The 55,218-nt window shown below is 65.6% G+C and carries 60 protein-coding genes and 1 riboswitch (2 of these 61 only partly in view); of the genes, 36 read left to right on the top strand and 24 right to left on the bottom strand.

What is annotated here, in order from left to right; genetic code table 11:
• A protein-coding gene (locus tag AB0362_RS09605) for a PLP-dependent aminotransferase family protein (RefSeq protein WP_068053970.1) crosses the window boundary here: on the top strand, window positions 1–1,083 show its 3' portion. It extends 399 nt beyond the left edge of the window; the window shows 1,083 of its 1,482 coding nt (coding positions 400–1,482); its start codon lies off the left edge, out of view; it ends in the stop codon at window positions 1,081–1,083.
• Between the two features lie 67 nt (window positions 1,084–1,150).
• Here the strand turns inward: AB0362_RS09605 and AB0362_RS09600 are convergent, their stop codons facing one another.
• Window positions 1,151–2,227, bottom strand: a complete 1,077-nt coding sequence (locus tag AB0362_RS09600) for a CaiB/BaiF CoA-transferase family protein (RefSeq protein ID WP_317533930.1) — start codon at window positions 2,225–2,227, stop codon at window positions 1,151–1,153.
• 94 nt (window positions 2,228–2,321) lie between these two features.
• Here AB0362_RS09600 and purT point away from each other — a divergent pair, with 94 nt between their 5' ends.
• Both purT and AB0362_RS09590 read left to right on the top strand, forming a co-directional pair.
• Window positions 2,322–3,518: a formate-dependent phosphoribosylglycinamide formyltransferase gene (gene purT / locus AB0362_RS09595; protein WP_317809670.1), complete on the top strand. Its 1,197-nt coding sequence runs from the start codon at window positions 2,322–2,324 to the stop codon at window positions 3,516–3,518.
• Window positions 3,519–3,542: 24 nt separating this feature from the next.
• Window positions 3,543–4,025, top strand: coding sequence for a DUF456 domain-containing protein (locus AB0362_RS09590; RefSeq protein ID WP_068053977.1), 483 nt, complete (start codon window positions 3,543–3,545; stop codon window positions 4,023–4,025).
• Between the two features lies 1 nt (window position 4,026).
• Here the strand turns inward: AB0362_RS09590 and AB0362_RS09585 are convergent, their stop codons facing one another.
• Window positions 4,027–4,773, bottom strand: coding sequence for an amidohydrolase family protein (locus tag AB0362_RS09585; RefSeq protein ID WP_068053980.1), 747 nt, complete (start codon window positions 4,771–4,773; stop codon window positions 4,027–4,029).
• A gap of 55 nt (window positions 4,774–4,828) precedes the next feature.
• On the opposite strand from AB0362_RS09585, the gene AB0362_RS09580 reads away from it, so the two are divergent.
• A complete protein-coding gene (locus AB0362_RS09580) occupies window positions 4,829–5,698 on the top strand; it encodes an SMP-30/gluconolactonase/LRE family protein (protein WP_317533931.1) in 870 nt (289 codons plus the stop codon).
• Between the two features lie 70 nt (window positions 5,699–5,768).
• Here AB0362_RS09580 and AB0362_RS09575 read toward each other — a convergent pair whose 3' ends face one another.
• On the bottom strand, window positions 5,769–7,154 hold the full coding sequence (locus AB0362_RS09575; protein WP_317533932.1) for an FAD-dependent oxidoreductase: 1,386 nt from the start codon (window positions 7,152–7,154) through the stop codon (window positions 5,769–5,771).
• 295 nt (window positions 7,155–7,449) lie between these two features.
• Here AB0362_RS09575 and AB0362_RS09570 point away from each other — a divergent pair, with 295 nt between their 5' ends.
• The 4 genes from AB0362_RS09570 to AB0362_RS09555 are packed head-to-tail and all read left to right on the top strand — an operon-like array spanning window position 7,450 to window position 10,571.
• Window positions 7,450–8,313: a TauD/TfdA family dioxygenase gene (locus tag AB0362_RS09570; RefSeq protein ID WP_317533933.1), complete on the top strand. Its 864-nt coding sequence runs from the start codon at window positions 7,450–7,452 to the stop codon at window positions 8,311–8,313.
• A 48-nt stretch (window positions 8,314–8,361) separates the two neighbouring features.
• Window positions 8,362–8,889, top strand: coding sequence for a hypothetical protein (locus AB0362_RS09565; protein ID WP_317533934.1), 528 nt, complete (start codon window positions 8,362–8,364; stop codon window positions 8,887–8,889).
• Window positions 8,890–8,937: 48 nt separating this feature from the next.
• The gene (locus tag AB0362_RS09560; protein WP_068053994.1) at window positions 8,938–9,351 is read left to right on the top strand and encodes a rhodanese-like domain-containing protein; all 414 of its coding nucleotides are present in this window, start codon (window positions 8,938–8,940) and stop codon (window positions 9,349–9,351) included.
• Window positions 9,348–10,571, top strand: a complete 1,224-nt coding sequence (locus tag AB0362_RS09555; protein ID WP_317533935.1) for an O-succinylhomoserine sulfhydrylase — start codon at window positions 9,348–9,350, stop codon at window positions 10,569–10,571. The genes AB0362_RS09560 and AB0362_RS09555 overlap by 4 nt, the downstream gene beginning before the upstream one ends.
• 102 nt (window positions 10,572–10,673) lie before the next feature.
• Here AB0362_RS09555 and AB0362_RS09550 read toward each other — a convergent pair whose 3' ends face one another.
• From AB0362_RS09550 to AB0362_RS09540, 3 genes are all read right to left on the bottom strand, one after another.
• The gene (locus AB0362_RS09550; protein WP_317533936.1) at window positions 10,674–11,747 is read right to left on the bottom strand and encodes an isochorismate synthase; all 1,074 of its coding nucleotides are present in this window, start codon (window positions 11,745–11,747) and stop codon (window positions 10,674–10,676) included.
• Window positions 11,747–12,505 (bottom strand): HAD-IIA family hydrolase, encoded by a 759-nt coding sequence (locus AB0362_RS09545; protein ID WP_068053998.1) that lies wholly within the window; start codon window positions 12,503–12,505, stop codon window positions 11,747–11,749. Before AB0362_RS09545 ends, AB0362_RS09550 begins: the two co-directional genes overlap by 1 nt.
• Window positions 12,506–12,625: 120 nt before the next feature.
• Window positions 12,626–12,946 carry a WhiB family transcriptional regulator gene (locus tag AB0362_RS09540; protein WP_317533937.1) on the bottom strand — a complete coding sequence of 107 codons (321 nt, stop codon included), beginning with the start codon at window positions 12,944–12,946 and terminating at the stop codon, window positions 12,626–12,628.
• A gap of 114 nt (window positions 12,947–13,060) precedes the next feature.
• Here AB0362_RS09540 and AB0362_RS09535 point away from each other — a divergent pair, with 114 nt between their 5' ends.
• The 5 genes from AB0362_RS09535 to AB0362_RS09515 all read left to right on the top strand — a co-directional run bounded on the left by AB0362_RS09535 (window position 13,061) and on the right by AB0362_RS09515 (window position 16,744).
• Complete coding sequence (locus AB0362_RS09535; protein WP_317533938.1) at window positions 13,061–13,759, top strand: SMI1/KNR4 family protein; 699 nt, start codon at window positions 13,061–13,063, stop codon at window positions 13,757–13,759.
• A gap of 387 nt (window positions 13,760–14,146) precedes the next feature.
• Window positions 14,147–14,701, top strand: coding sequence for a hypothetical protein (locus AB0362_RS09530; RefSeq protein WP_317809674.1), 555 nt, complete (start codon window positions 14,147–14,149; stop codon window positions 14,699–14,701).
• 61 nt (window positions 14,702–14,762) lie between these two features.
• A complete protein-coding gene (locus AB0362_RS09525; protein ID WP_317809676.1) occupies window positions 14,763–15,698 on the top strand; it encodes an NADP-dependent oxidoreductase in 936 nt (311 codons plus the stop codon).
• A 263-nt stretch (window positions 15,699–15,961) separates the two neighbouring features.
• Window positions 15,962–16,135 (top strand): hypothetical protein, encoded by a 174-nt coding sequence (locus AB0362_RS09520; protein ID WP_317785469.1) that lies wholly within the window; start codon window positions 15,962–15,964, stop codon window positions 16,133–16,135.
• A gap of 84 nt (window positions 16,136–16,219) precedes the next feature.
• Window positions 16,220–16,744: a permease gene (locus tag AB0362_RS09515; protein WP_317809677.1), complete on the top strand. Its 525-nt coding sequence runs from the start codon at window positions 16,220–16,222 to the stop codon at window positions 16,742–16,744.
• A 3-nt stretch (window positions 16,745–16,747) separates the two neighbouring features.
• Here the strand turns inward: AB0362_RS09515 and AB0362_RS09510 are convergent, their stop codons facing one another.
• Entirely contained in the window at window positions 16,748–17,227 is a 480-nt protein-coding gene (locus tag AB0362_RS09510; RefSeq protein WP_317809678.1) for a winged helix-turn-helix domain-containing protein, read from the bottom strand.
• 174 nt (window positions 17,228–17,401) lie between these two features.
• Entirely contained in the window at window positions 17,402–18,175 is a 774-nt protein-coding gene (gene map / locus AB0362_RS09505; protein WP_317809680.1) for a type I methionyl aminopeptidase, read from the bottom strand.
• A 104-nt stretch (window positions 18,176–18,279) separates the two neighbouring features.
• Between map and AB0362_RS09500 the strand changes: the two genes are divergently transcribed.
• The 4 genes from AB0362_RS09500 (at window position 18,280) to fgd (ending at window position 20,769) form a co-directional block, all read left to right on the top strand.
• On the top strand, window positions 18,280–18,972 hold the full coding sequence (locus AB0362_RS09500) for a GNAT family N-acetyltransferase (protein WP_317809682.1): 693 nt from the start codon (window positions 18,280–18,282) through the stop codon (window positions 18,970–18,972).
• Window positions 18,973–19,023: 51 nt separating this feature from the next.
• Complete coding sequence (locus AB0362_RS09495; protein WP_317809683.1) at window positions 19,024–19,362, top strand: hypothetical protein; 339 nt, start codon at window positions 19,024–19,026, stop codon at window positions 19,360–19,362.
• Window positions 19,359–19,691, top strand: coding sequence for a DUF202 domain-containing protein (locus AB0362_RS09490; protein WP_269596505.1), 333 nt, complete (start codon window positions 19,359–19,361; stop codon window positions 19,689–19,691). The genes AB0362_RS09495 and AB0362_RS09490 overlap by 4 nt, the downstream gene beginning before the upstream one ends.
• A 64-nt stretch (window positions 19,692–19,755) precedes the next feature.
• Window positions 19,756–20,769 carry a glucose-6-phosphate dehydrogenase (coenzyme-F420) gene (fgd, locus tag AB0362_RS09485; protein ID WP_121872231.1) on the top strand — a complete coding sequence of 338 codons (1,014 nt, stop codon included), beginning with the start codon at window positions 19,756–19,758 and terminating at the stop codon, window positions 20,767–20,769.
• A gap of 12 nt (window positions 20,770–20,781) precedes the next feature.
• Here the strand turns inward: fgd and AB0362_RS09480 are convergent, their stop codons facing one another.
• Entirely contained in the window at window positions 20,782–21,294 is a 513-nt protein-coding gene (locus tag AB0362_RS09480) for a nitroreductase/quinone reductase family protein (protein ID WP_068048034.1), read from the bottom strand.
• A 129-nt stretch (window positions 21,295–21,423) separates the two neighbouring features.
• Between AB0362_RS09480 and pta the strand changes: the two genes are divergently transcribed.
• Window positions 21,424–23,547 (top strand): phosphate acetyltransferase, encoded by a 2,124-nt coding sequence (gene pta / locus AB0362_RS09475; protein WP_188078694.1) that lies wholly within the window; start codon window positions 21,424–21,426, stop codon window positions 23,545–23,547.
• A complete protein-coding gene (locus AB0362_RS09470; RefSeq protein ID WP_317809684.1) occupies window positions 23,544–24,725 on the top strand; it encodes an acetate kinase in 1,182 nt (393 codons plus the stop codon). The genes pta and AB0362_RS09470 overlap by 4 nt, the downstream gene beginning before the upstream one ends.
• Here the strand turns inward: AB0362_RS09470 and AB0362_RS09465 are convergent.
• Genes AB0362_RS09465 through AB0362_RS09455 form a run of 3 tightly spaced genes read right to left on the bottom strand, consistent with a single transcriptional unit; the run spans window position 24,722 to window position 29,415 of the window.
• Window positions 24,722–27,130, bottom strand: coding sequence for a serine/threonine-protein kinase (locus AB0362_RS09465; protein WP_149406554.1), 2,409 nt, complete (start codon window positions 27,128–27,130; stop codon window positions 24,722–24,724). The genes AB0362_RS09470 and AB0362_RS09465 overlap by 4 nt on opposite strands.
• 12 nt (window positions 27,131–27,142) lie before the next feature.
• A complete protein-coding gene (locus tag AB0362_RS09460) occupies window positions 27,143–28,087 on the bottom strand; it encodes a glutamate ABC transporter substrate-binding protein (protein WP_317809709.1) in 945 nt (314 codons plus the stop codon).
• 23 nt (window positions 28,088–28,110) lie between these two features.
• A complete protein-coding gene (locus AB0362_RS09455) occupies window positions 28,111–29,415 on the bottom strand; it encodes a hypothetical protein (protein ID WP_317809686.1) in 1,305 nt (434 codons plus the stop codon).
• 86 nt (window positions 29,416–29,501) lie between these two features.
• On the opposite strand from AB0362_RS09455, the gene AB0362_RS09450 reads away from it, so the two are divergent.
• Entirely contained in the window at window positions 29,502–30,350 is an 849-nt protein-coding gene (locus AB0362_RS09450; protein ID WP_149406557.1) for an NUDIX hydrolase, read from the top strand.
• 2 nt (window positions 30,351–30,352) lie between these two features.
• Here the strand turns inward: AB0362_RS09450 and thiE are convergent, their stop codons facing one another.
• Window positions 30,353–31,045 carry a thiamine phosphate synthase gene (gene thiE / locus AB0362_RS09445; protein ID WP_068048054.1) on the bottom strand — a complete coding sequence of 231 codons (693 nt, stop codon included), beginning with the start codon at window positions 31,043–31,045 and terminating at the stop codon, window positions 30,353–30,355.
• A gap of 46 nt (window positions 31,046–31,091) precedes the next feature.
• Window positions 31,092–31,205: riboswitch (TPP riboswitch) on the top strand.
• Here thiE and thiO point away from each other — a divergent pair.
• From thiO to AB0362_RS09410, 7 genes are all read left to right on the top strand, one after another.
• Window positions 31,204–32,256, top strand: coding sequence for a glycine oxidase ThiO (gene thiO / locus AB0362_RS09440; protein WP_317809712.1), 1,053 nt, complete (start codon window positions 31,204–31,206; stop codon window positions 32,254–32,256). It overlaps the preceding riboswitch by 2 nt.
• Window positions 32,253–32,468, top strand: a complete 216-nt coding sequence (gene thiS / locus AB0362_RS09435) for a sulfur carrier protein ThiS (protein WP_037186702.1) — start codon at window positions 32,253–32,255, stop codon at window positions 32,466–32,468. The genes thiO and thiS overlap by 4 nt, the downstream gene beginning before the upstream one ends.
• 4 nt (window positions 32,469–32,472) lie before the next feature.
• Window positions 32,473–33,222 (top strand): thiazole synthase, encoded by a 750-nt coding sequence (locus tag AB0362_RS09430; RefSeq protein ID WP_094640985.1) that lies wholly within the window; start codon window positions 32,473–32,475, stop codon window positions 33,220–33,222.
• A gap of 499 nt (window positions 33,223–33,721) precedes the next feature.
• Window positions 33,722–34,684 (top strand): ABC transporter ATP-binding protein, encoded by a 963-nt coding sequence (locus tag AB0362_RS09425; RefSeq protein ID WP_149406558.1) that lies wholly within the window; start codon window positions 33,722–33,724, stop codon window positions 34,682–34,684.
• Window positions 34,684–35,454, top strand: coding sequence for an ABC transporter permease (locus AB0362_RS09420; RefSeq protein ID WP_317785479.1), 771 nt, complete (start codon window positions 34,684–34,686; stop codon window positions 35,452–35,454). Before AB0362_RS09425 ends, AB0362_RS09420 begins: the two co-directional genes overlap by 1 nt.
• Window positions 35,455–35,480: 26 nt before the next feature.
• The gene (locus AB0362_RS09415) at window positions 35,481–36,938 is read left to right on the top strand and encodes a M28 family peptidase (protein ID WP_317809688.1); all 1,458 of its coding nucleotides are present in this window, start codon (window positions 35,481–35,483) and stop codon (window positions 36,936–36,938) included.
• A 37-nt stretch (window positions 36,939–36,975) separates the two neighbouring features.
• A complete protein-coding gene (locus AB0362_RS09410) occupies window positions 36,976–37,797 on the top strand; it encodes an adenylate/guanylate cyclase domain-containing protein (protein ID WP_317809689.1) in 822 nt (273 codons plus the stop codon).
• Here the strand turns inward: AB0362_RS09410 and thiD are convergent.
• On the bottom strand, window positions 37,759–38,613 hold the full coding sequence (gene thiD, locus AB0362_RS09405; protein ID WP_317809690.1) for a bifunctional hydroxymethylpyrimidine kinase/phosphomethylpyrimidine kinase: 855 nt from the start codon (window positions 38,611–38,613) through the stop codon (window positions 37,759–37,761). The genes AB0362_RS09410 and thiD overlap by 39 nt on opposite strands.
• Window positions 38,614–38,904: 291 nt before the next feature.
• Between thiD and AB0362_RS09400 the strand changes: the two genes are divergently transcribed.
• The 3 genes from AB0362_RS09400 (at window position 38,905) to AB0362_RS09390 (ending at window position 40,387) form a co-directional block, all read left to right on the top strand.
• The gene (locus tag AB0362_RS09400; RefSeq protein ID WP_068048077.1) at window positions 38,905–39,231 is read left to right on the top strand and encodes a GNAT family N-acetyltransferase; all 327 of its coding nucleotides are present in this window, start codon (window positions 38,905–38,907) and stop codon (window positions 39,229–39,231) included.
• Between the two features lie 120 nt (window positions 39,232–39,351).
• A complete protein-coding gene (locus AB0362_RS09395) occupies window positions 39,352–39,705 on the top strand; it encodes a GNAT family N-acetyltransferase (protein WP_317809714.1) in 354 nt (117 codons plus the stop codon).
• A gap of 85 nt (window positions 39,706–39,790) precedes the next feature.
• On the top strand, window positions 39,791–40,387 hold the full coding sequence (locus AB0362_RS09390) for a hypothetical protein (RefSeq protein WP_317809691.1): 597 nt from the start codon (window positions 39,791–39,793) through the stop codon (window positions 40,385–40,387).
• On the opposite strand, the gene AB0362_RS09385 is transcribed toward AB0362_RS09390, so the two are convergent.
• The 3 genes from AB0362_RS09385 to AB0362_RS09375 form a co-directional block, all read right to left on the bottom strand.
• Window positions 40,357–41,157 carry an exodeoxyribonuclease III gene (locus AB0362_RS09385; RefSeq protein ID WP_094613931.1) on the bottom strand — a complete coding sequence of 267 codons (801 nt, stop codon included), beginning with the start codon at window positions 41,155–41,157 and terminating at the stop codon, window positions 40,357–40,359. The two genes, AB0362_RS09390 and AB0362_RS09385, sit on opposite strands and share 31 nt — an antisense overlap.
• A gap of 11 nt (window positions 41,158–41,168) precedes the next feature.
• Complete coding sequence (locus tag AB0362_RS09380) at window positions 41,169–42,050, bottom strand: GNAT family N-acetyltransferase (RefSeq protein WP_317809692.1); 882 nt, start codon at window positions 42,048–42,050, stop codon at window positions 41,169–41,171.
• Between the two features lie 62 nt (window positions 42,051–42,112).
• A complete protein-coding gene (locus AB0362_RS09375; RefSeq protein WP_094640994.1) occupies window positions 42,113–42,715 on the bottom strand; it encodes a peptide deformylase in 603 nt (200 codons plus the stop codon).
• Between the two features lie 293 nt (window positions 42,716–43,008).
• Between AB0362_RS09375 and AB0362_RS09370 the strand changes: the two genes are divergently transcribed.
• The 4 genes from AB0362_RS09370 to AB0362_RS09355 all read left to right on the top strand — a co-directional run bounded on the left by AB0362_RS09370 (window position 43,009) and on the right by AB0362_RS09355 (window position 45,894).
• Entirely contained in the window at window positions 43,009–43,347 is a 339-nt protein-coding gene (locus AB0362_RS09370) for a DUF3263 domain-containing protein (RefSeq protein ID WP_032393769.1), read from the top strand.
• Window positions 43,348–43,404: 57 nt separating this feature from the next.
• On the top strand, window positions 43,405–43,938 hold the full coding sequence (locus tag AB0362_RS09365; protein ID WP_317809693.1) for a LytR C-terminal domain-containing protein: 534 nt from the start codon (window positions 43,405–43,407) through the stop codon (window positions 43,936–43,938).
• Window positions 43,939–44,051: 113 nt separating this feature from the next.
• Entirely contained in the window at window positions 44,052–44,762 is a 711-nt protein-coding gene (locus AB0362_RS09360) for a superoxide dismutase family protein (protein WP_317809694.1), read from the top strand.
• Window position 44,763: 1 nt separating this feature from the next.
• Window positions 44,764–45,894, top strand: a complete 1,131-nt coding sequence (locus AB0362_RS09355) for a glutamate--cysteine ligase (RefSeq protein ID WP_231893727.1) — start codon at window positions 44,764–44,766, stop codon at window positions 45,892–45,894.
• Between the two features lie 16 nt (window positions 45,895–45,910).
• Here the strand turns inward: AB0362_RS09355 and mnhG are convergent, their stop codons facing one another.
• From mnhG to AB0362_RS09325, 6 genes are read right to left on the bottom strand one after another with little or no spacing between them, the layout of a single operon-like run.
• The gene (gene mnhG, locus AB0362_RS09350) at window positions 45,911–46,252 is read right to left on the bottom strand and encodes a monovalent cation/H(+) antiporter subunit G (RefSeq protein ID WP_068048100.1); all 342 of its coding nucleotides are present in this window, start codon (window positions 46,250–46,252) and stop codon (window positions 45,911–45,913) included.
• A gap of 19 nt (window positions 46,253–46,271) precedes the next feature.
• Window positions 46,272–46,529, bottom strand: coding sequence for a monovalent cation/H+ antiporter complex subunit F (locus tag AB0362_RS09345; RefSeq protein ID WP_269595061.1), 258 nt, complete (start codon window positions 46,527–46,529; stop codon window positions 46,272–46,274).
• The gene (locus AB0362_RS09340) at window positions 46,526–47,173 is read right to left on the bottom strand and encodes a Na+/H+ antiporter subunit E (RefSeq protein ID WP_068048102.1); all 648 of its coding nucleotides are present in this window, start codon (window positions 47,171–47,173) and stop codon (window positions 46,526–46,528) included. The genes AB0362_RS09345 and AB0362_RS09340 overlap by 4 nt, the downstream gene beginning before the upstream one ends.
• Window positions 47,170–48,813: a Na+/H+ antiporter subunit D gene (locus AB0362_RS09335; protein WP_094640997.1), complete on the bottom strand. Its 1,644-nt coding sequence runs from the start codon at window positions 48,811–48,813 to the stop codon at window positions 47,170–47,172. The genes AB0362_RS09340 and AB0362_RS09335 overlap by 4 nt, the downstream gene beginning before the upstream one ends.
• Window positions 48,810–49,433, bottom strand: coding sequence for a Na(+)/H(+) antiporter subunit C (locus AB0362_RS09330; protein WP_366235502.1), 624 nt, complete (start codon window positions 49,431–49,433; stop codon window positions 48,810–48,812). Before AB0362_RS09330 ends, AB0362_RS09335 begins: the two co-directional genes overlap by 4 nt.
• The gene (locus tag AB0362_RS09325; RefSeq protein WP_366235501.1) at window positions 49,430–52,279 is read right to left on the bottom strand and encodes a Na+/H+ antiporter subunit A; all 2,850 of its coding nucleotides are present in this window, start codon (window positions 52,277–52,279) and stop codon (window positions 49,430–49,432) included. The genes AB0362_RS09330 and AB0362_RS09325 overlap by 4 nt, the downstream gene beginning before the upstream one ends.
• Window positions 52,280–52,511: 232 nt before the next feature.
• On the opposite strand from AB0362_RS09325, the gene AB0362_RS09320 reads away from it, so the two are divergent.
• Both AB0362_RS09320 and AB0362_RS09315 read left to right on the top strand, forming a co-directional pair.
• Window positions 52,512–52,922, top strand: coding sequence for an NUDIX domain-containing protein (locus AB0362_RS09320; protein ID WP_197477955.1), 411 nt, complete (start codon window positions 52,512–52,514; stop codon window positions 52,920–52,922).
• A 61-nt stretch (window positions 52,923–52,983) separates the two neighbouring features.
• The gene (locus AB0362_RS09315; protein WP_366235499.1) at window positions 52,984–53,736 is read left to right on the top strand and encodes an isocitrate lyase/phosphoenolpyruvate mutase family protein; all 753 of its coding nucleotides are present in this window, start codon (window positions 52,984–52,986) and stop codon (window positions 53,734–53,736) included.
• Between the two features lie 53 nt (window positions 53,737–53,789).
• Here AB0362_RS09315 and AB0362_RS09310 read toward each other — a convergent pair whose 3' ends face one another.
• Window positions 53,790–55,218, bottom strand: partial view of an AAA family ATPase gene (locus AB0362_RS09310; RefSeq protein ID WP_366235498.1) — the 3' portion only. Its footprint extends 746 nt past the window's final position; 1,429 of the gene's 2,175 nt are visible here — the last part of the coding sequence; its start codon lies beyond the right edge, outside the window; it ends in the stop codon at window positions 53,790–53,792.

Raw genomic sequence — 55,218 nt, 5'->3', positions numbered from 1 at the left:
GGCACCATGACCGCGGCGTACGAGTCTGCGCTCCAGGCGCTTCCGACGTATCTGCCGACGCACGGCATGGAGCCCATCGGTCTGGCGGTGCTGCGGGAGGCCATCGCGCAACGCTTCGTCGAGCGTGGCCTGCCGACGACGGCCGATCAGATCATGGTGACTTCCGGTGCGCAGCAGGCAGTTCGGCTGTTGCTGGGCACGTTGACCTCGCCCGGTGATCGAGTGCTGATCGATCATCCGACCTATCCCAATGCGCTCGAAGCCATCAGGCGAGTCGGTGCCCGTCCCGTGCCGGTGCCGGTGCGTCCGGCCGACGGCGACTGGGATCTCGACGGGATCCGCAGTGCCGCAAGGCAAACCGCTGCCAAGGTCGCATATCTGATACCGGACTTCCACAACCCCACCGGGCAGGTGCTGGGTGCCGAGGGCCGAGCGGAGCTCGCCCGCATCACCCGTGACACGCGCATGACGCTCATCGTCGACGAGACCATGGTCGACCTGTGGCTCGACGCCCCACCACCCCCACCGGTCGCGTCGTTCGGGCGGGTCTCGGGGTCCGATATCGTCACGATCGGGTCGGCATCCAAGTCGTTCTGGGGTGGCCTGCGCATCGGATGGATCAGGGCGCATCCGTCGCTCGTCTCGCAGCTGGCGGGCTCGCGGGCAGCACACGACCTCGGCACGTCGATCATGGATCAGTTGGCGTCCTCGTTCCTGCTGCAGGACGCGGAACCGGCGCTCGAGCTCCGTCGATCTCAGCTGCGTGAGCGTCGAGACGTACTCGAAGATGCTCTGGCCGAACATCTTCCGGATTGGCGTTACCGACGCTCCGAGGGTGGCATGTCGCTGTGGTTGCAGTTACCCGCACCGGTGTCGAGTGCACTCGCTGCCACCGCTCCCGCCTTCGGCGCAGTGCTGGCCGCAGGACCGAGGTTCGGCGTCGAGGGTGCCTTCGAGCGCTACCTCAGGCTGCCGTACACCCGTGAGCCGCAAGAGCTTCGGGCCGCGGTGATGGCGACGGCGGCGGCGTATCGAGCCCTGGCCCCGAGCGCCGAATCGGAACAACCGGCGCTGGTCTTCTGACCGCGAACTCGAAGTTAAGGACGGAAATCAGCCGAAATCCGTCCACAACTTCGAGTTCGACGCACAATCAGCTCCAGACCGAGCCAATGTCGGTTGCTGTGGAGGGCGGTGGCGTCGGGACTCCGTTTTCGGTGCGGGAGAACCGCGGTGCCGGACGGTGCTGGGTGACGCCGCCGACGTCGATGAGCGAGTCGCGATCCTTCATGTGCGGGTGGTTCGGTGCCTCGGCGAAGGTGAGGACAGGTGACACGCAGGCGTCGGTGCCGTCGAAGATCGCGGCCCACTCGTCGCGGGGCTTGGACAGGAACGTCTCGGTGAACTTCTCGCGCAGCTCGGGCCAGCGAGATTTGTCCATCTGCGGCGGCAGGTCCGCATCGGCGAGGCCCAATCCGGTGAGCAACTGAGCGTAGAACTGTGGCTCGAGCGAGCCGACTGCCATGTACTGGCCGTCGGAGGTCTCGTAGGTGTCGTAGAACGGCGCGCCGGTGTCGAGCAGGTTGGTGCCACGGTCGTCGCTCCAGGCTCCGACGCCACGCCACGACCAGATCATGTGCGAGAGTGCGGCGGTGCCGTCGACCATCGCTGCGTCGACCACCTGGCCCTGCCCGGAGCTCTGGCGCTCGTAGAGCGCCGCCATGATGCCGAAGACGAGGAACATGGAGCCGCCGCCGAAGTCGCCGACCATGTTCAGTGGCGGCACGGGCCGCTCGCCCTCGCGGCCGATCGCGTTGAGCACACCGGTGACGGAGATGTAGTTGATGTCGTGGCCGGCGGTCTGCGACCAGGGGCCTTCCTGACCCCAGCCGGTCATCCGGCCGTAGACCAGACGCGGGTTGCGGGCCAGGGCGTCGTCGGGTCCGAGGCCGAGGCGTTCGGTGACGCCGGGGCGGAACCCTTCGATCAGCACGTCGGCGCGCTCGATCAGGCCGAGGACCTTCTCGATGTCGGCGGGATCCTTGAGGTTCGCCTCGACGATGGTGCGGCTGCGTAGCTGATGGTCGTGCGGGGACACCTGGCCAGCGCGTTGGACTCGTACGACGTCTGCGCCGAGGTCGGCCAGCAGCAGTGCGGCGTGCGGGCCGGGCCCGATGCCCGCGAGTTCGACGACGCGGAGCCCTGTCAGCGGTCCACCAGTGTTCGACACGTTGTTGCCTCGTTCCGACTCGTCAGCTGCGAATGTGAATGGAGACTAACTTGTACTAGGTCGTCCAACTGATCGGGGTGTGGATAATAGGGCTGTGACTGCCCCAGATCCCGTCCGCATCGGTACTCCGCTCACTCCCGGGGCCACCCGGGTGATGTTGCTCGGCTCGGGTGAGCTGGGCAAAGAGGTGATCATCGCGTTCCAGCGCCTCGGCGTCGAGGTGATTGCCGTCGATCGCTACGACAACGCCCCCGGTCACCAGGTGGCCCATCACGCGTTCACGATCGACATGAGCAACCCCGAAGAGCTACTGGCGCTGATCGATTCGCAGCAGCCGGACTTCGTGGTGCCGGAGATCGAGGCCATCGCCACCGATGCCCTGGCCGAGGTGGAAGCGCGGGGCAGGACGGTCGTGATCCCGACGGCTCGCGCGACTCAGCTGACCATGAACCGTGAGGGCATCAGACGTCTCGCGGCCGAGGAGCTCGGGCTGCCGACGTCCCCCTATGCGTTCGCCGATTCACTGGAAGACGTGCGAGAAGCGCTGTCCACCATCGGCTTTCCTGCAGTCATCAAGCCCGTCATGTCGTCGTCGGGCAAGGGTCAGTCCGTCGTTCGCAGCGAGGCCGATGTCGAGGCGGCGTGGGAGTACGCGCTGAAGGGCGGCCGCGTCGACCTCGGTCGTGTCATCGTCGAGGGATTCGTCGATTTCGATTACGAGATAACACTTCTCACCGTCCGAGCGGCGAACGGAACCTCGTTCTGCGAGCCGATCGGGCACCTGCAGGAATCCGGCGACTACATCGAATCCTGGCAACCCCAACCGATGTCCGACGCGGCCCTGGCCGGTGCGCGCGATGTTGCCGAGCGGATCACGACGGCCCTGGGTGGACGCGGGTTGTTCGGCGTCGAACTGTTCGTGCAGGGCGACAACGTCTACTTCTCCGAGGTCAGTCCGCGGCCGCACGATACGGGCCTGGTGACGCTGCGCACGCAACGGTTCTCGGAGTTCGAGCTGCATGCCAGGGCCGTTCTGGGTCTGCCGATCGACACGACGCTGCTCTCGCCCGGTGCGTCGGCGGTGATCTACGGCGGCGTCGACGCGGACGGCATTCACTTCGACGGCGTCGCCGACGCGTTGGCGGTTCCCGAGACCGATCTTCGTCTGTTCGGCAAGCCGACGAGTTTCGTCCGGCGTCGGATGGGAGTGGCGGTGTCGACGGCGTCGGATATCGACACCGCACGGAGCCGGGCACGCGAGGCAGCGGGCAAGGTTCGTCCCGTCGTCTGACCGGACACAGGGCACACTGAGCTCATGAGTGCGCTCGGAGAAGTCCTAGTCGGCCTGGTGATTCTGGTCGGCCTCGTCGGTATCGTCGTCCCGATTCTGCCGGGCACCATCCTGATCTTCGGGGCCGTCGCAGTGTGGGCGTGGGTCACCGGCGGAGCCGCAGCGTGGACGGTCTTCGCGATCGCGACGGTGCTGCTGGTGATCAGCGGCGTCGTGAAATACACCTGGCCCGGGCGGCGCATGCGGGAGGCGGGTGTGCCGACGCGATCGCTGATGATCGGCGGACTGCTCGGCATCGTCGGATTCTTCGTCATCCCCGTCCTCGGCCTGTTCGTCGGCTTCATCGCCGGCGTCTACGTGGCGGAAGTGCCGAGACACCGAAACCATTCCGAGGCATGGAGATCCACCGTGCACGCCACCAAGGCCGCTGGTCTGTCCATTCTGGTGGAACTGTTCGGTGCCCTGCTCGCCTCGGCGGTGTGGCTCGGCGGCGCGGTGTTCGTCTAGGTCAAGGGACCCGATACCAGGCCCGGGCGTTGCCGTCGAGCACCGCCGGGAGATCGCCGCCGACGGCGTGAGAAATGATGTCGATGTCGTTCGCCGAGAACGGGCGTGGGGCGCGGGTGCCCGGTAGATCGGTGCCGAACATCAACGCCGCGGGATTGACCCGGTGAATCTGCTGCAGGGTGTCGGCGATATCGAGATCGACCCGGCCGAATCCCGTTGCCTTGACGCGTACTCCGCGGTCGACGAGATCGAGCAGGTACGGCAGACCCTGTGTCGAGAGTCCCAAGTGATCGATGCTCACCGCCGGCAGTTTCGCGAGGACGGGTTCGAGCGAGAGCAGCAGGGACGCATCGACGTACAGCTCGGCGTGCCACCCCACCAGATCGTGGACACGACGCGCCTGAACGGTGAGCATCTGCAGATCCGTCTCGCCGCGTTTGAGATTGAACCGCATTCCCCGCACGCCCGCGTCGTTCAGTGCGACGATGTCCTCGTCGGAACATTCCGGATCGATCTGAGTGACGCCGACCCAGCCGCGTCCCAGAGTCTCCAACGCAGCGAGCAGAAAACTTTGATCGGTGCCCTGGAACGACCCCGTGACCACTGCGCCGCCGGTGATACCGAGCCCGTCGACGTCGTACAGGTAGTTCGAGACGGTGTACGGATCGGGCAGGAAACCGTGGTTCTCGATGAGCGGAAACTTCGGGTCGATGATGTGTAGGTGGGCGTCGAACACGGCCCCCAGCATGCCAGCTCACCCATTCGGCGTCGCGGCCACCGTTCGCGGTGTTTGAATTCGAAACATGAAACCGGAGACCACTGTCGTTCTCGACGGATACACCTATTTCGAATGTCCACGCTGGCACGAGGGGAGGATCTGGGTATCGGACTTCTACTCCCATCGCGTCGTGTCCGCCCTCGAGGACGGCTCCGACGTACGAGTCGAAGCCGAAGTACCCAATCAGCCGTCGGGCCTGGGATGGTTGCCCGACGGGCGGCTGCTGATCGTGTCGATGCGCGACTACAAGCTGCTACTGCGTGAGCACGACGGCTCGCTGACCGTGCACGCCGATCTGTCGACGTACGTGAAGGCGAATCTCAACGACATGCTCGTCGACGCGCAGGGCCGCGCGTACATCGGTAACTTCGGGTTCGATCTGATGAACTTCGCGCCCGTGGAGACGGCCGATCTGATTCGCGTCGATCAGGACGGTTCCGCGCACGTGGTGGCGTCGGATCTGTACTTCCCCAACGGGATGGCCTTTACGGCGTCGGGCGAACTGCTCGTCGACGAGACGGTCGGCAACCGAGTCAGTGCCTTCGACATCGCCGAGGACGGGTCGCTGGGGGAGCGGCGCGACTGGGCGAAATTCGGTGAGTTGCCGTCGTCGACGGACATGGCCACGGCCATGAGCGAGGTGAAGGTGGCGGCCGACGGTTGCTGCATCGACACCGACGGCACGATGTGGATCGCCGACGCGCTGGGGCAGCGAGTGCTGCACGTAGCACCGGGCGGGGAGATTCTTCAGCAGCTCGATTTCGATCTCGGGGTCTTCGCCTGCGGACTCGGCGGATCCGACGGTCGCACGCTGTTCGTCTGCGCTGCACCGGACTTCAACGAGCATCAGCGCAAGATCGAGACCGAGGGAAAGCTGCTGGCAGTGCGGGTATAGAGCGCTCCGCGCATGTGAACGGAACTTCGACTCCTGCTACGAAGTTCCATTCACATGCGGCGCAGCCGCTCTAGGCCTTGTCGGGCTCGGATGCCTTCAGCATGTCCTCGCGTTCGACGACTTTGACGCGTTCGCGGCCTTCGGGTTCGCCGAGTGAGCGTTCGTGGGCGTCGAGGCGGTACCAGCCGTCCCAGGTGGTGAAGGGGACCTGCTTGTTTTCGAGGAACGAGGTGACGGCGTCGAGATCGGGCTCGGCCGCACCGGCGAAGGTCGGCGCGTCTTCGAGCAGGTTGGCGACGGTTTCGTTGGCGTCGCCTTTGGTGTGGCCGATGAGGCCGACGGGTCCGCGTTTGATCCAGCCGGTGACGTAGGTGGCGGGGACGGGTGTGGTGGACGAGGGGGATTCGACGACGCGTCCGGCTTCGTTGGGGATGGTGCCTGCTTGCTCGTCGAAGGGGAGTTGGCTGATGTTCTGGCTGAGGTAGCCGACGGCGCGGTAGACGGCTTGGACGTCCCAGTCGTTGTATTTGCCGGTGCCCGTGACGTTGCCGGTGCCGTCGAGTTCGGTGCGTTCGGTGCGGAGGCCGACGACCTTGCCGTTGTCTCCGAGGACTTCGTGGGGGGATTCGAAGAAGTGCAGGAACAGTTTGTGTGGGCGTTTGCCGACGTCGCGGATGGCCCAGTCCTGCAGGGTGTTGGCGACCATGTCGATTTGCTTGGAGCTGCGGCGGGCTTGTTCGGAGCCTTCGTCGTAGTCGATGTCCTCGGGGGCGACGATGACCTCGATGTTGGGGGAGTGGTCGAGTTCGCGGAGTTCGAGTGGGGTGAACTTGGCCTGTGCCGGTCCGCGGCGTCCGAAGACGTGTACTTCGATGGCCTTGTTGGCTTTGAGGCCTTCGTAGACGTTGGCGGGGATTTCGGTGGGGAGCAGTTCGTCGCCGGTTTTGGCGAGGACGCGTGCGACGTCGAGGGCGACGTTGCCGACGCCGAGGACGGCGACTTTCTCGGCGTCGAGGGGCCAGGTGCGCGGGACGTCGGGGTGGCCGTCGTACCAGGAGACGAAGTCGGCGGCGCCGTAGCTGCCGTCGAGGTCGATGCCGGGGATGTTGAGTGCGCGGTCGGCGTTGGCTCCGGTGGAGAAGATGACGGCGTCGTAGAAGCGGCGCAGGTCGTCGAGGGTGATGTCGGTGCCGTAGTCGATGTTGCCGAGCAGGCGGACCTGGGGCTTGTCGAGCACCTTGTGCAGGGCGGTGATGATGCCCTTGATGCGTGGGTGGTCGGGGGCCACGCCGTAGCGGATGAGCCCGAACGGCGCGGGCATGCGCTCGAAGAGGTCGATGCTGACGCCCGGTCCGCTGACATTGTGGTCGGACTTCATGAGCGCGTCGGCGGCGTAGATGCCTGCCGGTCCGGCACCGACGATGGCGACGCGGAGTGGACGAGTCTGATCAGTCATGTGCAGCGAGCTACCTTCTTCGAGGGAAGTGCGGACACCCCAGCATAAATTAAGGACAACCTGAGCTGGGGCAGTGGGCAACTTGCCGGATTTCCCGGTTTCCGGTAGGAATTGCTCTGTGGAGACGACATACCTGGTCCGGCGGTTCACCGTCGACTTCTGTCGTACCTGCACCAACATGTGTTGTCGGTGACAAGACCCGACGCCCTTCCCCTCCTCCAGCAGGACGGGACCCCTCTCTCGACGGCAGCGTTGCCGAAGATCAGCGCCCGGCCGTGCACAGATTCGAGGACACATGACCACTCTGGAACAGACCTCAACGCTCACTGTCGACAAGCTCGGCCCGTCGTTCGGTGCCGAGGTCATCGGCCTCGATGTCGCCGCGGCGTCCGATGCGCAGATTCACGCCGTGCGCCGAGCCCTCGTCGAGCACAAGGTTCTGGTGCTGCGCGGGCAAACGCTCGACGACGCTGCACACGTCGAATTCGGTCGCAGGCTCGGCGACCTGACGGCAGGCCACCCGGTGCACGACAGCGGCCACGTCGCCCCCGAGGTCTACGCGCTCGACAGTCAGGACAACGGATTCGCCGACGTCTGGCACACCGACGTCACGTTCATGGAACGTCCGCCGATGGGTTCGATCCTGCGGCCCGTCGTCCTGCCACCTCATGGCGGCGACACCAACTGGGCCGACAGCCAGCTCGCCTACGAATCGCTGTCCGCACCCGTGCGTCGAATGATCGACGGGCTCACGGCAATTCACGACGGCAACCGTGAATTCGGCTACTACCTCGCGCAGAAGCGCGGCGGAAAAGGCAACGTGTGGGACGGCAAGGAAGTCACCGCGCTGGTCCCCGTCGAACATCCCGTCGTGCGGGTCCATCCGGAAACCGGCCGCAAGGGGTTGTTCGTCAATCCGGGTTTCACCTCCCACATCGTGGGTGTGTCGGAGGCCGAGAGTCGCGGGATCCTGGATCTGCTCTACGCGCACCTGACCAAACCCGAGCACATCGTGCGGCACCGCTGGCGGCTGGGCGACCTGGTGCTGTGGGACAACCGCAGCACCTCGCACTACGCCAACCGCGACTACGGCACCGAGCACCGCAAGATGCACCGCATCACGTTGCGTGGAGACATCCCCGTCGGCCCCTCTCACTGAGAGGCCCCAGCTGAACGCGGACCCGTCGGATCGAGGAAGATTGGCTTCATGGCGTCGTGGAGTGAACGTAGGCAGCAGTGGGTCGACAGTCGTGAGGAAGCGCGCAACAACGCATCCGAGGCGGCTGCCGAGTCCGGTGAGCAGCGTCCGCCCAACGCGTGGCCGTTCTTCATCGCTGTGGGCATCGTCGTCGTCTTGCTCGGCGGCATCTTCGCGGCCTCGAAGTTCGCTCCCGCGGAGGACAACGTGACGCAGGCCCAGTTGCTCACCGACAGCCTCGACGGGTTCCTCGAAGCGCAGAACACCGGTAACGCGGACCTGCTGCGTCAGAACACCTGCTTCGATCAGGTCGAGCGCCTGATTCCGGGTGACGACGCGCAGTACCGAACCGATCGGGCAGGCGAGGTCGAGCGCAACGGCGAGACGTCCATCGACGGCGTGCCGACCGAGTACCAGGTCAACGGCGACCGCGGAATGGTCACGGTCCCGCTGAAGGAAGAGAAATCCGGAGTGCAGACCGACAACGTGTGGAATTTCGTCCGTGTGGACGACAAGTGGCTGGTGTGCAATGTCTGACCGGTACGTGTGTGATGTCGAAACAGCGAGTGACGGAAGGCTGATCAAGTGACCTACGCAGGTGACATAACCCCGGAAGCTGCCTGGGAGTTGTTGCAGAGCAACCCCGAAGCAGTGCTCGTGGATGTTCGGACGCGCGCCGAGTGGCAGTACGTCGGTGTCCCGGACACCTCCGGCATCGACCGCCCGACGCACCTGATCGAGTGGGTCAGCTTTCCCGACGGTGCCCGCAATGCCAACTTCGTCGACGACCTGAAAGCCGCAGGCGTGGACGGCGATCGGCCGGTGGTGTTCCTGTGCCGCTCCGGTCAGCGATCCATCGGTGCCGCCGAAGCCGCGACCGCTGCGGGAATCGGCCCGTCCTACAACGTGCTCGACGGTTTCGAAGGTGCCACCGACGCCGACGGCCACCGCGGAGCCACGGGGTGGCGTGCGGTCGGGTTGCCCTGGAGGCAGTCGTGACGAACATTCCCAAAGGCGGGGGTTTCGACAAGCCGTTACCCGAGGGTGTGGGTCTGGGAACGCTCGGCGTTCGCGGCGGTCTGATGCGATCGGGCTTCGACGAGAATGCCGAAGCTCTCTATCTCTCTTCGGGTTTCGTGTACGAGAGTGCCGGAGCCGCCGAGCAGGCGTTCACCGGAGACATCGATCATTTCGTGTACTCGCGCTACGGCAACCCGACGGTCAAGATGTTCGAGGAGCGACTGCGCCTGATCGAGGGTGCCGAGGCGTGCTTCGGTACTTCGAGTGGAATGTCGGCGGTGTTCACCGCGCTGGGTGCGCTGTTGAAGGCCGGTGACCGATTGGTTGCTGCGCGTAGCCTTTTCGGCTCGTGCTTCGTGGTCTGCAACGAAATCCTGCCGCGCTGGGGCGTCGAGACCGTCTTCGTCGACGGCGAGGACCTCGAGCAGTGGGAGCAGGCCCTGTCGGTGCCGACGACGGCGGTGTTCTTCGAGACTCCGTCCAACCCGATGCAGTCGTTGGTCGATGTTCGACGCGTCTCCGAGATGGCTCATGCGGCCGGTGCAACTGTGGTGCTGGACAACGTGTTCGCGACGCCGCTGTTGCAGCGCAGCCTCGAACTCGGTGCCGACGTGGTGGTGTACTCCGGTACCAAGCACATCGACGGTCAGGGGCGGGTGCTGGGCGGTGCGATCCTCGGATCGAAGGAGTACATCGACGGTCCGGTGCAGACCCTGATGCGGCACACCGGTCCGGCGCTGAGCCCGTTCAACGCGTGGACGCTGCTCAAGGGACTCGAGACGATGCCGGTGCGAGTGCGACATTCGGTGAACTCCGCGCTGCAGATCGCCGAGTTCCTCGAAGCTCACCCTGCGGTGCGTTGGGTGAAATATCCTTTCCTGCAGTCACATCCGCAGTACGAGCTGGCGAAGTCGCAGATGTCGGGCGGCGGCACCGTCGTCACGTTCGAGCTCGATGCTCCCGAGGGCGAGGCCAAGAAGCGTGCCTTCGAGGTGCTCGACGCGTTGCGCATCGTGGACATCTCGAACAACCTGGGTGACTCGAAGTCGCTGATCACCCACCCGGCGACCACCACGCATCGCGCGATGGGTCCGGAAGGTCGTGCGGCAGTGGGCATCACCGACGGCGTCGTGCGCATTTCCATCGGCCTCGAGGATACCGAGGATCTGATCGGAGATCTGGACCAGGCGCTGAAGTAACTGGTTCAGCGGACGAATCCACGCCCCGCGTGGAGATCCACACCCCGTTCGGCGGGCGTGGATTTCTGCGCGGGGCGTAGATGTTGTGCGGCCCGGATCGAATCAGCGGTCGAAGACGCTGAGCACGGTTCTGAATTTCGCTGTGGTTTCGTCGAGTTCGGCGTCGGGATCCGAATCCGCGACGATGCCCCCGCCGGCGGTAGCCGTTCCGGTCAGGCCGTCGGCCGAAAGTTCGACGCAGCGAATGGTGACCATCCACTCGCCGTCACCGCTGCCATCGGTCCATCCGACGGCCCCGGCGTAGAAGCCGCGGGACCCCTCGACGCTGTCGATGGTGTCCATCGCCGCAGCTCGGGGCACACCGGCGACGGCGGCGGTGGGGTGCAGCGCAAGCGCCAGGTCGAGTGCCGAGGTCGCGGGATCGGCCAGCGTCCCGACGATGGGCGTCGACAGGTGCCACAGCTGCGGAGTGCTGCTGAGCTGCGGCGACTCGGGCACCTCGAGCGTCTCGCAGAACGGCGTCAACGCAGCCCTGATCTCGTCGACGACGAAGCGATGTTCGGCCTGATCCTTCGCACTCGCCGCCAACGCCGCGGAGATGCGCGCTTCCTCGTCGGGGTCGGTCGAACGCGCAGCCGTTCCCGCGAACGGATGGCAGCTGACGATGTTGCCGCGCTTGCGAACCAACAGTTCCGGACTCGAACCGACGATGTGTCGACCGGCAGGCGCGGCGGGGGACAGGTCGGCCAGAAAACCGTTGCCCATCGGATCGCGGGAGACCAGCGCGCTCAACACCGAGACAGGGTTGATCGGCGACTCCGCTGACACCTCGATGGCCCGCGCCAGCACGATCTTCTCGGCCACACCGGCTTTCAATTGCTCGACGACATCCCGGACTCGCTGCACGTGAACGCTCGGATCGGGAATCTGCCGCGCAACGGTCACGGTCGGCAATGGCGGGAGAGCATCGACCGTCGCCCACGGCCCGTCGAGGCGGTAGAACTCCTCCGGCTCGATCAGCGCGGTGGCGTCGGACATGTCGAAAGGGATTGCGCCGACGACGTTTCGGCCGTCTCGCACCGCGGCCACCGCGTCGGCGATATCGGGAAAAGCGTGCCGGACACCCCGCCCGACAACGTGGTGATCCTGCCGGGAGAGTACGAATTCGAGTGTCATCAGAACGGGTTCTGCGTGCGGCCCACCAGGTCTGCGACGGAATCGAGGACTTTGGTCGGGCGGTACGGATACTGCTCCACGGACTGGACCGTCGAGATGCCGGTGAGAACCAGGATGGTCTGCAGCCCGGCTTCGAGACCGGAGAGCACATCGGTGTCCATCCGGTCGCCGATCATCAGCGTGTTCTCGGAATGGCCACCGATCGCACGCAGCGCCGAACGCATCATCAACGCGTTGGGCTTGCCCACGTAGTACGGCTCCTTACCGGTGGCCTTGGTGATCAGCGCGGCAACCGAACCGGTCGCAGGCAGCGAGCCCTCACGGGACGGTCCGGTGGCGTCGGGGTTGGTGGCGATGAAGCGCGAACCCTTCTCGACGAGGCGGATGGCGGTGGTGATGGCCTCGAACGAGTAGGTCCGAGTCTCGCCGAGCACCACATAGTCGGGGCTCGAATCGGTGAGGGTGTAGCCGATGTCGTGCAGGGCCGTCGTCAGACCCGACTCGCCGACGACGTAGGCGCTGCCGCCGGGTCGCTGATTGCCGAGGAACGTCGCGGTCGCGAGAGCGGAGGTCCAGATCGACTTCTCCGGAATGTCCAGACCGGTGAATGCGAGACGTGCGCGCAGGTCACGAGGGGTACGAATCGAATTGTTCGTCAACACGATGAACGGAATCTCGTTGGCCTGCAACTCGGCGAGGAACGTGTCGGCACCGGGAATCAGATGATCCTCGTGAACCAGAACGCCGTCCATGTCCATCAGATACGTCCACTGCTGAGGCTTCTCGGTTTCGCTCACCCTTCCATTGTGAACTATCGGGTCGCTCCGCCGGCTTCACTCCTGGACTATCGGGTCGCTCCGCCGGCTTCACTCCTGCTACTAACTCGCCCGCAGTTCTTCGGCACGTCGGGAGTTGGCTCGGTGCTGTTGTCGCTCGCGGGCCGTGGTGCCACCCCAGACGCCGAAGGGTTCGTTGGCGGCCAGTGCGAATCGCCGGCATGCCTCGATGACCCCGCAGCCCGCGCATACTTGCTTCGCACGATCCTCCCGTGCGCGGCGTGCGGAACGCCCTTCGCCGGACGGGGAGAAGAAGATCTCCGAGTCCTGTCCGCGGCACAGTGCATCGACCTGCCAGTCCCAGGATTCGACGGCAGGGGAGATTCCGCGCTCGATCATGGCAATCGTGCTGTTCCTCGACATCGTCCGATCGTCACCGGATTCCCGAGTGCGCACAACGCTTCGAATCAGCGTGATTCGAGGACGGATGGGACATGGCGACAGTGAAGTTCGGTCGTGGTTCGGCATACTGACCGTGTGACAAAGGCCGACCTCGATCCCGCCGAGATCGAGAATCTATGGCCGGGTTACGGCGCAGCCGAGGTCAAGCGATTGATCAAGGCGACTCGTCCGAGTTCGGTTACACGCCAATGGGGTCGATTGTCTTCGATACTGACTGCAAACCTGGGCGTCGAGTACTTCGGTGCGACCGACGAGGCAATCGAAGCCGCCGAGGCTTCGACATGCCGGTGGCCCACGGAACTTCGAGAGCTGTACCGATGCGTCGAGCGAGCAGACCACCGCCGAGGAATGCTGCTTCTGCCCCCACAGTTCGAGCTGATGCCTGTTGCGCAGGTCGAGAAGCGGCACGAGTTCTGGGTCGAAGCCAACAGGAACCTTGCGTTCGGACGTCGGATCGACATAGAAGCCGAGATGGCCAAACCGGCCGGAACAGCTGCTGGCGCAATGCTTCCTGGGTTCATTCCTTTCGCCAACGACGATGCCGACACCTTGTTCGTCGATGCGCGTTCCGGTCCGCTTCACGGCTGCGTCAACTTGTGGCCGGATGCGGACGTGGCGCGGCGGCCTCCGATCTGGCGATCGCTGAGTGCGATGTTGGAAGATCTGGTGTTCGCGCTCGAGCGAAATACGACTATGTCGATGCGGTTGACGGGCTGGAGCCGGTATCAGCCCTACGTCGAAGGAGATCGACTGGTCTGGGAGGCGCGTGCCTGAAGAATCGATGCCGGAGATATACGTGCTGCAGGCAGGGCTGTGCCCTGACGCTGGTACGGGTTGTCGTGGTCTTCGTCTCCTGCATCTCCGGGATCGTCCAATGAGTGGAGAACGTCTTCTGGGTTTTCGTCGGAGTAGTCCCTGCAATTCATGGTGTCCTGGCTGTGAGGTGGATGGCTTGCCCTCGGAATTGTGACGTTGTCGATTTCCGGTAACGCCGAGTCGCGCGTGCGCTGGTCACGGCGTTCAATAACGGGCAAGGCAGACGTAACGACCACAGCAGCGTTGCTTGTTCGGCGACAGACGCCACTGCATTGCAGCACCTCCCGAGCTCGATACCGAGCCGGTGTCCGTTGGCTGAGTGTTGACCCAGTGGGGATGATCGACATGAACGACGCTTTTCGCTTCGCCGCTTCGTGCAGTTCACCGAGGGAACTGATCGCCCGACTTCAGTTCGGGATGACGGAGTTGTGGCCCGAAGGCGCGGCAATTCCCGTCCGCTGGCACTACATGGCAGACATGATCGATTCGGAGCGAGGCTTGCTCGTCGAATTGGACGGTGCGGTGTCGAGTCCGGTTGTGGATGTGCTTGCCGCGACGGCAGAATTGTGCAGGCAGTCGGCGACCGAAGCTGTGCCCCAGTCGGATTGGGCACTTCTTCGTCGTGCTGCGGCATGGCTCGATCGGAGTTGTTTCGAGACCGATCGTGCGCTGCTCTCGGTGGTAGAAGAAGTGGCAATGACAGGGCTCGATGGTGCTGAGCCGGACTTCTCGGTCGTGTCATGGCTGTGTCTGGAGATGCTCGCGCAGTTCGAGGCAGGCCGGGAAACAATCGACTATTGGGTCGAGCGCGCGAACCTGACCGAGCCGAGTGCCGTTCTTCGCCGCGCAGGTTCGGTCCTGGAGCGGGACGGACGAAACCAGCTGTCCGTGGCCGTCTGAGTCGTCGGACAATGAGGGTCTGACCGGAACATTCTCCACCGTGTCGGTCGTTGTGCTTTGCATGACAAAAGCAGCAGTTGCAGCGTCCTACGGTGGTCCGGAAGTCATCGAGATCGTCGAACGAGAATTACCCGAACCCTCCGAGGGCGAGGTTCTGGTCGAGCTGAAGGCGATCGGAGTCAATCCCTTCGACTTCAAGAGCTACAGCGGTGCGTTCGGCACCGACGAATCGAAGCTCCCGATCGCCCTGGGCAGTGAGGCGTCCGGAATCGTAGTGGCAGTCGGCGGCGCTGTCGAGGGCCCGGGCGGTTCGATAGCCGTCGGCGACGAGGTGATCGTCTCCGGCGTGAACGGCACGTACACCGAGAAGATTGTCGCGCCCGCGCGCTTCGTGTTCCCGAAGCCGGCGAATCTGGATTGGGACGTCGCCGCCGGGGTGCTGGCCGTTGCCGGAACAGCCTACGACGCACTGGAATCCGTCGGCGTGAAGAGCGGCGACACGGTGCTCGTGCACGGGGCTGCGGGCGGCGTCGGGTCCGTGGTGGCTCAGCTCGCTCTGGAACGCGGTGCAAAGGTCATCGGGACTGCTCGCGCTCAGAATCACGAAGCGCTGCGTGCCTTCGGAGTCGATCCGGTCGAGTACGGCGACGGATTACTGGACCGCGTGCGGGCGGCCGCACCGAACGGCATCGACGCAGCCATCGACACGGTGGGCGCCGACGAGGCCATCGACGTGTCTCTCGAATTGCTCACGGATCGAGCAAGATTGGTGACGACGGCAGCCTTCGGTCGGGCCTCGGCAGACGGGTTTTCGACCGTCGGTGGGCCGGCGAGCATGGAGCGTCGACGCCTCGCGTCGCCGGTGCTGCTGGAGCAGGCGGGTGCGGGGGTGTTCGAGGTGACTGTCGCCAAGACCTTCCCACTCGATGACGTCGCCAGGGCGCACGCCGAACTGCAGACGGCACACCCTCGCGGGAAGTTCGTCTTGATTCCCTAGCTGTTCGGGTAACTTCACACCCTTTCTCCCGACCGATCAGTCGAACCCGGGTCAGACCAGGGGTGATCGGTCGGCATAAGGGGTGTGAGGTCTCGGCCGCTCGAGTCGTCAGGCATCGCGGGGTTGTCGGTCCGGCCGGTATCGACGGCGCTCAGGCGGTCCTGCGGCAGTTCGCTCGGAAGTCTCGTCCGTCTTCGAGGTCGAGGATTCTCGTTCGGCGGCCGATGCGCTCAACACGGTGCAGCTCGATTGGGATCGGCTCCGTGCTCACGCTTGTCGGTGCAGCACTCGCGTTCCTACAACGCGATCTGGCGTGGATGTGGATCGGACTGTCGGTCGGTCTACTGGCACGAGCTCTGTGGCCGTATCGCACTGCTTCCGAGGGACGCGAATCCGGCAAGAGCCCGCTGGTCGAAATCTCGGCCCGCCGGAGCTAGTTTTCGTCTTCGCGGACCTTTTCAGTTAACGATCGGGTCTCGACACGACCGGGGCACTGCTGTGCAGGCTCTACGATTGTCGGCATGACTGCCGATCCGACCACGCCCGCACCGTCGACCAGCTCGGCGAACTGGAAGAGGCGGGGCATTCTCGTCGGAGCGGGCATCGTGCTTCTGCTTGTCGCGTATTTCATCCTCGCTGCTTTTCTGCCGCGCTGGTGGAGTCTGCGGGTGGAGACCCTGGCCGACCGCACGTTCACCAAGGGCATTCTGTGGGGCCTGCTCTTCGGCATCGTCTGCACCTTCGCGCCGCTGGTGTTCTTCTGGAGCGCATGGTCGGTCCGCAAGGGCAGGGCAGGAAAGCAATTGGCGATCGGCTCGGTCATCTTGGCCGTCGTCACGGCCATCCCGAACCTGTTGACGCTCACGATCGTTCTCGGAACCAGCAACGCCGCTCATGCCGGTGAACGCACCCTCGACACCAGCGCGCCTGGCTTCCGTGGTGCCACGGCACTCGGGGCCCTCATTGCTGTGGTTCTGTTTGCCTTGCTGGTGTTCGTGGTGGTCCGGCGGAAGCGTCGCCGCAGAGCTGCTGCTCTGTCGCAATAACTCTCAGGCGCTGCGCAGAGTGGTCGGCGCGGTGACGACGCGGATGCCCGGCTCCGGATCGAAGCGGTAACCGGTGCCGCGGACGGTGGTGATCAGACGACCGAAGTGACCGAGCTTGGTTCGCACCCGGGACAGGTGCACGTCGACGCTGCGACCGCCGTCCGAGGTGCTCAGTTCCGACCTCCCGACGACGACGCGCGGGCGCTGCGCCAGATACGCGAAGATCTCGAATTCGGTGTGACTGAGTCGCACGCTTCTGCCACCGAGGATCACATCGCGGGCGGGGATATCGATGACCAGTGGTGCGTTCAGTTCGTTGACCCTCACATCGAATCGCGTGAGGATTTTCGCATGCGGGGCATAGCTCTTGGCGGCGCTGCGAAGCGCATCGGCGAGTGCATGCAGCTGTGGTCGAGTCAGTCCCTGCAGGGACGCCGTGCCGGAATCGGAGATGCGGACGACGACGGTCGCTTCGGTGCTCATGATGGATGGCTCCTGTGACAAGGGTGCTGCGGATGCTGGACGGATGGTCAGCATGAGCAGCGACAGTTCTCGTTCACAGACACAGACTCGTCGGCTATCGGCAGTTCCGCCAGGGATCCACTCACCGTGATCGCAACGGTTGACCTCGTGGCCGTCGGGTCAGGGGCCGTCGGGTCAGGAGTTGGGGAGCGTCATGATTTCTGCACCGTCGTCGGTGATCATCACGGTGTGCTCGCTGTGCGCGGTGAGGCACCCCGTCGTGCTCCGCAGGGTCCAGCCGTCGGGGTCGGTGACGAGTTCGGCGGTGTCCTCCATGACCCACGGCTCGAGAGCCAACATCAAGCCGGGGCGTAGGCGGTAGCCGCGGCCGGGCCGTCCGGAGTTGGAGACGTGGGGATCCTGGTGCATTGTCGAGCCGATGCCGTGGCCGCCGAACTGCATGTTGATCGGGTAACCGGCAGCGCTGAGCACCGTGCCGATGGCGTGGGAGATATCGCCGATCTTGTGGCCCGGTCCAGCTGCTTCGATTCCTGCAGCCAACGCACGTTCGGTGGCGTCGATAATCGTGAGAGCCTTGGCTGGCTTGTTCTCGCCCACGACGAAACTGATGGCCGAATCCGCTGCGACGCCGCCGAGGATCACGGCCAGGTCCAGCGTCAGCAGATCGCCGTCGGCCAGCGCATAGTCGTGTGGAAGGCCGTGCAGCACAGCATCGTTGACGGAAGTGCAGATGTAGTGACCGAACGGACCGCGGCCGAAGGACGGCGCGTAGTCGACGTAGCAGGACGTCGCCCCGGCTCCTTCGATGATGTCCTTGGTCCACTGATCGATCTCGAGCAGGTTGGTGCCGACTGTGGCGCGTTCGCGGACGGTCCGGAGAATTCCGGCCACCAGGGCGCCGGATTCGCGCGCGAGGGGGATCTTGGTGGGGGGAAGAATTTCGATCATGTGGAGCCTTTCGCCGTGTGCCGAACAACGATACCGGTATAAGTATTGGTGACGAGCCCGACGGCACGCATAGCCGCGAGCCGGATCGTGCGACGCTGTCTGTCGTGTCTGCTCATCCTCTCGACGATCCCGTTCGAAATTCCCTCGAGGGCTCACTGTCGCGGTTCGCGGTCCGGCGCGGACGGATCATGCGCGCCGATCCTGCGGTGTCTCCGTTTCTGGTGCACCCCGACGTCCTCGAGTCCCAGGACTGGGACGACATTGCTGCGCTGTTCGGCCCACGAACCGTCGTCGGGCTCAATGGCCCGGAACGCGCGCTGCCCGAGGGTTGGTCGCACCTGGAGACCTTCGGTCTGGTGCAGCTCGTCGGCACGCACCTCGAAACGCGGCCCTTCGCCGAGGCGGTGGAGCTGACAGCAGCGGACGTCCCGGAGATGCTCGATCTGGTGGGCCGCACCGAGCCCGGGCCGTTCCTGCCCCGCACCATCGAACTCGGTACGTACCTCGGTGTTCGACGCGATGGCGCGCTGGTCGCGATGGCGGGCGAGCGTATGCACCCCGCCGGCTGGACGGAGATCAGTGCCGTGTGCACCGACCCGGCATTCCGCGGGCAGGGGCTGGCCACCGACCTGGTTCGCGCGGTCGGTCACGGTATTCGCGCCCGCGGTGAGGAGCCGTTCCTGCATGCGTCGGACGCGAACGTGCGCGCCATCGAGCTCTACCTCTCCATCGGATTCGAGTTGCGTCGAACCTCGCACCTGACGTTGGTCCGTACGCCTGCGCCGAGCTCGAGATAAGTTCCGAAATCCGCTGTTGCGTGCTCTGAGCCCGAAGACATACCGTTACCTATGCGAATAAATGGCGACGTCATCTACGACGATGGACTGGTCCGTCTCGACGAGGCAGGCGTCACTTTGAGGTACTACTACTTCCCCTTCGCCACGAAGAAGTTCGTACCGTACGACAGGATTCGCGCCGTAGACACCGCCGTCCTCGGCAACTGGAACGGTCGCTGGCGTCTGTGGGGTGCGTCGACAACCGACCAGTGGCTTCCACTGGACGTGATGCGTCCCAAGAAGGACACTGCAGTGGTGCTCACCATCCGCCGCATCTCGCCGGTCTTCACCCCCGACGATCCTGAACTGGTTGCCCATCTGATTCGCGAGCGCATGACCGCACACGCGTGACGCGCCCCGACGAGCGGTTCACCCTCGCCAGCGAACGCACCTTTCTCGCCTGGCTGCGAACGTCTCTCGGCCTGCTCGCCGGCGGAATCGCGATCGTCCACCTGGTTCCTGATTTCAGTACCGGGTGGGTTCGGACGGCGCTGGGCCTGATTCTGATCGGTCTCGCTGCGGCGGCACCGATCATCGGTCTGCGACGGTGGATGCGCGTTCGCGATGCCCTCGAAAGTGGTGCACCGATGCCCGAATCACGAGATCTATGGATCTTCGCGGTGGGTATCGGCTCCGTAGCGGTACTGGCGGCAGTGGTCACGGTTCTGGGGATCCAGTAGAGCGTGGTGAACCACCACAGGTGCACAATCGAAGAACTAGGACGACCAACGACAGGAGTTCGGCGTGGCGCAGGGTCTCAAGCTGGGGTACAAGGCATCGGCGGAGCAGTTCGGACCGCGGGAGTTGGTCGAGCTCGGTGTGCTCGCCGAGCAGCACGGTATGGATTCGGCGACGGTCAGCGATCACTTCCAGCCGTGGCGGCACGAGGGTGGCCACGCGCCGTTCTCACTGGCGTGGATGACGGCGGTCGGGGAACGGACGAACACGATCCAGCTCGGCACCTCGGTACTGACGCCGACGTTCCGCTACAACCCGCCGGTCATCGCTCAGGCGTTCGCGACGATGGGCTGCCTGTACCCCGGACGCATCATGCTGGGTGTGGGCACCGGAGAGGCGCTCAACGAGATCGCGACCGGATTCACCGGCGAATGGCCGGAGTTCAAGGAACGATTCGCGCGCCTGCGTGAGTCGGTGCGGTTGATGCGTGAGCTGTGGCTCGGCGACCGCGTCGACTTCGAGGGCGAGTACTACACCACCAAGGGCGCGTCGATCTACGACGTCCCCGAGGGCGGTATCCCGGTCTACATCGCGGCCGGCGGACCCGTGGTGGCGCGGTACGCAGGACGTGCGGGCGACGGATTCATCTGCACGTCGGGCAAGGGCATGGAGCTCTACACCGACAAGCTGCTTCCGGCCGTCGAAGAGGGCGCGGGCAAGGCCGAGCGCGACGCCGGCGAGATCGACAAGATGATCGAGATCAAGATCAGTTACGACACCGATCCCGAACTGGCGCTGGAGAACTGCCGTTTCTGGGCACCGCTGTCACTGACGCCCGAGCAGAAGCACTCGATCGACGATCCGATCGAGATGGAGAAGGCCGCCGACGAGCTTCCGATCGAGCAGGTCGCCAAGCGCTGGATCGTCGCATCGGACCCGGACGAGGCAGTGGAGAAGGTCAAGCAGTACACCGATGCCGGCCTGAATCACTTGGTGTTCCACGCGCCCGGGCACGATCAGAAGCGGTTCCTGGAGCTGTTCGAGAAGGACCTGGCCCCGCGCCTGCGCAAGCTCGGCTGATTCCCGAAGAGACTAGAGATCGGCCGCGAGTGCGAACAATCGCATGTCGCGGTCGGTCCGGGTCTCGTATTCGCCGTACACCTCGACCATCGCGTCGAACTGCCGGTAGATGCGAGCCTTCTCGTCGCCGGTGATCCGGGTGGCCGTCACCGGAATCTTCTTGCCGCCGATGGCCACCACGGCCTTCGGGTCGGCGAGGAGGTTCGACGTCCACGCCGGGTGGTGCTGCTGACCGAAATTGGATCCGACGACGTAGATCTTGTCGCCCTCCCGGTAGTACAGCAGCGGACTCGTCCTGGGCTTGCCGGATTTGCGGCCGGTGGTGGTCAGTAGCACCACCGGAGCCGCGATCGGCCCGAGGACGGTGAAGCGGCCGTCGGATTTGGTCAAGAGCCACCGGTCGACGCCTGCGAGGTTCCTGATTACCCACGAACCGGGCTTCGTCGACGCGAACTTGACGGCGGGCTTGCGGATGAACGATGTTTCGCTGCCCCAGCGCACATCCGGGAACGGTGATTCGGCCATGGTTCATGGGACAACCCGACCGCGCCCGGTGTCAACACCCCAACCCACTGGGCAGGAGTGGAGCCTGCGGAACGACCCCTACTGGGCAGGAGTGGAGCCTGCGGAACGACCCCCACTAAGCTGGCGGGCATGGCTGAGCCCAGCGGCACCGACGCGTCGGACATGTATCCCTCGAGCATCTACATCGCGTCACCGGAAGGGGACACCGGGAAATCGACCATCGCGCTCGGTGTGCTGCAGATGCTCGCCGCTTCCGCGGCCCGGGTGGGGGTGTTCCGTCCCATTGCTCGATCGACCGACGAACCCGATTACATCCTCGAGTTGCTCGTCGAGCACACCACCGCAGATCTGACGTACGAGCAGTCGCTCGGTGTCACGTACGAGCAGGTGCACGCCGATCAGGATGCAGCGCTCAGTGAGATCGTCAATCGGTATCACGAGGTGGCGTCCCAGTGCGACGCCGTGGTGATCGTGGGCAGTGATTACACCGACGTCGGCAGCCCCAGCGAACTCGGCTTCAATGCGCGCATCGCCGTCAATCTCGGTGCCCCCGTGTTGCTTGCGCTGCGCGGGTCCGGTCGCACGCCCGACGAGATCGCGCAGTTGGCCACTCTGTGCCAGGGCGAACTGCGTCAGCATCATGCCCACCTGGCTGCGATCGTGGCGAACCGTTGCGCCCCCGAGGATCTCGATGCTGTCACCGACGCGTTGGCGTCGGTCGGCGTGCCCGCGTGGTCTTTGCCGGAGATTCCGCTCCTCGTCGCGCCGACGATGGCGGAACTGCTCGAGGCGGTGGACGGCACGCTGTACAGCGGTGATTCGTCGCTGCTGCAGCGAGAAGCGTTGCGGGTCATGGTCGGTGGCATGACGGCCGAGCATATCCTCGAACGGCTCACCGAGGGCGTCGTCGTCATCGCGCCTGCAGATCGATCCGACGTGTTGCTCGCCCTCGTCAATGCCCATGAGGCGGAGGGCTTTCCGTCTCTCGCCGGCATCATCATGAACGGCGGCATCGAGCCCCATCCGGCGATCGCTCGTCTGGTGGCGGGCCTCGGCCCCCGATTGCCGATCCTGACCACCGAGCTCGGCACCTTCGATACCGCTTCTGCTGCAGCGCAGACGCGCGGCCGCGTGGCGGTGGGTTCGCAGCGCAAGGTGGACACCGCGCTCGGCCTCATGGAACAGCGGGTCGACGCGAAAACTCTTCTGGAGCGGCTCGACATCGCCATTCCGACCATCACGACCCCGCAGATGTTCGAGTACCAGCTGATCCACCGGGCGCGCGCCGATCGCAAGCACATCGTGCTCCCCGAGGGCGGCGACGATCGCATCCTCCGGGCTGCCGGACGTCTGCTGCAGCGTCAGGTCGCGGACCTGACGATCCTCGGCGAGGAAGGTCCCATTCGGCGACGTGCATCGGAACTGGGCGTCGATCTCGACAGCGCGACAGTTCTCGACCCCAAGAACTGCGACTACGCCGAGGACTTCGCCGCCGAGTACACCGAGCTGCGCAAGCACAAGGGTATGACGATCGACCGTGCCCGCGAGATCATGGCCGACATCTCGTACTTCGGAACGATGATGGTGCACAAGGGAATTGCCGACGGTATGGTGTCCGGTGCGGCGCACACCACCGCGCACACCATCAAGCCGTCGTTCGAGATCATCAAGACGACCGAGGGCGTGTCGACGGTGTCGTCGATCTTCCTGATGTGCCTGTCCGATCGTGTTCTCGCCTACGGTGACTGCGCAGTCGTACCCGACCCGACGGCCGAGCAGCTCGCCGACATCGCCGTGTCCTCGGCGCAGACCTCGGCCCAGTTCGGGATCGAACCACGGGTGGCCATGCTGTCGTACTCCACCGGCGAATCCGGTTCCGGAGCGGACGTCGACAAGGTGCGGCAAGCCACAGCGCTTGTGCGCGAACGCAATCCGGAACTGCTCGTGGAGGGTCCGATCCAGTACGACGCGGCGATCGAACCGTCCGTCGCCGCGTCGAAGTTGCCCGATTCCGACGTGGCAGGCCGAGCGACGGTGTTCATCTTCCCGGACCTCAACACCGGCAACAACACCTACAAGGCCGTCCAGCGCAGCGCCGGTGCGGTTGCCGTCGGGCCCGTTCTGCAGGGCCTGCGCAAGCCGGTCAACGATCTCTCGCGCGGTGCGCTGGTCGAGGACATCGTCAACACTGTCGCCATCACTGCGATTCAGGCGCAGGGGATTGCCGCCGCAGCCGATCAGGAGGGCAAGTGAGCATCCTCGTCGTCAACTCCGGTTCGTCCTCGGTCAAGTTCCAACTCGTCGACCCGGGCTCCGGAGAGTCCGTGGCCACTGGGCTAGTCGAGCGCATCGGTGAATCCGACGGTCGGGTCGAACTCGACCACCGGGGCGAGAGTGTCGAGCGAATCGAGCACATCGACGACCACGGTGCCGGTCTGGCGCTGGCGTTCGAGATGCTCGCCGACGCAGGCGTCGAACTGGAATCGGTCACCGCGGTCGGGCATCGAGTCGTCCACGGCGGGACCGTGTTCTACCGGCCGACGATCATCGACGACGCCGTCGTGCAGCATATCTCGGACCTCAGTAGTCTTGCACCACTGCACAATCCGCCGAACGTGCTGGGCATCGAGGTCGCCAGGAAGCAGCTGCCCAACGTGCCGCACGTGGCAGTGTTCGACACCGCCTTCTTCCACTCCCTGCCCGACGCGGCCGCGACCTACGCCATCGACGCGACCGTCGCCGCCGAGCACGACATCAGGCGCTACGGCTTCCACGGCACCTCGCACCACTACGTCTCGGACCAGGTGGCGCAGTTCCTGGAACGCGATCTCTCGGAGCTGAATCAGATCGTGCTGCACCTGGGCAACGGGGCCTCGGCCTCGGCGGTCGCAGGCGGCAAGGCGGTCGACACCTCGATGGGACTGACTCCCCTCGAAGGTCTGGTGATGGGTACCCGCAGTGGGGATATCGACCCCGGGGTGATTCTGCATCTGCGACGCAGCGCAGGCATGAGCGTCGACGACATCGATGCCCTGCTCAACCGTCGCTCCGGGTTGATCGGACTGTCCGGGGTCAACGACTTCAGGCAACTGCAACAGCGGATCGACGACGGCGACGCCTCCGCACGCTTGGCATACGACGTCTACATCCACCGTCTGCGCAAGTACATCGGTGCGTACATGATCGGGCTGGGCCGGCTCGATGTCATCACGTTCACCGCCGGTGTCGGCGAGAACGCCGCAGCAGTGCGCGCCGATGCCCTGGCAAATCTCGAGGGCTTCGGCATCGAGATCGACCCAGAGCGGAATGCCCTGCGCAGCAAGCAGGCTCGGGTGATTTCCACCGACTCGTCGACCGTCACCGTGCTGGTGGTGCCCACCAACGAGGAGCTGGCGATCGCTCGGGCAGCGGACAGCCTGGTACGCAGCTAGAACAGCGAACGCGGCCGAATGGCGTTCGCCAGGTCCACCAACGAGAAACGGTGGGCGCGATCGGTGGCGTTGCGGGCCAGTGCCCTCAGGCCCTTCTCGGTGCCGCGCCGCAAGCCGTCCTCGGTGAACGGGACGCTGAGAATGGGTTCTCGCTCGGCGGTGGCGGCGTGGCCGGAGACGATCCAGTCCAGCGCCATTGCCAGTACCAGCGTCCGCATCTGCAGCGCCCGGCTCTCGGCCTTGGGTAGCAACGCCACTCGCCGCGCAGCAGAACGGAAATCGGCCTCGGACAGCTCCGCTCGCGAGCGGTCCATCAGCAGTGTCAGCACGCTGGTCATGCGCGCCATCGAGTAGTGCCGTGAGCTGATCGGCACCTGATCCAACGCTGCGATTGCCCCGGTCTGATCGCCGCGCCGCTGCAACTGCCGGGCCAAGCCGAACGCCGAGCTCACGATGCCGCGATTGGTCCGCCACACCGCTCGATACAGTCCCTCGGCGCGGGCCCGCCACTTCTCGGCTTCCTCGCCGTTGCCCGCAGCCACATGACCGAGCAGCTCCGAGGTGGCTCCGAGAGCGAGCTTGGGTGCGAGTTCGCCGGGCATCGCCCCGAGTACGTTGTCGAAACTCGTGAACGCAGAATCGTATTCGTGATGCAGCAGCGCGATCAGGCCTGCGTACCACTGCACTCGCCACGGATCCGCGGTGTGGTCGGTCGACTGCACCTTGGCCAGAATGTCGGTTGCTTCGACGACGTTCCCCAGATCCAGATGGGCCTTGACCTCGGCGAGGGTGATTTCGAGGCTCAGTTCCACGGGACTGGAGGACCCTGCGGAACGGCTCGATTCGGCTCCGGCGGTGACGCGTTCGATACCGTTGCGTTTGGCGTGCTGTAGCGAGTCCAGGGTCTGTCGAGGTTCGACGTGCACGGCTGCCGCCAACAGCGGCGCGCTCGGGTCGTTGGGGTCCACCAGCGGAACCGGAAGCGCAGCAACCACTTCCGAGGCGGTCATTCGTTCGTGCCGTACCGTACCGTCCACATAGGTGTCGGTTCGCCCCACCGACTGCTCGGTGCCGAAGGTCGTACGCGGCGGGCTGAACACCGTCGACAGCCCCGGCCGCTCGACACCCGTCCTGATGGCCAGAATCTCACGCAGCACACCGGTGGCCTGCCCGGCGAACTCGTCCGCGGATCGGAACCGTCGAGTGGGATCCTCGTGTGTCGCGCGCAGCAACAGTCGATGCAGGGACGGAAACTGCTGTAGCACTTCGGATTCCTCGACCGAGGGGAGGCCGTCGAGGTACTTGCCGTTCTTCGACGGCATGTCCAGGGTCAACACCGCCAGCGTGCGGCCGACCGTGAAGATGTCCGACGCCACCGTCGGTCCCGTCTTGACGATCTCCGGTGCTTGGTAGCCCACCGTGCCGTACAGGTAGCCGTAGTCCTCGATACCCGCGACCGCTCCGAGGTCGATGAGTTTGATCTGGTCGTCGGAGACCATGATGTTCTCGGGCTTGAGGTCGTTGTAGACCAGTCCGATCGAATGCAGATAGCCCAGGGCCGGAAGCACTTCGAGAACATAGGCCAGTGCTTGCTCGACGGGTAGGCGTGCGCCGTCGCCGCACGAGGTGAGGATGTCGCGCAGTGACCGGCCGCCGACGTACTCCATGACGATGAAGCCGACGGTCGACCCGTCGCTGCGGGGCTGCTCGACGAAGTTGTAGATCTTCACCACGCCGGGATGGGCGACCTCGGCGAGGAACTGCCGCTCGGCGACCGCGACGGCGTGGGCCTCTTCGTCACCGAAATGCAGCAGTCCCTTGAGCACCACCCAGCGGTCGCTGACGTTGCGGTCGATGGCGAGGTAGATCCAGCCGAGTCCGCCGTGCGCGATGCAGCCCTGCACGTCGTACTGGCCGACCACGCGATCGCCGGGTTCCAGCAAGGGAGTGAAGTCGAACGTTGCGCCGCAGTGCGGGCAGATGCCCATCGCCACGTCGGGCTCGTCCGGTTCACTGCGGCCCACCTTGGCGTTGCACTTCCAACAGAACCGCTTGTGCTGCGGCACCGTCGGATCCGACATCACGGCCGTGGCAGGATCGATCGGTTCGACGCGAGGCACTTCCACCAGACCGCCGCCGAGTCGCCGCCGAATCCCAGTGCTGCGCGATCGACCGGACCTCGACCGACCCGTCTTGGAGCGGGTGGAAGCGGAGTACGACGCATTCGATGGCGGGGTTCGATCGTCGACCGGTGACCGCGAGACGGCCTGAGTGCGCTCGACGCCGTCCGTTTCCGAGACTGCTTGCGTTCTCGACACTGCCCGGGTGCGCTCGCTGTCGTCGGTGCGCGAGACCGCCTGAGTTCGCTCCGCCGGGGCGGTTGCCTGCTGTTCGTCGTCGTCCATATTCCGAGGCCCCTAATCGCTGTACGACGCGTTGGGCGGACCGGGGGAGGGGCCGAGGACGGTCAGCCACCGGTTGTAGATGCGATTCCACGTGCCGTCGGAGCGGATGCGTGCCAACGTTCCGTTGACGAAGCGCACCAGATCCTCGTTGTTCTTGTTGATTCCCACCCCGTACGGCTCCGGGCTCAGGCTGTCGCCGACGATCTCGAGGTACGGATCCTGTGCTGCCAGACCGGCGAGGATCGCGTCGTCGGTGCTGATGGCGTCGACCTGCCGTTGCTGCAGTACCACAAGGCAATCCGACCACATCGGTACCGTCACCACGGTCGCGGCGGGCTGGACGCGCTGGAGGCGTCGCAGCGACGTGGTGCCCTCCACGGCGCACACTCGCTTGTTCGCCAGGTCCTCGACTCCGCGGATGCCCGACCCCTGCACCACCAGAACACGGTGCTGCGCTTGGAAGTACACGGTGGAGAACTGGACGTCCTTGCGGCGAGCGCACGTGATGGTCATGGTCTTGACCACCATGTCCACCGAAGAATTCTGCAGAGCTTCGAGCCGCTCCGCGGAGGTGAGGATACGGAAGTCCAACCGGTTGGGGTCGCCGAACAGGTCTCGTGAGACCTCCCGTGCGATGTCTACATCGAAGCCGACCAGTTGCCCGGTCATCGGGTCGCGGAAGCTGAAAAGGTTGCTGCCCGTGTCCAGTCCGACGACCAAGCGGCCCTTGGCGCGCAGTGCGTCGACGGTCGGTTGTGGCGGCGGCGGAACATCGGTGCCGGCGGGCAGTGGTCGCAGGCTGGCGGTGGGGCGGGCGCACTCGTCGTCGGCGGGGCTCTCGGTGGGCCGAGCGGCGACGGACGCGCCCTCCGGCAGCGGCGGTTCGGTGAACGTCGTGTCGACCTGCGGCGCAGAGTTCTCGGGCGGTGCACATCCGACCAACAGGGCGGTGACCAGGATGCCGACGGCGAGTAGACGTTTCACAGGTACTCCCGCAGTCTCGGGAACAGGCCGACGCCGAAGGCAACCGACGCGACGACGGTGAGCACGTACGCGCCGTTCGACAGCCCGGACAGCACCCATACCGATCGGTCGATGTTGGACCGCAGTTCGCTTCGCGCATTCTCGATTCCGTCCACCAGAACGCTGTCCAGTGCGGTGAACGCGGCCGCGGAATCGGACTCGCCGGTGCCGGTGGCAATGGAGACCGCACCGTTGAAATCGCCGACCTCGAGGGCGGAATCGATTCTGGAATGCGAGACCGACCACGTGTTCAGTGCATCGATCACCGCGGTGTCGCCCTGGAACATCTCCGTGAGCCGAGAGACGTTCGCGTCGAACGACTGTCCGTAATCCTGGCCGCCGCCGCGACGGGCGAGGTCGAGAGTTTCGTCCGCTCTGGCCTGCTGCGCCAGAATGAAACCCGTCGTGTAGGACTTCAGCGGAGACACGCCGCGGTCGATCGCGCGATCGGTGGCGATCGAGGAAATCAGTCCCACCACCAGCATCCAGCCGAGCAGGCCGGCGACAGCGACTGTGGCAGCGAGGAATCCGATGTTCAACGTGCGGCGAGTGGTTCGCGACAGGTACCACTGGGCCACGCCGGTCATCAGCAACAGGAACACCAGCGAGCCGATTGCGAACAGCGGCGGACTGGTGAATCGTTCCTGATCGGCCGACACCCGAGACGCCTGCTCGGTGTACAACTTCTCGGCCAGCGGCAGCAAAGTCGTCTGCATCATCGTCGACGCCTCGCCGAGATACGCCGCGCCCACCGGATTTCCGCTGCGGTTGTTGGCTCGCGCCGTTTCGACCAGACCGCTGTATACCGGTAACCCCGCGGCGATCTGCGTGAGCACCGCGCTGGTGGCCGCGTCGTTCTCGGCGACCCCGGCCGAGGCCGCGATCAGCTCGGACGACGCCTCGCCCAGCGCCTGCGAGTAGCGCTCGCGCACCTCGGGTGGCTCGAGACCGCCGGCGATGAAGGCGGTGGCCGCAGCCGCATCCGCCACCGACAGTGCCCCGTACAAATTCTGTGCCGAGTTCGCGAAGGGCTCGGTCCGCACCAACAGGGTGCCCAGGGTGTCGACCCGATCGGTCACGGCCGTGGACGCAAGATTTCCAACCGTCAACGCCAAGAACACCAGCGCGGTTCCCATCGCGACCAACCGCGCAGGCGTCGAACGCATCGTGTATCGAACCGGCGGCTTGCCTGCAGCGGCACCGACGTGTGTAGCCGTTGTCGGGGGGACGGCAGCGGAGGGGGTAATGCCGGCCGCGATCACGCACCCGAGCATATAAGCAGGCGGACCGTACTGCAGCCACTACAGCGCAGTCACTACAGAAGGATGATTCCCCTACGCTGGAGAGCATGCGTGGCGACGGGGACGGTTGGGTGATCGGTACGGACGGTTCTCGGCACTGGGGAAAGCACGGTGCCGCCGGACTGTTGCTGCGTGCACCGTCGAACGAACCGTCGAACACCGGTGAGCCGATGGTGCTGCTGCAGCACCGAGCGTTGTGGAGCCACCAGGGCGGAACCTGGGCACTACCCGGCGGAGCTCGCGATTCCCACGAGAGCACCGCGCACGCGGCGGTGCGCGAAGCCCACGAAGAAGCCGGTATCTCCGACGAACAGGTCAGGGTGCGCAGTGAGCGCGTCACCGCCAGTGTCGAGAGCGGCTGGTCGTACACCACCGTCGTCGCCGATACCGACCACCCTCTGACCACCGTGCCCAACGGCGAGAGCACCGAACTGCGCTGGGTGCCGGAGTCGATCGTCGACGAACTCCCGTTGCACCCGGGTTTCGCGTCCAGTTGGCCGTCGCTGCGCACCGTGCCGCTGCGGGTGCTGCTCGACACCGCCAACGTGCTCGGCTCGCGACCGAACGGGTGGTGGAAGGACCGCGCCGGATCGACCGGTGCACTGCTGACCTCGCTCGCCGAGACGCTGCCGCGCACTGTCGAACTGCCGAGCGGTCAGTACGGCTGGCTCACCCGCATCGAGGCCGTGCTCGAAGGCCAGGCCAGGGACGCGGTCGTCGACCACCCCCGCACCCGGACGATTCTCGCCGACGGCAGCGGCGACGACACCCTCGCCGACCAGGCCCACCGCGGCGGAGACCTGACGGCGATGGTCACCGCCGACCGCGGACTACGCGACCGGCTGCCGGAATCGGTGCAGGTCCTGACGCCGTCGTCGGTTCTCGCGTGGCTGTAGCTCTAAGCCTGTAGCGCCTGAACCAACGAACGAGCGGCCGCCTGGGGGTCCCTGGCCTCGGTGATGGCGCGAACCACCACGATGCGGTCGGCACCGGCTGCCTTGACCTGATCCACGTTGGTCGCGTCGACGCCGCCGATGGCGAACCACGGCCGCTCCGGCAGTGCGTCCGCGGTGGCCCGCAGAGCCTCGAGCCCCGCGGCCGAGCGGTTGGGCTTGGTGGGCGTCGGCCACACCGGACCGACGGCGAAGTAGTCGACACCGTCCTCGATCGCGGCGAGCGAGGACTGAGCGCGGTTCTGCGTCGAGCGCCCGATCACCACGTCCGGCCCCAGAATCTGCCGCGCATAGTGCACCGGCAGATCGCCCTGGCCCAGATGCAGCACGTCTGCACCCGAGGCCAACGCCAGATCCGCGCGATCGTTGACTGCCAACAGCGCCCCGTGCCGTTTGGTCGCGGCGAGCAGAATCGCCAGCGCAGCGAGCTCGTCCTTGGCCTCGAGGGGGCCGAACTCGCGCTCGCCTGCGGAGTTCTTGTCACGCAGCTGGATGATGTCGACGCCACCGGACAACGCGGCCTCGGCGAACTGCGCGAGATCGCCCTTGTCGCGCCTGGCATCGGTACACAGGTACAGGCGAGCGGACGCAAGACGCTCACGGGGAGTCTGATTGCGGGCGGTCTGAGATGGATGCACAAAGCGAACTGTATTCTCATGGTGGCCGCCACCGACGACGGAGTGGCCGAGAAATCGCGGGAGTCCCGAGGATCGTGGGGCTGAGAGTGGGTTCGCCGCCCTTACCGTCAATACCTGAACCCGATCATGCGGGCGCAGGGAGTGAGGACGTGAATCGCGTGTACATCGTCGTTATCGGCGGAGGCGTCATCGGGTTGTCGACGGCGCTGCGCCTGGCCGAGGACGGTCATCGGGTCGTCGTGCACGATCCCGCGCTGGGGAAAGGCGCGTCGTGGGTCGCGGGCGGAATGCTGGCACCGTTGTCCGAGGGTTGGCCCGGCGAACACGAACTGCTGCATCTCGGTGCCGCGTCGTTGGCGCGCTGGCCGGAATTCGCTCGACGCCTCCCCGGCCCCTCGGTGTTCTCCGCAGCAGGATCGGTGACGGTTGCCCTCGACTCCGCCGATGCAGCCGATCTACGAACCATCGCCGAATGGGTGGGCGAGCAGGGACACGAACTCGAGATTCTGGGACGGGCGCAGCTGCGTGAGCTCGAACCTGCTCTGGCGCAGAACATTCGACTCGGCCTACTGGCTCCGACCGAACTGTCGGTGGACAACCGGGCGCTGATCGCCGCGCTCGAGCAGGGATGTCTGGACGCGGGCGTCGAGTTCGTGGCTAGCTCGGTCGACGCAATTCCCGACGCCGATCAGGTGGTCCTGGCCGCCGGTTCTCGCTGTTCCGCACTGTGGCCCTCTCTGCCGGTCAGGCCGGTGAAAGGCGAGATCCTGCGGCTGCGTCGTAGGCCCAGCGCCGCACCGCCGCCGCACCGCACCGTCCGCGGAACCGTGCACGGACGCCCGATCTACCTGGTGCCACGTGGTGACGGATTGGTCGTCGGCGCAACACAATACGAATCCGGTGAGGACACCCAGGTCACCGTCGCCGGGGTACGAGACCTCATCGCCGACGCCGAACGACTCATGCCGAGCATCGGCGAATACGAGTTGTACGAAACCGCTGCCGGCCTACGGCCGATGAGCCCGGACGGACTCCCGATCATCGGCAGGCTCGACGAGAACGTCGTCGTCGCCACCGGACACGGCCGCAACGGCATCCTGCTCGCGCCCATCACCGCCGCCGCCGTCGCCGCGCTGATCTCCGGTGACGCCCTGCCCGAGGCGAAAGCAGCCACACCCGAACGCTTTGCACACATCGAGAGGACACCATGACACAGGTCGCGATCGGCATCACCGTCAACGGCGAGGATCACCTGCTCACCGAGGACATGACCATGCGTCGGCTGCTCGAATTCCTGGGCCTGCCCGAGAAGGGCATCGCCGTCGCCGTCGACGGAGCGGTGCTGCCCAAGAGCCGCTGGGACACCACCAGCGTCGAAAAGGGTTGGACCATCGACGTTCTCACGGCTGTGCAGGGTGGTTGAGGGCATGGCGGGTTTGACGATCGCGGGCCGCACCTTCACCTCCCGGCTCATCACCGGCACCGGGGGAGCGGCCAACCTCGCAGTACTCGAGGAAGCCCTCGTCGCGTCGGGAACCGAACTGACCACCGTCGCGATGCGTCGCGTCGACGCCGCGGGTGGAACGGGAGTGCTGGATCTGCTGCGCCGGTTGAACATCGCGCCGCTACCGAACACGGCAGGCTGCCGCGGCGCGGCCGAAGCAGTACTCACCGCGCAGCTCGGGCGTGAGGCGCTCGAAACCGACTGGGTGAAGCTCGAAGTGATCGCCGACGAGCGAACCCTGCTGCCCGACGCCATCGAATTGGTCAAGGCCGCAGAACAACTCGTGGACGACGGCTTCCAGGTGCTCCCTTACACCACCGACGACCCGGTCCTGGCGAAGCGACTCGAGGACATCGGCTGCGTTGCTGTCATGCCGCTCGGCTCGCCCATCGGCACCGGCCTCGGCATCGCCAACCCGCACAACATCGAGATGATCGTCGACGCTGCAACTGTGCCGGTGATCCTCGACGCGGGCATCGGCACCGCCAGCGACGCCACCCTCGCAATGGAACTCGGCTGCGACGCGGTGCTGCTCGCGACCGCAGTGACCAGGGCGAAGGATCCGGCGCTGATGGCGTCGGCGATGCGGAACGCGGTGGCCGCGGGCTACCAGGCCAGGCATGCCGGCCGAATTCCGAAACGATTCTGGGCTCAGGCCAGCTCGCCCATGTGATCAGCTGCGTTGCCTGGGGTGCTGCGTTGCCTGTGGTGCTGCGTTGCCTGGGGTGCTGCGAATCCAGCAAACGCGCGCGCGTTCGTGAAACGCGTGCGGAATAGTGGCGGGTACGGGGGCGATTCCGCGCGCGTCTGGCAAACGCGCGCGCTTTTGCGGCCGTGCCCGTGTGACGCCGATGTGGCCGCTGCTGCCGACGCTCATGTGGCCGCGTGACGCCGATGCCGCCGACGCCGACGCCGACGCCGCCGCCGATGTGGCCGCTGCCTCCTCACATTCGGCAAACGCGCGCGCGTTCGTGAAACGCGTGCGGAATAGTGGCGGGTACGGGGACGATTCCGCGCGCATCTGGCAAACGCGCGCGCTTTTGCGGCCTCGCCCGTGTGGCAGCGAGACGCCGAAGTGACCGACTGTCTCAGGGTTGGGTCATCCGAAAGGATGATGCAACTGACGACTGTGGGTCGATGTGCGGACGCTGTCGATGGGGGAAGGTTGACCCATGATCGAAGTGACAGGACTGACCAAGCAGTACGGCGCGGTGACGGCGGTCGACAACCTCACCTTCACCATCAAGCCCGGCATCGTGACCGGATTCCTCGGCCCCAACGGCGCAGGCAAGTCGACCACGATGCGGATGATTCTCGGTCTCGACCGCCCCACCTCGGGAGCGGCGACCATCGAGGGCAAGAGCTACAGCCATCTGAAGCAGCCACTGCGTACCGTCGGCGCTCTGCTCGACGCCAAGTGGGTGCACCCCAATCGCTCGGCGCGTGCGCATCTCGAGTGGATGGCGGCCTCCAACGGCATTCCGAAGTCGCGCGTCGACGAGGTACTGCGGCTGGTGGGCCTGTCCGAGGTCGCGAAGAAGAACGCGGGCGGGTTCTCGCTCGGTATGTCGCAGCGGCTCGGACTCGCGGGCGCATTGCTCGGTGACCCCAAGGTGCTGCTGTTCGACGAGCCGGTCAACGGACTCGATCCCGAGGGCATCGTCTGGATCCGAAAGTTCATGCAGCGCTTGGCAGCCGAGGGCCGCACGGTGCTGGTCTCGAGCCACCTGCTCTCGGAGATGGCGCAGACCGCGGAGCATCTCATCGTCATCGGACGCGGCAAGTTGATCTCCGATTCCACGGTGCAGGAATTCATCGACCATGCTTCCGAAGCATCGGTACGCGTGCGCAGCCCGCAGCTCGACGGACTCCGCCAGGCCCTGACCACCGCCGGTCTCACCGTGCGTGAGCCGGACAAGACAGACGAACTTCAGCCCTCGTTGGTGGTGCTGAACTCCACGACCGACGCGATCGGCGACATCGCCGGTCGAGCTGGAATCACATTGCACGAGTTGGCCTCTCAGCGAGGCTCGCTCGAGGAAGCATTCATGAAACTCACCGGAGACACAGTGCAATATCACGGCGCGGGAGCCGAAAACCCCAACAATCAGCAAGCAATGGGCGGTGCACTCTGATGGGCGTTTTGGCAGCAGAAAGAATCAAGTTCACCTCGACCAAGTCGCCGTGGTGGTGCAGCGCGATCATCGTGGTGCTCGGTCTCGGGTTCGCGGCAATACTGGGGTGGGCTGCACAGTTGGCCACCGACACCGATGCGCCCGAGGGCATTCCGCCCACGACGGCAGCCGACGTGGTGGGACTCGGAGTCGGAACGTTCGGTTCGATGGTGTTGATGATCTTGGCCGCGTTGACCGTGACCAGCGAGTACCGTTTCGGACTCATCCGCACCACGTTCCAGGCCGTGACCAACCGAGGATCGGTGCTGGCGGCCAAGGCCCTGCTGGTCGGTGTCTACGGTGCGATCCTGTCGTTCGTGCTCGCCGTCATCGGGCTCTACCTCGCCAAGGCGCTCGCCGGTGAGCAGGCAGGTGCGCTGCTGGGCTTCGACGTCGATGGAACCTGGCGCATCCTGTACGGCACCGCCATCCTGGCGTTCGTCCAGGTGGTTCTGGCCATCGGCGTCGGTGCTCTCATGCGGCAGTCCGCCGGAGCAATTGCCATCCTGCTGCTGTGGCCACTGCTCATCGAGAACCTCGTCGGGGTGATTCCGACGGTCGGCGAGAAGATCCAGCCGTTCCTGCCCTTCCTCAACGCCAATCACTTCCTCGGATCCGGCGGCGGCGTCGACTTCCACTGGGGTCCGATCGGCGGCCTGATCTACTTCGTCGCCTTCACCGCGGTGATCTTCGGAGCAGCGGTGTTCGTCGTCAATCGTCGGGACGCCTGACGCCGCTCGCCGGTAGGGTGTCCGCTATGCGGATTTCCTTGCTTGCAAGTAGCGCTGTCACTGTCTTGATTCTGGCCGGTTGCTCGTCCACCTCGGACGAGGAACCGGCCAGAGTTTTCGCTACACCCGACGGGCCGGGCCTGTCGGAAGCGGTCACCGAGGAGGCGTTGGTGGGGCACCTCGAACAACTGGAAGCCATCGCCGCCGAGAACGACGGAAACCGCGCGGCCGGCACCGCCGGGTACGACGCGAGTGTCGATTATGTTGTCTCGCAACTCGAATCGGCCGGGTTCGAGGTCACCACCCCGGAATTCGATTTCGACACCTTCGAGGCGCAGACCCAGACCCTGTCGGTGGCGGGTGCCGAGATCCCGGTGTTCGCGCTCAGTTACTCGCCGACCACCACCGCCGAGGGGATCACCGCACGCGTCGTCGGCGCTCCCGCCGGTGCAGACGGCTGCGAGGCGACCGACTACACCGGCCTCGACCTGGCCGGAGCCGTTGCGGTCGTGCCGCGCGGAGTGTGCCCGTTCGGTGTGAAGCAAACTGTTGCAGCGGAACTGGGAGCGGCCGCCGCGATCATCGTCAACAACGAACCGGGACCGCTCGATTCGGGCACACTCGGCGACACCGACACCGCTCGGATTCCGACCGGCGGCGTCAGCCAGGAGGACGGGGCGGCCGTTCTGGCCGCACCCGAGGTGACGCTGACCCTCGTCACCGAGACCGAAACGACCACCAGCCGCAACATCATTGCGCAGACCACCACCGGTTCCACCGAGAACGTGGTGGTCACCGGTGCGCATCTCGACAGCGTCCCCGAGGGTCCAGGCATCAACGACAACGGAACCGGTACCGCGGCAGTGCTCGAGACCGCACTGCAGATGGGTAGCGCCCCCGAGGTCACCAACGCGGTGCGCTTCGCGTTCTGGGGTGCCGAGGAGAACGGACTCGTCGGTTCCACCGAGTACGTCGAGGGCCTGTCCGACGAGGACAAGCGAAACATCGCGCTGTACTTGAACTTCGACATGATCGGCTCGAACAATGCCGGCTACCTCGCCTACGACGGAGACGACTCCGACCAGGTGGGTGAGCCCGCCGGACCGGCCGGATCCGACGCCATCGAGCGCACCTTCGTCGAGCGACTGGCGACCGAGGGCGTAGCCGTCGACGGCACCGATTTCGACGGCCGATCGGATTACGGCCCGTTCATCGAGGTCGGCATCCCCGCCGGTGGTGTGTTCAGCGGAGCGGACGAGAACAAGACCGGCGCGCAGGCCGAGAAGTGGGGTGGCACCGCGGATCAGACGTTCGACGAGAACTACCACACCGATCAGGACACCCTGGCGAACGTCGACCGCGCAGCACTGGCGAAGAACGGCGCGGCGGTGGCCTACGGAATCGGCGTCTACGCGCAGTCGGTGGAGGGCCCCAACGGGGTTCCGGTGGGCGCCGCGCGCGAGGCCGCTCGCGCCGAAGGATGAGGGTAAGTATGTGTAACCGTGGGTTACGCTCGATGCTGTGAACGCAGTCGTCTCCTCGGTCGTGGAGTGGGTCCGCACCACCAATCGAGCGCCCGCGGTGATCGGGGCGGTTCGGCGTGTGCGCCGCGCACTACCCGGTGACCCCACGTTCGGCGATCCACTGTCGATCGACGGTCCGGGCAGAGCCCTGGCCGTCGCTCGTGTCGCCGACAGGTTCCTTGCTGCGAACGGCCTCGACGACGAACCCGGTGCGTCCCGCGAAGTGGGCCTCGGAGCGTTGCAGTTGTGGCAGGCGATCCTCGAACGAGCCGGCAGAGGCCGCGGCGAGCACGACGTCACCATCGTGTTCACCGACCTCGTCGGGTTCTCGTCGTGGTCGCTGCGGGCCGGCGACACCGCCACCCTGACCCTGCTGCGCAAGGTCTCCAAAGCCGTCGAACCCGAGGTCGCATTCCGCGGTGGCCACGTCGTCAAGAGACTGGGCGACGGCATCATGGCAGTGTTCGCCGATCCGGGCAAAGCAGTCGACGCGGTCTTCGCGGCCCGTGAGGCACTGAAGGGCGTCGACGTCGACGGCTACACCCCGACGATGCGCGTCGGCATCCACACCGGCAGCCCGCGGCAGGTGGGATCGGACTGGCTGGGCGTCGACGTCACCGTCGCCGCCCGGGTGATGCAGACCGGCGGCAACGGCAACATCATGATCTCCGCGGCGGCCCTGGAGGCGGTACCGCCGGAGGTGCTCGACGCCTTGCGCGTGGTCTCCAAGCCCTATCGCCGCAGCTTCTTCGCTCCGAAGATCAAGGGCGCACCCGACGACCTACGCATCCTCCGACTCGTGCAGTCGCCACAGCGGTGACACCGGTCCGTGGCCCGCGCCCAGATCGTAGGACGCGGCCAAACAGCGGGTAACCCACTCCTTGCCGAACGCCACCGCGTCGGGCATGGAGTATCCGTGCGCCAGGGCCGACGCGATCGACGCGGCGAGGGTGTCGCCGCCGCCGTGATCGTTGCCGGTGTCGATGCGTTCGCTGGTGAATTCGAGGAAGGTGTCGCCGTCGAACAGCAGGTCGGTGCTGTGGGTCGACGTCCGCAGGTGACCGCCCTTGACCAGGGCCCACTGCGCGCCCAACCCGTGCAGGGCCTCGGCGGCGCGGTGCGCGGTGGAGTCGTCGACCACGTCGATGCCGGTGATGAGCCGAATCTCGTCGAGGTTGGGGGTCACCAGCGAGGCGATGGGAAACAGGGTGTGGCGGATGGCGTCGAGGGCCTCGGCGTGCAGCAGAGGATCGCCGTGCATCGACGCGCACACCGGATCGACGACCAACGGAACCGGCTGATCGCGGCCGATGCCGACCTCGGTGCAGACGGCCGTGACCGCGTCGATGATCGCGGTGGAGGCCAGCATTCCGGTCTTCGCTGCGCCGACGCCGATGTCGGAGACGACGGAGCGAACCTGCGCGGCGACGACGTCCGGCGGAATCTCGTGGAAGCCCGTCACGCCGACGGTGTTCTGGACCGTGACCGCAGCGACCGCGACACAGGCGTGCACGCCGAGCAGTGCCATCGTTCGGCTGTCCGCCTGGATTCCGGCACCGCCACCGGAGTCGGTTCCGGCGATGGTCAGCGCGCGGACTGGAGTCTCGCCGTTGGGCGTGAGCGGTAGGAACTTCACGAGAGAAGACAGTACCGGCGCGTGGGGAGGCGGGGGTCGCGGCCGCTGAATCGGATTGCCGAGTCCGTGGCGAAAACTTGGGCAGGTCTTGAATGTTGTTGTATCACAACGTCGAACAGGGCCACTTATGATCCGTACCAGCATTCGTGTCGGGTTCGACGGACAAACCTACGCATCCGAAGGTTTGTTGGTAGAAAAGGTGACAGAGCCACCGTGCGCATGTTTAATAGTGGTGCACGTCACATCGGTTTCACTCGTTCATCACTCCACACACAGCGAAGGAGGCGTCCCATGCTGGCAAGTTCTCCTAGCGCTGATGTCTCGATCAACAAAGACCAGAACCGATTCGAGCTTCGATTGAACGGTGATCTGGTCGGGATCGTCGGCTTCTACGAGGTCGAGGGAAACGGCACGCGTGCGACGCGTACTCATGTCGTGTCCTTCATGCACACGGTCGTCACCGAGGATTTCGGTCATCAGGGTCTGGCCGGCATTCTGGTGCGGCGCGCGCTCGACAGTGCTCGGTCCTACGGCTGGAAGGTCAAGCCGGTCTGCACCTACGTGCAGCGCTTCGCTGCGGCCAATCCTGAATACAACGACATGCTCGTCGCTCTCTGACCTCGGGTTCCTGCACGCATCGCCCGGTCACATCAAGCCTGGTCACATTAAGGGCACGACTCGGCGACGATCGGTGCACTCGCCTCGCGTCACATGGACAACACTGGTCTCATGAGTGACATGAGTCACATACATCCACGGCGGGTCACCGGGCCCGCTCCGGTCGACCGGCCCGTCGTTCGCATCGAGGACGACGTCGATCACAACAGGTTCGATCTTTTCGTCGACGACGAACTCGTCGGTATTCTCGGGTATCGCTTCGGTGAGGGCGACGACGGCGGCGTCGGCCCGGTCGTCGCGCTCATGCACACCGTCGTCAAGGAAGAGTACGGCGACCGCGGATGGGCGGGCGTGCTGGTACGAGCGTCCCTGAACACCGCGCGTGACCGGCAGTGGCGCATCGTTCCGATCTGTACCTACGTGCGGCGATACCTGGCGCAGCACGAGGAATTTCTGGATCTGATCGCCGAATAGAGAGCAGTGCTCTTGTTTTATGGGCGTATCGAATGAATACTGCTTCCTGTAGAGAGCGCCGCTCTCGAAAGGTTGGCATTCCCCGATGCGTGTATCCCTGTATCTGTTCGTCGGCATCATGTTCGCCGCGTATCCCACACTGCGTCCCTACTCGGACGAGGTGGGCACGGCGGGAGCCGACGCCTTCGCATCCTCGAACTGGGTGCTCTCCCACACCTTCGCCATGCTCGGCTTCATCGCGCTCGGGCTGACCGTGCTCTACACCGGTCGACGGTCGGAGCTCGCGGTCGTGACTACGTGGATCGGCGTCGGGTTGGTGCTGCCGTACTACGGCGCGGAAACCTTCGCGCTGCATGCACTGGGTGTCGATGCCGTACAGAACGCGAACCCCGGCCTGATCGATCTGGCCGACTCGATCAGGTACTCGCTCGTACAGTCCGTCATGTTCGGGCTCGGACTGGTGCTGATCGCCGTCGGGCTGGTGGCATTCGCTCTACGCAACCGCTACGCCGCGGTGCTCGCTGCCGGGTTCGTGCTCTTCCTTCCGCAGTTCTACACCCCGCCTGCCGTGCGAATTGCGCACGGAGTGCTGATCGCCGTCGGGGCGATTCTCGCCGCCAGGGCCGTGGCGGACAGGTCGGCGGACTCTGCTCAGCCGATCTCCACGATCACCGGAGCGTGATCGCTGGCTCCCTTGCCTTTGCGTTCCTCGCGGTCGATGGACGCGCCGGTCACTCGTGCCGCCAGGGCAGGGGAGGTCAACGCCATGTCGATGCGTAGGCCCTGCTTCTTGGGGAACCGCAACTGCGTGTAGTCCCAGTAGGTGTACGTCCTGGGCTCGGGGGTGAACTGCCGCGTCACCTCGGTGAAGCCGGCGTCGCCGAACGCGGTGAAGGCGTCGCGCTCGGCTTGGGAGGTGTGGGTCTTGCCCTCGAACAGTGCGGGATCCCAGACGTCGTCGTCGGTGGGCGCGATGTTCCAGTCGCCGACGAGCGCGATCTGCGCCTGCGGATCCGCCGCCACCCACGCCTGCGCGTCGGCCTTCAGCGCAGCGAGCCACTCGAGCTTGTAGGTGTAGTGCGGATCGGCGAGTTCGCGGCCGTTCGGCACGTACAGGCTCCAGACGCGCACCCCGTCGCACGTGGCGCCGATGGCGCGGGCCTCCTGGGCGGGATCGATCTCGGGATCCTTGCTGAACCCGGGCTGATCCTCGAACCCGACCTGCACATCGTCCAGGCCGACGCGCGATGCGATCGCGACGCCGTTCCACTGGCTCAGCCCGACGTGGGCGACCTCGTACCCGATGTCGGTGAACCGCTGATACGGAAACTGTGCGTCCTTGCACTTGGTTTCCTGCATCGCCAGCACATCGACATCGGATCGCTGCAGCCAATCGACGATTCGATCCTGACGAGAGCGGACGGAGTTCACATTCCAAGTAGCCAAGCGCACGGGAACGAACCTTATCGAACGCCTCCGACAGGCCGGGCATAGCGATACCGATGGTGGTCCTCGAAGCCGAGGTCTCGGTACAGAGCAACGGCTTCGGTGTTGTCGACGGCCACCTGCAGGTACGCGTGTGTCGCTCCGTTGTCGCGTCCCCATCGCACCAACTCGCCGCACATCAGAGTGCCGAGGCCGTTGCGGCGATGCTCGGGAGAGACCCAGAGCGAGGTCAGTCCCACCCAGCATCGACCGTCCGGGGCGGTGGTGACGGCCGCGCGACCGACGGCGGCCGCCGACGACGAGTGCGCGCCGATCATGCCGAAACCGAGGGTGCCGCCCCGCACTGCGGCGACCACCTCCGCTGCGCCCGCGGGAGCCTCGCTGCCCTGGTAGCGCAGGGAATTCAGCCACTCGGCTGTCGGCTGCGCGGTGACGGCGATAGCCGAATCACCGCCGCGCAGAACGAGCTTCGCGATGTCCGCAGCCATGACGGCGGTCTCGTTGTAGGTCCGCCACCCGGCCGGCGCGCTGCCGAGACGGTCGGGGAGCGAGAGCGTCGGCACCAGTCCGCGAGCGGCGTATCGGTCGACGATCTGCGCGAGAGTCTCGGCCGTCGTCGACGCTCCGGGTTCGAGGGGTGCCGCCGAGTTGGCGCGGCCGGTGAACCCGTGACCGAATCGCAGCTGCCAGCCGTCGATCCACTCCCGCTCTACGCCCGGCCAACCGTCGGCGGCAGCGGCCTCGAGCGAGCGGATCTCCGACGTCCGAATCGGCTTGGGCCCCAGAGGTTTCAACGCTACGACTCGTTCGGCGGCGACCTGCACCAGCACGCCGTCCCGGCCGCGCACCGAGACCGAGCCTGCGTCCATCGCCACCAGTTCGCCGATCACGTCCGTCATCGGGTGGGTGTGGCCGGGTGGCAACCGATAGCGAAGCATCACCCGGGTACCCACCGGGACGGTCAGTCGTCGTCCTCGTCGTCGTGCCCGAACGGGTCGTCGACCGTGCCGGGCGTCCAGCTCAGACCGGGCACGCCCCACCCGGCGCGCTTGATCGCCTTCTTCGCGGCCCGCGCATGTCGACCGATGAGCACGTCCGTGTAGAGGAAGCCGTCGAGATGACCCACCTCGTGCTGAAGCATCCGAGCGAAGAATCCGTGACCCTCGATGTCGACGGGATCGCCCTTGGCATCCGTACCGGTCACCCGGGCCCACTCGGCGCGCCCGGTGGGGTGCTGCTCGCCGGGGACGGATAGGCAGCCCTCGTCGTCGTCGTCCGGATCGGGCATCGTCTCCGGAATCTCGGAGGTCTCGAGTACCGGATTGACGACCTCGCCGCGGCGGCGGAAGACCTTGCCGTCCTCGCCTTGATCGGGGCAGTCGTAGATGAACAGACGCTTGCCGACACCGACCTGATTCGCGGCGAGTCCGACGCCGTTCGCGGCGGCCAACGTCTCGTACATGTCGGCGATCAGCTCGGCCAGCTCGGCGGGTGACTCGGTGACGGGAGCGGTTGCGGTGTGCAGCACCGGATCGCCGACGATCCGGATGGGAAGAATTGCCATGGTCGACAAGGATACCGGGAGTGGAGCCTGCGGAATGACCCGTGGTGAGGAGTGGAGCCTGCGGAATGAGCCAGTGGTGTGCGTCGCGCATGCGGTCGAGTAGGTGGAACACGCCACGCGCGGGCAGCCCGCAGGAGCCGTGTCCCCGGCGTCGGACATGGTTGAATGATCCCCGAAGTACAACTGTGTAATTCGGTCGGCGCTCCTACGGGTGTCGGCAGTACTGGGGGAAGCAGATTTCTCCGGGTGGGTGATCCTGCCGACCCTGGGAAGTCGAGAAGTCGAGGAGTGGGATGGACGGCGCAGCAGCGCGTGACTCGAACCAGTCTCAGCAACCGGGAAGTTCGGACGGCTCTCAGGATCCGAACGAGGTCGGTGCGGACGGACTGAGTCGACGAGAGCACGACATCCTGTCCTTCGAGCGGCAGTGGTGGAAGTACGCCGGGGCCAAGGAAGAGGCCATCAAGGAACTCTTCTCCATGTCGGCGACCCGCTACTACCAGATCCTGAATGCGTTGGTCGATCGTCCCGAGGCGCTCGCCGCGGATCCGATGTTGGTCAAGCGCCTGCGCCGGTTGCGTGCGAGCAGGCAGAAGGCTCGTGCGGCACGTCGGCTGGGTTTCGACGTCTGAGCAGGTCGTGCGTTCCGTGTGCCGAGTCGCCGTCGACGGTCGGCTAGGGTCGATCAGGTGAGCAGCCCGAACCCGGAACAGACCGGGCCACCACTCCGCGCCCTGGCCATGGTGTTGATCTCGCTCGCGATCCTGTTCGCAGCGATCGGGGCGTTGTCTCTGACGGGTTCCGATTCCGACGATGCGGCCGCCGAGCCCGCCGCCGAGACGACGAGCGCACCGGCCGCGGTCGCACCGACCGCACAGGCTCCTGCAGCCCAGGTTCCCGCGGGCGATTCGGCGACCGGTGCCGCGGCACCCACCACCACCTCGGGCGCACCCGCCGACGTCGAAGTGCGAGTACTCAACAACTCCAATGTCTCCGGCCTGGCCGCCGGTACCGCGAGCACGTTGACCGCCGAGGGTTGGAACGTCGCCGAGACGGGCAACTTCAGTGAAGACCAGTTCGCGCAGACCGCGGTGTACTACGGCACGACGGCAGGTGAGGAACAGGCCGCGCAGACCATCGCCACGCAGCTCGGCGTCCCGGCCGAACCCAAGCCGACCTCGCTCGAATCCACGACAGGCGTCGTCGTCATCGTGACCCAGTAGTCCTGCAGCGGCCAGTTCCACAGCGTCGACTTCCGTGCCCGATTCGGCTGAATCGGTCGGCACGTTATCATTTCCGAGCCCGGCGAAACTGCCTGAAAGAGGAGCGATTTCCGATGGACATGTTCAAGCGACGCACTGCCGCGACCCGATCGTTGCGTTACGTGGCCCCGGTCCTCGCGATCGCAGCTCTCGGGCTCTCCGCCTGCAGCAACGGCGAGGTCCCGTCCGACGTCCCCGGCACCGTCCCGCCGGTGTGGACCGGAGAGGCCGATCCGTCGGCAGAAGCCGTCGCCGGCGACAGCCCGGCCGAGTCGAGCTCCGGCGACATCATCGAAGCCGCACTGCGCGACGCCTCCGGTGCCGAGGTCGGCACGGTGTCGTTCGCGTCCGAGGGCGACAAGCTCACCGTCACCGCCGAGGTCGAGGGCATGACCCCCGGCTTCCACGGCTTCCACGTTCACACCGTCGCCGCCTGCGAGCCGAACTCCGTGGCACCGACAGGCGGGGAGCCCGGCGCATTCCTGTCCGCGGGCGGTCACCTGCAGGTCGACGGCCGCACCGAGTACCCGGCCAGCGGTGATCTGACGTCCATTCAGGTCGGCGAGGACGGCACCGGGATGCTCACGACCACCACCGACGCGATCACACTCGACGATCTGCGTGCGGGCGGTGCCGGAACGGCTGTGATCGTGCACGAGGGTGCCGACAACTTCGCCAACATCCCGCCGCGATACACCCTGCCCGACGGTGCCGCCGTGCCGGACATGACGACTCTGATGACCGGCGATGCCGGCTCGCGGGCGGCGTGCGCGGTACTGCAGTAGTTTGAGCGCTCCCCGGATCGACTTCGCGAGTTCACCGCGCCCGACGCTCGGCGTCGAGTGGGAGATCGCGCTTGTCGACAAGAACACGCGAGACCTGGTCAACTCCGCCGAGGCGGTCATGGACGGTGTCCGCGACCTGGCCGGGGACACCCCGCGGGTGACGAAGGAACTGCTCCGCAACACCGTCGAACTCGTCACCGGAGTGTGCGAGAACGTCGGGGAGGCGATGGCAGACCTCGGCGAGTCTCTCTCGCTCGTCGAGCGCGCGGCGGATCCGCTGGGAATCGATCTGTTCTCGGCGGGGACCCATCCGTTCGCCGAGTGGTCCACCCAGCAGCTCACCAGTTCCCCGAGTTACGACGAGTTGATCGCTCGGACGCAGTGGTGGGGTCGGCAGATGCTGATCTGGGGTGTGCACGTGCACGTGGGAGTGTCGTCTCCCGACAAGGTCTTTCCCATTCTCAACTCACTGCTGCTGCAGTACCCGCACCTGCTGGCGCTGTCGGCGTCCTCACCGATCTGGGCGGGCAACGACACCGGCTACGCCAGCAATCGTGCGTTGATGTTCCAGCAGCTGCCGACGGCCGGGCTGCCGTTCCAGTTCGAGAACTGGCCGCAGTTCGAGGGATTCGTTCGTGATCAGCTCAAGACCGGCGTCATCGAGCAACTCGGCGGCATGCACTGGGACATCCGCCCCGCCCCCAAGTGGGGAACCATCGAGGTTCGGGTGTGCGACGGGGCGTCGACCAAGCGGGAGCTCGCGGCTCTCGTCGCGTTGACGCACTGCCTCATCGTCCATCTCGACGAACGTCTCGAAGCGGGGGAGACCCTGCCGTCGATACCGCCGTGGCACGTGCAGGAGAACAAGTGGCGGGCTGCCCGGTACGGCCTCGATGCCGAGATCATTCTCGACTCGGACAGCAACGAACGTCTGGTCACCGACGACCTGAACGACCTGCTCGAGAAGCTGACGCCGACGGCCGTCCGGTTGAACTGCGTCGACGAGTTGGCCGCGGTGGCCGACATTCCGCGGCTGGGGGCGTCGTACCAGCGTCAGCGGGCGGTGGCAGCGAAATCCAACGGTGACCTGCGAGCCGTCGTGGAATCGTTGGTCACCGACCTCCGCACCTGATCCGGCGCGGCTCGCACTACTCGTCGGGGTCGTTCGGTTCCATCTCGTTGACGATCAGCAGACCGTCGCGACCCCGCTGTTCTCGATAGGCGACGCGGCCCACGGTATGCGCGATTACCGGAGCGGTGACCAGCGTGAAGATGCCCACCAGCACGAGCATCCAGATGTCGACGTTGCCGCGCAGGCTGATGATGGCACCGATCAGCACCATGATCAGACCGACCACCTGCGGCTTGGTGGCCGCGTGCATCCGCGAGAGGGTATCGGGGAAGCGCACGATGCCGACGGCCGCGGTGAAGGCGAGCAGTGCTCCGAACAGGATGAAGGCAGAGGCAATGACCTGGGCTACGGTGCTCATTCGTCCCTCACTGTGTCACTCATTCGTCCCTCACTCGGAATCGCGCGATGCTGACCGACCCGACGAAGCTGACCAAGGACAGCGCGACGATGGCCGGTACGAGGGTGGTGTCGCGGCTGTAGACGGCCCACACTCCGAGACCGCACATCGAGACGGCCAGGATCGTGTCCATCGCGACGAGACGGTCGAGCGTGCTCGGTCCGTCGAGCAGTCGGTATGCGGTGAGGACCGCGGCACCGATCAGGAGGGCTCCGGCTATCGCCAGGACGACGGTCACGACCAGTCCCCCTTCCTCTTGTCGTCGGTCTTCTTGTCGTCTCTCGGGGCGTCGCGGTCCCTCGATGCCGGATCGTCACCGAGCACTCCGTGGTACTGCTCGTACTCCTGGAAGTGCAGCGGGCTCGGCTTCCAGTCGGAGTCTCGCTCGAACGCCGCGATGAAGAGTTTCTCCAGGTTTCGTACGTAGGCGTAGAAGCCGTCGACGGCCTTCTGCGTGCCCATGTCCAGCACGTGCACGTAGAGCAAGCGTCGGGTTCGGTCTATCTCGAGCACCATGGTGCCGGGCACGAGGTTCATCGCGTCGACGAACAGGGTGAGCACCAGATCGGATTTGATAGCGATGCGGCAGCGCAGCACGCCGGTGACCGGCGGTGCTTTCGGGCGGATCGCCAACCAGGCCACATTGACGCTGGATTCCCCTGCGTAGTAGAGAAATACGACGGCCAGCTTGACGAGTGACAACACGTGGATGCGGCCCTCGACCGGAACACGAGGCAACGGCAGCAGCACCATGATGAGCAGTCCCACCGCGATGCCGCCCAGGACGTTCGCCGCAGAGACGTTGCCCCACAACAGAACCCAGATTGCCGTCAGCCACGCGAGCGTCCACAGGCGCAGCAGAACGGAGCGGTTCATCTTCATCGGGTGCCCTCCTCGTTCGTGCGCGACTGCTCGTAGGCCTGATCGCCGACCCATTCCGCACCGCGCACCGCATCGATGTACACCGACCGATCGCGAAGGTCTGCCGCAGCGCGATCGCTGATGTCGATGATGGGGCCGGCGAACACCGTCATGGCCAAGCCGACGGCCACGAGCCCGATGGTCGGAAGCAACATGAAGGCGGGCATCCGGCCCACGTCCTCGCGGTCACCGAACTGGATGTCGGACGAGTCGTCGAGAAGAGCGGACGGGCTGTTGTCGGCCAGGTCGCCCTCGGGAGCGTCGGCGCGAGCTCGCCAGAACGCCTTGGTCCAGACTCGGGCGACGACGTACAGCGTCAACAGGCTGGTGACGGTTCCACCCGCGACGAGCAACCAGGCCAACACGCTGCCCTGCTCGCTACCGGCCTGCAGCAGTGCGACCTTTCCGATGAAACCCGAGAACGGCGGAATGCCACCGAGATTGAGGGCCGGCACCAGGAACACGATCGCCAGCACCGGGCTGGCCGCAGCCAGACCGCCGAGGCGTCGAAGCGACGACGAACCGGCCTGACGCTCGATGAGACCGACGACGAGGAACAGCGTCGTCTGCACCAGAATGTGGTGGGCGACGTAGTAGATCGAGCCGGACAATCCCGATTGTGTCGACAGAGCGACGCCGAAGATCATGTAGCCGATATGGCTGACGAGGGTGAACGACAACAGTCGCTTGATGTCGCTCTGTGCGATGGAGCCGAGGATGCCGACGAGCATCGTCAGCAGGCCGCAGACCATCAGTACGTTGTCGAGTGAGCCGTCGGGGAACAGCAGGGTGTGGGCGCGGATGATCGCGTACACACCGACTTTCGTCAGCAGGCCGGCGAACACGGCGGTGACCGGTGCCGGGGCGGTGGGATACGAGTCGGGCAGCCACGTCGAGAGCGGGAACACCGCGGCCTTGATGCCGAACGCGACCAGTAGAACCGCGAAGATCGCGGTTCTGGTTCCTGGGGTGATGTCGTCCATGCGTACCGCGATGTGGGCCAGGTTCAGCGTTCCGGTGGCTGCGTAGACCAGCGCGATGCCGATCAGGAAGATCAGCGAGGACACCATCGACACCATCACGTACGACACGCCCGCACGCACGCGGTCGGCACTCGCGCCGAGTGTCAGCAACACGAACGACGCCGCGAGCAGCACCTCGAAGCCGACGAACAGGTTGAACAGGTCGCCTGCGAGGAACGCGTTGCAGACACCTGCGGTCAACGCGAGGTAGGTCGGCAGGAAGATCGAGACGGGCTGATTCTCGCTACCGTCGCGGATGCCCTGGCCGATCGAGTAGACCATGACGGCCAGCAGCACGATGGACGAGACGACGAGCATCATCGCCGACAGACGGTCCACCACGAGGGAGATGCCGAGCGGGGAATCCCAACCGCCGACCTGCAGTGCGCTGGTGCCGTCGCGATCGGCGAGATAGAGCATCACCGACGAGATCGCGACCACCGCGGTGAGCGCGACGATGGTGATGAATCGCTGAGCGCGAGGCCGTCGCCCCAGCACCAGGGTCGACGCGGCGGCGAGCATCGGAATCAGTACCGGCAGCGGAGTCAGAACGTCGATCACTGCGGGGGAGATCGTCATGAGTGGTCTCCCTTCTCATCTGGGCGGCTGTCGTCCTTCTCGGCGGTGTCGAGTCCGTCCAGCCCGCGCAGCTGCGGGTTGTCGTCGTCGTTGTCGAAATCACCGTCGTGCAGATCCTCGTAGCACTCGAGATCCTCGAGGTTTCTGATCTCCTCGAGCGGAATGGGGTTGCCCTTCGAGTCGAATGCGTCGCCGCCGAAGCTCGGCTCACCCGTCACCGGGTCGTCCGAGCGGTCGCGGTCGGGGGCCTCGGCCATCGAGCGGCGCCGGGACACCTTGGTGTCCTCGGGGTCGTTCTCGACGTCGTCCTTGGTGTTGAGAGTGAACGACCGGTAGGCCAGAGCCAGCACGAACGCCGCGATTCCCATCGTGATGACGATTGCCGTCAGGATCACCGCCTGGGCCAGCGGGTCCGCCATCTCCTGGTTCACCGCGTTGTCCCGACCCACGATGGGCGGGGCTCCCGCAGGGCCGGCGATCGTGAGCATGAGCAGGTTGACGCCGTTGCCGACGAGTAGCAGGCCCAGCAGCATCTTGGTGATACTGCGCTCGAGCAGCAGATACACACCCGCCGCGATGAGGACACCGACAATGACGAGCATTCCGAGATCAGCGGTCATGGGGCGCTCACTCGGCCTTGGCTCTGCATTTCCACCTGTGCGTCGAGACGCGCGCCGAGACTACGGAGCACGTCGAGTACCAACCCGACCACGATGAGATACACACCGAGGTCGAAGAACAATGCGGTGACCAACTTGATGTCGCCGAGGATCGGCAACGTCACCTCCAACGTCGCCGAGGACAACGCCGGGGCTCCGAGGAACATCGACGCCACCGCGGTTCCGGCCGCGAAGATCAAGCCGAGTCCGAGGATCTTTCCGGCGTCGATCGGAACTGTCTCACCGAGCTCGTAGCGGCCACCGGCCAAGTACCTCAGCACCAGCGCCAGGCCGGCGGTGAGACCACCGGCGAAACCGCCGCCGGGAGCGTTGTGACCGGAGAAGAAGAAGTAGATCGAGAGCACCATGATCGTCGGGAAGATCAATCGCGTCGTGACCTCGAGAATCAACGAGCGATGACGCGGATCGATCAGATCGCCGCCGAGCAGCCACGTCGTCTCCGCCGCGTAGTTCGCATCGGAGGACGACGAGGGGGCGTCGGACACCCGCGGAGCGCTACCGAACCGGCGGTTGCGGAAGACCAGGCTCGCCACGCCCGTAGCCGCGACGAGCAGCACGCAGATCTCGCCGAGAGTGTCCCAGGCGCGGATGTCCACGAGGATCACGTTGATGACGTTCTGGCCGTCGCCCAGGTTGTATGCGGCGTCCGGCAGGAGCAGCGACACCGGGTCTGTGTTTCGGGCGTTCATCGCGAACGCACCCAGGATGCTCACGGTCGCCCCGACGGCGACGGCGAGCACCGCGCGAGGTCCGCGCGATCCGGCCGAACCCCGGTCGTCGACCTCGGCCGGGAGCTTGCGCAGGACGAGCACGAACATCACGAGGGTCAAGGTCTCGACGAGGAACTGGGTCAGCGCCAGGTCCGGGGCACCGTGGATGGCGAAGATGACTCCGCAGCCGTAGCCGGTGAGACCGACGAGAATGACGCTGGCCAGGCGGTTGCGCATCACCGTGGCTCCGAGGCCACCCGCGATCATGATGACCCCGATGATCAGCTGCAACGGGTTGTTCCACAGGGTGTAGTCCAAGTCCGGTTCTGCGCCGAGGATCAGCACGATCATCGGCAGCAGCACCAGCGTCAGCAGGATCGTGCCCTGAGTGAGAGGGAGCGAACCGCGCTGCGTCGTGCCGGTGAGGCGGATCGACAGGGTGTCCATGGACTTGAGCACGTTGTCGTAGATGCGGTCTGCGTTGCCGAGCGGAGGATGCTCGAACTTGAGCCGGTTGACCACCCGATGCGCGATGAACAACCCGACACCACCGGTGACGACGACGACTGTCAGCGCCAACGGCAGATTGAATCCGTGCCAGAGCGCCAGGTGGTACGGCTCCTGGCCGTACGACGGCAGCGTGCGAGCGTACGGGCTGACGATGCGATCGACGATGGAGGACGCGAATCCGGCGACCAGACCGAGCACCGCCAGGAAGGCGGGTGCGGCGAGGAACAGGGCTGCCGGCGCGTGCATCGCCTTGACCGACGGACTCGCCCGCTTGAGCTGCTTGCGCGCGAACGCGCCCCAGACGAACCGAATGCTGTAGGTGACCGTGAGTATCGATCCGATCACCAGGCCTGCGACGACGAAGGCCGCGACCGTGGGATCGAGCGTCGGGGTGCTGATCACGGCCGACAACGCCGTCTCCTTGCCGACGAACCCGAGCATCGGCGGAAGTCCGGCCATGCTGGCCGCGGCCAGCGCGGCTATCGCGGCGAGCCAGGGAGCCTTCTTGCCCAGGTGGGCCAGTTTGCGGATGTCGCGGGTGCCGGTGGTGTGATCGATGATGCCGACGACCATGAACAGCGCCGCTTTGAACATCGCGTGGGCGATCACCATCGTCAGGCCGGCGAGCATCGCCTTCTCCGAGCCGATGCCGACCAACACCATGAGGAAGCCGAGCTGGCTGACGGTGCCGAACGCGAGTATCAGCTTGAGGTCGAATGCGCGTAGAGCTCGCCACCCGGCCAGGATCATCGACAGCAGTCCGAGGCTGATCACCGTGGCTCGCCACGGGCCGGAATCGGCGAACCCCGGGGCCAGGCGCGCGACCAGGTAGATGCCTGCTTTGACCATGGCAGCGGCATGGAGGTATCCGCTGACCGGTGTCGGGGCGGCCATGGCTCCGGGGAGCCAGAAGTGCAGTGGCACGATGGCCGACTTGCTCAGTGCGCCGATGAGGACCAGCACGATCGCGACACCGGGCAACCAGCCGCCCGGCGCGTTCGCGACCAGCTCCGAGAGGTTGTAGGTGCCGGACACCTGGCCGAGGATGATGATGCCGACCAACATCGCCAGGCCGCCCGCGGTGGTGACGAGCAGTGCCTGGGTGGCCGCTCGTCTGCTCGACGCTCGCTCGGCGTAGTGGCCGACGAGCAGGAACGACAGGACGGTGGTGACTTCCCAGAAGATGTAGAGCACCAGCATGTTGTCGCTGGTGATGAGGCCGAACATCGCACCGGAGAAGGCGACCATTTCGGCGGCGAACAGCCCGAGCCGGGGCTCGTCGTCCTCGAAGTAGCGCGCACAGTAGAGCAGAATCAGTGCGCCGATGCCGAGGACCAGCAGCGACATGATGGCCGCGAGGGAGTCGAACCGCATGTCGATGTTCATCGACAGGCCAGGGACCCATTCGATGTTCAGTTTCTGTTCGGTTCCCCAGTTGCCGAACACCCAGATCAGGCTGAGCAGGGGTACGAGCGCGAGCGGGAAAAAGGCATTGCGACCCCACCAGCGGACGAACAGTGGCGCGAGCAGCGCGGCGGCGGCGTGCGCAAGAAGAATGGCGAGCAAAAATCACTCCGTCGTCTCGGTCGCATCGGCGATGAAACCGAGCGGTGGTCGTAGGGCGGCGATGAGTAGGGTGTGCGAAGTCCGTGTGAAGTTCGATGTGAAGCTTTGAGAAATAATGAACCGGTTGCCGAGCGGCAGCCGCGAGTTGTCGTTGTCCACTTTACTTTGCGAGGTAGGCGGCGTGCCAGGCGGTACAGAACGGTGCGGGTCCGTGAGTGAGGGGAGCGCGTCGGTGACCGATCCGAGGCTCATTCGGACCGCCGGGCTGGCGTACGTCCGAGATCGTCGAATGATCCAGACCCGATCGGCCGGAAAATCCGCGTTCTACATGGCGGGCGGAAAGATCGACCCGGGCGAGACGCCCGAGCAAGCACTGCATCGCGAGATCAGGGAAGAGCTCGATGCAGCGGTGACGGACGCCCGGCTCCTCGGGGTGTTCGAATGTGAGGCCTGGGGGCACCCGGCAGGAACCCCGCTCGAGATCACGTGTTTCCTCGCCGATCTGGCGACCGAGCCGACGCCGACCAGCGAGATCGCAGAGATCAGGTACTTCACCCGAGACGAGTACGCCGCCATGCCGGACGTCGCTCCGGGATCGCTGATGGTGTTCGACCGGATGAAAGCGCTCGATTTGATCGACTGAAGCGCGTATGTTGGTCGTACAGAGAACGTACGTTCTCTGTCGGTCACCGCGAAGGAGTCTCATGACGAACCTGTCCCAGAAAGCCACCACCCTGCTCGAGCTGCACAAGCCGGGCAACCCGGTCGTATTGCCGACGGTGTGGGACGCCTGGTCTGCCAACCTCGCCGTCTCCGCCGGGTTCAGCGCGCTGACCGTCGGAAGCCACCCCGTCTCGGACTCCATCGGCAAGCCCGACAACGAGGGCATCACCTTCGACGAACTGCTCACCCGCATCTCGCAGATCTCCGCCGCCGTGGACGCACCCCTGTCGGTCGACATCGAATCCGGCTACGGCGAGGACCCCAAGCGACTCATCGACGGACTGATCTCTGCCGGAGCCGTCGGCCTCAACATCGAGGACACCGTGCACAGCGAAGGCGGACGCCTCCGCGAAGCGCAGGAACATGCCGACTTCGTCGGAGCACTGCGCGCAGCATCCGACGCCACCGACGTCCACGTGGTCATCAACGCCCGCACCGACCTGTTCGTCAAGGCGATCGGCGACGAGAGCGACCGCGTCGACCGCGCCATCGCCCGGCTGAAGCTGTGCGCCGCAGCCGGTGCCGACTCGCTCTACCCCGTCGGCTTCCACAACGACGCGGACTACAAGCGTCTCGCCGAGGAACTCCCGCTGCCGATCAACGCCATCGCCAACCCGGCCGAGGGCGACCTGTCGCACTTCGCCTCCCTGGGCGTGGGTCGCATCAGCTTCGGCCCGATCTTCCAGATGGAACTGGCCAAGCGGGCAGAGGAAATCCTCGGCCGCTGGAAGTGAGAGCGGCTGCGCCGCACGTGCACGGAAACTCGTAGCCTGCTACGAGTTTCCGCTCACGACCCGTAGGCCCGCAGATGCGCCACCTGCTCGGGATCGAGTGACGGTCTGACCGTCGCCCGAGCGGCGGCGACATCGGCGGCGGTGACGTCGGCTGCATCCATCGACCGACGCATCGCCGTCAACGCGGCCTCGCGCAGCAACGCCGCGCAGTCGGCCGCAGAGTATCCGTCGAGATCGCGTGCCAGTGACTCCAGATCCACGTCCTCGGCGAGCGGAATGGATTTGCCCGACGCCTTCAGAATGTCCACTCGCGCATCGGAATCCGGCGGCGGCACGAACACCAGACGCTCGAGCCGGCCCGGCCGGAGCAGTGCGGGATCGATCAGATCGGGTCGGTTGGTTGCCCCGAGTACGACGACGTCGCGCAACGGTTCGACGCCGTCGAGCTCGGTCAGCAGCGCCGCGACGACCCGATCTCCGACGCCGGAATCCGAACTCTGCCCGCGTCGGGGCACGAGAGCATCCACCTCGTCCAGGAAGATCAGCGAGGGAGCGGAATCTCGGGCGCGTTGAAAGAGTTCTCGGACAGCCTTTTCCGAGGAGCCGACCCATTTGTCCATCAGCTCTGCGCCCTTGACCGAGTGCACGCTGAGTTGCCCGGAGCTCGCCAGCGCCCGCACGAGGAACGTCTTGCCGCAGCCGGGCGGACCGTACAGCAGAACTCCCCGCGGCGGTTCGATTCCCAAGCGCGCGAACGAATCCGGATGCCGCAGCGGCCACAGTACCGCCTCGGTGAGTGCCTGCTTGGTCTCCACCATGTCGCCGACGTCGTCGAGCGTGAGACTGCCGATCGCCAGTTCTTCGCTTCCCGAACGCGACAGCGGGCGAATCACCTGTAGAGCGCCCACCAGATCGTCCTGCGTCAATGATGCCGCGGCCGAATCGTTCGAAGCGCGCGCCGCTGCCCGCAGCGCCGACTCCCGCGTCAGGGCGGCCAGATCGGCGACCACGAAACCCGGTGTCCGTGAGGCGATCTCGCCCAGGTCGACGTCGCCCTGCGGAACCTTTCGGAGCAGATGCTCCAGCAATCCCTTGCGGCCCGCCGCGTCGGGCAGGGTCAGGGTGAGCTCACGATCGCACAGGTCCTGACCGCGCAGTCTGGGATCGGTCGCCTCCGGATGGGCCGTCGTCGCGATCAGGGCGAGACCGGGAGTGTCGACGGCCCGGCGCAGTACATCGAGGACGAACGTGGACGCCGGCTCGGGCTCGGAGGGCAACAACGCGTCGACGTCGGTGATGAGCAGAACCCCGGAACCGGCGAGTTCGTCCACTGCCGCGGTGACGCGATCGACCCGGGCCGACGCCTCGAGCGCGCCGATCGACGGTCCGTCCAGCACGACGCATGCGCGTTCACCGACGACCGCGCGCGCCAACGTCGCCTTGCCCACCCCGCCCGGTCCGGTGATCAACACCCCCAGATGC

This window comes from Rhodococcus sp. NPDC079359 (assembly GCF_040702585.1).
Classification (GTDB): Bacteria; Actinomycetota; Actinomycetes; order Mycobacteriales; family Mycobacteriaceae; genus Rhodococcoides.
This window is presented reverse-complemented; position numbering and strand designations above follow the sequence as displayed.

What these genes read in the sequence shown, in the direction of transcription:
- AB0362_RS09425 (WP_149406558.1), top strand. Translation starts at nt 33,722, where the DNA reads ATGATCGAAGTGACAGGACTGACCAAGCAGTACGGCGCGGTGACGGCG.
- AB0362_RS09570 (WP_317533933.1), top strand. Translation starts at nt 7,450, where the DNA reads ATGACCACTCTGGAACAGACCTCAACGCTCACTGTCGACAAGCTCGGC.
- AB0362_RS09575 (WP_317533932.1), bottom strand. Translation starts at nt 7,154, where the DNA reads ATGACTGATCAGACTCGTCCACTCCGCGTCGCCATCGTCGGTGCCGGA.
- AB0362_RS09370 (WP_032393769.1), top strand. Translation starts at nt 43,009, where the DNA reads ATGGACGGCGCAGCAGCGCGTGACTCGAACCAGTCTCAGCAACCGGGA.
- AB0362_RS09400 (WP_068048077.1), top strand. Translation starts at nt 38,905, where the DNA reads ATGCTGGCAAGTTCTCCTAGCGCTGATGTCTCGATCAACAAAGACCAG.
- AB0362_RS09515 (WP_317809677.1), top strand. Translation starts at nt 16,220, where the DNA reads ATGACTGCCGATCCGACCACGCCCGCACCGTCGACCAGCTCGGCGAAC.
- AB0362_RS09360 (WP_317809694.1), top strand. Translation starts at nt 44,052, where the DNA reads ATGGACATGTTCAAGCGACGCACTGCCGCGACCCGATCGTTGCGTTAC.
- AB0362_RS09495 (WP_317809683.1), top strand. Translation starts at nt 19,024, where the DNA reads ATGCGAATAAATGGCGACGTCATCTACGACGATGGACTGGTCCGTCTC.
- map (WP_317809680.1), bottom strand. Translation starts at nt 18,175, where the DNA reads ATGATCGAAATTCTTCCCCCCACCAAGATCCCCCTCGCGCGCGAATCC.
- AB0362_RS09375 (WP_094640994.1), bottom strand. Translation starts at nt 42,715, where the DNA reads ATGGCAATTCTTCCCATCCGGATCGTCGGCGATCCGGTGCTGCACACC.
- AB0362_RS09420 (WP_317785479.1), top strand. Translation starts at nt 34,684, where the DNA reads ATGGGCGTTTTGGCAGCAGAAAGAATCAAGTTCACCTCGACCAAGTCG.
- AB0362_RS09540 (WP_317533937.1), bottom strand. Translation starts at nt 12,946, where the DNA reads ATGTCGAGGAACAGCACGATTGCCATGATCGAGCGCGGAATCTCCCCT.
- AB0362_RS09465 (WP_149406554.1), bottom strand. Translation starts at nt 27,130, where the DNA reads ATGGACGACGACGAACAGCAGGCAACCGCCCCGGCGGAGCGAACTCAG.
- AB0362_RS09580 (WP_317533931.1), top strand. Translation starts at nt 4,829, where the DNA reads ATGAAACCGGAGACCACTGTCGTTCTCGACGGATACACCTATTTCGAA.
- AB0362_RS09340 (WP_068048102.1), bottom strand. Translation starts at nt 47,173, where the DNA reads ATGAAGATGAACCGCTCCGTTCTGCTGCGCCTGTGGACGCTCGCGTGG.
- AB0362_RS09415 (WP_317809688.1), top strand. Translation starts at nt 35,481, where the DNA reads ATGCGGATTTCCTTGCTTGCAAGTAGCGCTGTCACTGTCTTGATTCTG.
- AB0362_RS09550 (WP_317533936.1), bottom strand. Translation starts at nt 11,747, where the DNA reads ATGACACTCGAATTCGTACTCTCCCGGCAGGATCACCACGTTGTCGGG.
- AB0362_RS09330 (WP_366235502.1), bottom strand. Translation starts at nt 49,433, where the DNA reads ATGACCGCTGATCTCGGAATGCTCGTCATTGTCGGTGTCCTCATCGCG.
- AB0362_RS09480 (WP_068048034.1), bottom strand. Translation starts at nt 21,294, where the DNA reads ATGGCCGAATCACCGTTCCCGGATGTGCGCTGGGGCAGCGAAACATCG.
- AB0362_RS09450 (WP_149406557.1), top strand. Translation starts at nt 29,502, where the DNA reads ATGCGTGGCGACGGGGACGGTTGGGTGATCGGTACGGACGGTTCTCGG.
- AB0362_RS09335 (WP_094640997.1), bottom strand. Translation starts at nt 48,813, where the DNA reads ATGACGATCTCCCCCGCAGTGATCGACGTTCTGACTCCGCTGCCGGTA.
- AB0362_RS09380 (WP_317809692.1), bottom strand. Translation starts at nt 42,050, where the DNA reads ATGACGGACGTGATCGGCGAACTGGTGGCGATGGACGCAGGCTCGGTC.
- AB0362_RS09395 (WP_317809714.1), top strand. Translation starts at nt 39,352, where the DNA reads ATGAGTCACATACATCCACGGCGGGTCACCGGGCCCGCTCCGGTCGAC.
- AB0362_RS09590 (WP_068053977.1), top strand. Translation starts at nt 3,543, where the DNA reads ATGAGTGCGCTCGGAGAAGTCCTAGTCGGCCTGGTGATTCTGGTCGGC.
- AB0362_RS09585 (WP_068053980.1), bottom strand. Translation starts at nt 4,773, where the DNA reads ATGCTGGGGGCCGTGTTCGACGCCCACCTACACATCATCGACCCGAAG.
- AB0362_RS09430 (WP_094640985.1), top strand. Translation starts at nt 32,473, where the DNA reads ATGGCGGGTTTGACGATCGCGGGCCGCACCTTCACCTCCCGGCTCATC.
- AB0362_RS09315 (WP_366235499.1), top strand. Translation starts at nt 52,984, where the DNA reads ATGACGAACCTGTCCCAGAAAGCCACCACCCTGCTCGAGCTGCACAAG.
- thiS (WP_037186702.1), top strand. Translation starts at nt 32,253, where the DNA reads ATGACACAGGTCGCGATCGGCATCACCGTCAACGGCGAGGATCACCTG.
- AB0362_RS09545 (WP_068053998.1), bottom strand. Translation starts at nt 12,505, where the DNA reads ATGGACATGGACGGCGTTCTGGTTCACGAGGATCATCTGATTCCCGGT.
- AB0362_RS09530 (WP_317809674.1), top strand. Translation starts at nt 14,147, where the DNA reads ATGAACGACGCTTTTCGCTTCGCCGCTTCGTGCAGTTCACCGAGGGAA.
- pta (WP_188078694.1), top strand. Translation starts at nt 21,424, where the DNA reads ATGGCTGAGCCCAGCGGCACCGACGCGTCGGACATGTATCCCTCGAGC.
- AB0362_RS09390 (WP_317809691.1), top strand. Translation starts at nt 39,791, where the DNA reads ATGCGTGTATCCCTGTATCTGTTCGTCGGCATCATGTTCGCCGCGTAT.
- AB0362_RS09510 (WP_317809678.1), bottom strand. Translation starts at nt 17,227, where the DNA reads ATGAGCACCGAAGCGACCGTCGTCGTCCGCATCTCCGATTCCGGCACG.
- AB0362_RS09565 (WP_317533934.1), top strand. Translation starts at nt 8,362, where the DNA reads ATGGCGTCGTGGAGTGAACGTAGGCAGCAGTGGGTCGACAGTCGTGAG.
- mnhG (WP_068048100.1), bottom strand. Translation starts at nt 46,252, where the DNA reads ATGAGCACCGTAGCCCAGGTCATTGCCTCTGCCTTCATCCTGTTCGGA.
- AB0362_RS09525 (WP_317809676.1), top strand. Translation starts at nt 14,763, where the DNA reads ATGACAAAAGCAGCAGTTGCAGCGTCCTACGGTGGTCCGGAAGTCATC.